We start from the raw sequence: 55,001 nt of genomic DNA, 5'->3' as shown, positions 1-55,001 counted from the left end.
CAGCACGTAGTCCACGTGGGGCAGGAACGCGCGGGCCATCGCCAGCAGGTCGGGCAGCTCCGACAGCAGGTCCATCGTGACGATCGTGCCGGCCGCGCGCACCTCGTCGAGCAGGGCGAAGAAGGCGGGGTCGCCCAGGCCGAAGGTGACGTCCATGCCGCCCAGGTGGATCGCCCGGGCGCGGCGCAGCACGTCGGGGTCCAGGTCGGCGAGGGTGACGCCGAGGTTGGCGCCGGGCACGTGGAAGCTGGGCCGGCCGCCGTCGGGGCGGATGGGCAGGATCGAGGCGGCGGTCTGCTCGCCGGCCCTGCGGACCAGGCGGGAGGCGTCCACGCCGCGCTTGGCGAGGACGGCCACCAGGAAGTCGCCGAGCTCGTCGTCCCCGATCGCGCCCATGGTGATCACGTCGTTGCCGAGTTTGACCAGGTCCACGGCCGTTCCGGCGGCGGCGCCGGCGGCGGTGAGGCGGATCTGCTCGACGAGTACGGTGTCCTGGCCCTCGGGGATGTGCTCGACGGGCCTGGCGAGGATGTCGACGATGTGCACGCCGACAGTGGCGACGGTCATGGTCTAAATAGACAGACGTCCGAATAAAAAGTCAATATGGTGGGAGTCGCCGCGAGAAGAGGGGGATCCCGATGCCGAAGATCGTCGATCATGATGAGCGCAGGGCCGAGGTCCTGTCGGCGGCCCGCAGGGTGATCGTCAGGGACGGCATCGACGCCGCCACCACCAGGGCCATCGCCAAGGAGGCCGGCTACTCCAACGGCGTGCTCGCGCACTACTTCGCCGACAAGGACGAGATCCTGCTGTCGGCGCTGAGCCAGTCGCACCAGCGCATCAGGGAGCGGCTGACGCGCAAGGTCGAGGGCGTCACGGGCCTGGCCGCCCTGCGCGAGCTGCTGCTGGACAACCTGCCGCTGGACGCCGAGCGCACCCAGGAGAGCCGGCTGGAGGTCAGCTTCTGGAGCCGCAGCCTGGCCTCGGACCGGCTGGCGGAGGTCCAGCGCGCCGAGGCCGACGAGTTGCGCGCCGCCGTACGGGAGCTGCTCGGCCAGGCCCGCGCGGCCGGCGAGGTGCGCGCGGACGGCAGCCTCGACGACCTCGCCGAACACCTGCTCGCCCTGGTCGACGGCCTCAGCCTGCACCTGCTCCTCTACCCGGGCCGGCTCACCCGCGTCGACCTCGAACGGCTCATGCTCCAGGCACTCGACCGCCTGTGACAATGGGAAGCGCTGGAAGTATTTCGGACGACCGACTACTGTGCCGACCCATGAGCCTCCGCGAGCAGTTGTGCGAGTACGGCAGGCGCGCCGCCGAGCTGGGCCTGGTCATCGGCACCTCGGGAAACCTGAGCGTGCGCCGGGGCGACCAGGTGGCGGTCACCCCGTCCGGCGTGGCGCTCGACCGGCTGACCCCGGAGGCGTGCCCGATCGTGGACCTGGAGGGTCACCTGGTCGAGGGCGAGCTGCAGCCGTCGTCGGAGACCCCCATGCACCTGGCCGTCTACCAGGCGACGGGCACTCAGGCGATCGTGCACACGCACTCGGTGTTCGGGACGGTCGTGGCCACGACGATGACCGAGCTGCCGCCGGTCCACTACAACGCGCTGCTGCTGGGCGGCGTGGTCAAGGTGGCCGAGTACGCCACCTACGGCACGCCGGAGCTGGCCGCCAACGTGCGGGCGGCGCTCGCGGGCAAGCAGGCCGCCCTGATGGCCAACCACGGCGGGGTGACCATCGGGGCGACGCTGGAGCAGGCGTTCGAGGCCACCCGCCTGCTGGAGTGGCTGTGCGAGGTCTACGTGCGCGGGCTGGCCGTGGGCAGGCCGACGGTCCTGACCGACGAGCAGCTCGCCGCCGTCGTGGACCGCGCGGCCAACCCTCCGGCGTTCCCGCGCCGGCCGGGCTGACCCGGGGAGCGCGATCGGGCCGGTCAGGCCAGCGCGGCCTGTTCGGCCAGGCCCAGCGGCAGGCCGCCGGAGCCGGCGATCCGGTCGTGGAACTCACGCAGCGACCCGGTGAACGACTCCCGGATGCGGTCGATCTCGATGGCCCCCGTCAGGTACGACGGCGCCTGCGTGGGCCAGGCGCAGTAGCGGTTCACCTCGCCCCGGGCGGTGCCCGGCGACAGCGACGCCTTGGTGGCCATGAACGTCTCGGCCTCCTCGATCGACATGTCCTCGCAGTGCAGCGCGGTGTCCACGATGATCCGGGCGGCGCGGAAGAGGCGGAAGTCCAGGTGGGCCAGCTCGGTGGCGGGGGTGTCGAAGTAGCCCTGCTCGTGCAGCACCTTCTCGACGTACAGGGCCCAGCCCTCGGTGAAGTACGGCGTCCTGAAGACCTTGCGCACGGTACGCGGGTTGTCCGCCATGTACGACAAGTGCCAGTGATGCCCGGGATATGCCTCGTGCACGGCGATCGAGGGCATCTGGGCGCGCGCGTTGGTCCGCAGGCGCTGGCGTACCTGCTCCTCGGTGAAGTCGTCCGGGGTGTAGGGGACGAAGAAGATGCCCGTGCGCGAGCTGCTGAGCGGCGGCGGCGCCAGGTAGTGGGCGACGTACAGCACCGGACGGGCGTACTCGGCCGACGGCAGGACCTCGCACTCCTCACCCTCGGGGAAGGTGACCAGCCCGCGCTCGCGGACGAACTCGCGGGCCCGCCGGGTCTCGGCCTCGTACTCGGCTCGCATGTCCGCCAGGGTCGGCGGGTGGTCGTCCATGAGGGACTCCATCGCGGCCCGCCAGTCCTCGGTGCCGTTCATGCCGAGGGCGACCCGGCGCATCCGGGCGTCCAGGTCGGCCCAGGCGGCCCGGCCCTTCTGGTGCAGCTCGGCGGCGCCGTACGTGAGCATCTCGCGCTCGCGCAGCAGGGTGGAGTAGAGCTTCTCCCCCATCCGCCAGGTGCCGCCGCACTGGAAGCCTTCGAGGAAGGACACCAGCGCGTCGAACGCGTCGGCGGCGGGTTCGGCGGCCCCGGCCAGCCTGGCGCGCAGCGCCTCGTCGCCGACCATCGCGGGGAGCGTGCGGGTGAGGAAGTTGCGGCCCGTACGGGCCTGGTTGAGCCCGCGCGTGACCAGCAGCGGCGCGGCGAGGTCGGGGTCCAGGTTGGCCTGGCAGGCGGCCAGTACGCCGGGCACCTCGGCCAGGCGGGAGACGGCGGCGGCGACCAGTTCGGCCTCCGGCTTGAGCCGCTGCTGGAAGGCGTTGAACAGCGACCCGAAGACGGCCGAGAGGTAGAGGCCGGGGTTGCGCCGCCACTCGGGCCAGGATTCGAGCGCGACCGAGCCCCTCAGCTGGGACAGGACCAGGTCTCTGTCGATGGCGTCGTCGAGGGAGTCGGCCGGGGTGTCGGAGAGGCGTTCGATCCAGCGGACCTCTTCCCGGGCTCTGTTCTCCCAGGCGGAGGCGGTGAAATCGCCGAGGGTGTGGTCGTAGCCGTCGGCTCCCAATTGGCTGGCGACGACTGGACGGTCGGAAAAGTACCAGTTGAGAAACTCGTCCACCTACGCACCATATCCTGACGTTCATGCCCCTGCAGATCACTGGCGCGCTAGGCGACCCCGACCTCATCCGGCTCCCCTGGGACGTCCCGCTGGCCGACTGGCCCAAGCATCATCTGGTCGATCTGCCGCGCGGCATCTCCCGCCACGTGGTGCGGTTCGCCCGGCTGTCCGGCAAGGTCTACGCGATCAAGGAGATCAGCGAGCGGTACGCCAGGCGCGAGTACCAGCTCCTGTGGGACCTGGCCAGACTCGACGCCCCGGCCGTCGAGCCCGTCGCGTACGTGACCGGCCGCGACGAGGGCCTGGACGCCGCGCTGATCACCCGGCACCTGCAGTTCTCGCTCCCCTACCGCGCCGTGATGTCCGGCACCCTGCGCCCCGACACGCTCACCCGCCTGCTCGACGCGCTCGCCGTGCTGCTGGTGCGCCTGCACCTGAACGGCTTCTACTGGGGCGACTGCTCGTTGTCCAACACGCTCTTCCGCCGGGACGCCGGCGCCTTCGCGGCCTACCTGGTGGACGCCGAGACCGGCGAGATGCACCCGATGATCAGCGAGGGCCAGCGGCTGACCGACATCGACGTCGCCCACACCAACATCTTCGGCGAGATGCTCGACCTGGAGGCCGGCGGGCTGCTGCACCCGTCGATCGACCCCATGGAGACCGCCGAGGACATCGTCACCCGCTACCACCGCCTGTGGGCCGAGATCACCGACAGCGAGATCATCGACGAGGTCGACTGGCACCGCGTGGAGCAGCGCATCCGCCGCCTGAACCTGCTCGGCTTCGACGTCGCCGAGATGATGGTGCGGCGCAAGGTCGGCACCGGCCGCCTGATCGTCCGGCCGAAGGTGGTGGACGCCGGCCACCACCAGCGCCGGCTGATCAGGCTGACCGGGCTCGACGTGGAGGAGAACCAGGCGCGGCGGCTGCTCAACGACCTGGACGGCTACCGGGTCGCCAAGGGCCTGCGGCACGAGGACGAGGCCATCGTGGCCCACCGCTGGCTCGCCGAGGTGTTCCACCCGACGGTCGACGACATCCCCGCGGAGCTGCGCGGCAAGCTGGAGCCCGCGCAGCTCTTCCACGAGCTGCTCGACCACCGCTGGTACCTGTCGGAGGCCGCGGGCGGCGACGTCGGGCTGGCCACGGCGGTGAAGTCGTACGTGGACAACGTGCTGGTGCACAAGCCCGACGAGAAGGCGCTGCTGCCCAACGACCCGGACGAGGACGGTCAGTAGGCGACCGTGATGCGGGTGCGCGGGTGGGCGTGCTCCTCCAGCTCGTCGGCGATCGCCACCGCGTAGTCCTCGGCGGTGATGAAGCTGCGGCCGTCGGCGTCGCTGAGCAGGTCGTCGCGGCCGATCCGGTAGACGCCGGTGCGCTCGCCGGGCGCGATCTCGGCGGCCGGTGAGACGTAGGTCCAGTCCAGGTCGGTCACCTCCCGGTAGAGGCCGAGCGCGGCCCGCGCGGCCTTGGCCTCCTTCTTGTAGATCTCCGGGAAGCCGGGCGTGTCGACCAGGTCGACGTCCGGGCCGGCCTTGAGGCTGCCCGCGCCGCCCACGACCAGCACCCGGCTCACCCCGGCGGTACGCAGGCCGTCGATGAGAGCGCGGTTGGCGGCCAGGAACGGCGGCTCGGGCTCGGTGCCGTCACGCGGCGGGGCGATGGCGCAGACGACGGCGTCGTAGCCCTCGGCGAGCGTGGCGGCGTCGTGGACGTCGCCCTTGACGGGACCGCGGCGGCTGACACCGGTGACGTCGTGGCCGCGGCCGGTGAGTTCGGTGACGATGCGCTGACCGATCATTCCGGTCGCGCCGAACACGAGGATCTTCATGAGAAGCACAGTATCCAATGGATACTGGTTACTTCATCGTGCTATAAGTACCTTATGGATACCGGCGATGCCTTCGACCCGAACTGTCCGACCAGGCTGGTTCTCGACCGGATCGGCGACAAGTGGTCGGTGCTGGTGCTGCTCAGCCTCAGCGACGGGCCGATGCGCTTCACCGTGCTCCGGGGGCGGATCGGCGGGGTGACGCCGAAGGTGCTCACGCAGACGCTGCGGGCCATGGAGCTGGACGGGCTGATCACCCGCGAGGTCTTCGCCGAGGTGCCGCCACGGGTGGAGTACGCGCTGACCGACCTCGGCCGCTCGCTGCACGCGCCGATCTCGGTGGTCGCGCGGTGGGCCGAGGACAACGTGCACGAAATCCTTCGCCATCGTGAAAAAACCTCGTGAATTGATCATATTTCCGCACGAGTGATGCTTTTCTTCGTCCTGGCCGTATAAAAACGTATCCCTCGGTAAATCGCCTCTCTTCTGATCTCTTGTGGCCCCCTACGCTTTCCCCGTCCCACGACGGAGGGAGGCTCGCGGTGCTGGGAGTGGACACCTGCCTGGCGGAGGTCATGTCGATACCGGGCGCGCTCGACGCCATGCTGGTCGACGGCACGAGCGGCATGGCGGTCGCCTTCAGCAGCGCGTCCGGCGTGGACGCCGACAGATCCGCCGCGGCGCTGACCGAGGCGTTGCGCGCCACCACCGACGGGCTGACCCGGACGTGTCCCGGCGAGATCGTGCGCATCGACGACATGCTCGTCACCACCGACCGGGGGCACCACCTGCTCCGGCTGCTGGAGACGGTCTTCGAGGGGCCGCTGGTCATCTACGTCCGTCTCGACCCGGAACGGTCGAACCTGGCCCTGGCCCGTTACCGCCTGCGGGCCATCTCCGACCTGCTGACCACCTGAGCCATGGCCGCGCTCGACTCACTCCTCGCCGGACTCGCCCGCGAACGCGCGACGGGGGCGCTCCGCCTGGGCAGGAACGGCACGATCTACCTGTCCGAAGGGCGCGTGACGTACATGGAGTGCGCCCAGACGCCGGGCGTCGAGCGGCTGTTCGCGGCCAGGGGGCGGGTGCCCGAGTCGGCCCTGCGCGCACTCCAGGCCGACGGCGGCCGCGCCCGGCTGCTCCAGGAGGGCCCGGTCACCCTGGCCGAGCTCCAGTACGCCGTGCTCGGCGTGGTCCAGGACGCCGCCTTCTTCCTGCTGCCGGTGACCGGCGTGCGGCCGAAGTTCCGGCCCGGGGAGGAGCACTGGCTGGGCGGGCAGTGGTTCTTCGACGTCCAGGAGCTGGTGCGCGAGTGCGCCCGCCGCCGGGAGCAGCTGGCCGGCATCTGGCCCTCCTCCGACGTGGACACCCAGCCCGTGCGGCCGGTCCCGCGCCTTCCCGGCCACGGGGTGGCGCTCAGCCAGGTGCAGTGGGAGGTCGTCGTACGGGCCGACCACAAGGCGACCCCGCTGGAGCTGGCCCGGCACCTGGGCCGGTCGGGCTACGCGGTGCTGCTGGCCGTCAGGAGGCTGGCCGCCGCCGGTCTCCTGGTCCCGCCGGACCCGGTACGGCCCGCGCAACGCCGTCCTGACGACGGGGAGGCGCTGCCCAGGCGGGTGCCGGGTCCGGTCGCCGTCCCCGCCGGCAACGGGCGGGCGGGGACGGCCGCCGGGCCGGTGCCGACGGGCGACCCGACCGATCTGACGCTGTTGCTGCGGCTGAAGAAGGCCCTGGAGGAGATGCCGTGAGGTTCCCCTCACGACGCAGGAGGAGGCCACCCGTGGAGCTACGGCAAGAGGTCCTGGCCGAGATGGAGCTCCTGCGCGGCCGCACGCCGGACGTCACCGGCAGCGTCGCCTGCACCGTCGACGGCCTGCGCATCGCCTGCGACCTGCAAGGAGACACCGGCGAGCAGGTGGCGGCACTGTCGGCGGCGCTGCTCGCGATGAGCGGCCGGATGCTGACCATGGCGGGCCGCGGGACGTTCGAGGAGACCCTCGTGTCCGGCACCGCCGGGTTCGTGGCCTTCTACGCCGCGGGCCCCACGATCGTCCTCACGGTCCTGGCGGGACCCGGCGCCAACGTCGGGCTCCTCCGGCTGGAGGGCAGGAAGACGGCGGCCTCCGTGGCCGCCGTGGCACGCAAACACTGACCATCCCCACCGAAGCGGAGGAAAGCATGGCAGGCATGGACGTCTCCCTCAAGGAGATGATGAGCATCGACGGCACGATCGGAGCGGCGATCGTCGACCACGGCAGCGGCATGGCGCTCGGCACGCTCGGCGGCTCGAAGGAGCTGGACCTGCAGGTCGCGGCGGCGGGCAACACCGAGGTCATCAAGGCCAAGCTGCGCACGATGGACTCGCTGGGCCTCAAGGACGGCATCGAGGACATCCTGATCACGCTGACCGCCCAGTACCACATCATCCGCCCGCTGACCGGCCGCAGCGGCAAGGGCCTGTTCCTCTACCTCGCCCTCGACCGCAACCGGGCCAACCTGGCCCTGGCCCGGCACATGCTCAAGGTCATCGAGGAGAAGCTGGAGCTCTGACCGGCCACGGCTCCGCGGCCCCGTGGGCTCCGTGGGCGGCTACGCGGCCGGCCCCGGCCGGGCGGGCGCCGCGGAGCCGGTGTGGGCGGCGATCTCGGCGATGATCGCGGGCCAGAGGGGGCGGGGCAGGTCGTGGCCCATGCCGGGGTAGGTGACCAGGCGGGCGTCCGGGATGGCGGCGGCCGTGGCCCGTCCGCCGGCGATCGGCACGAGCTGGTCGTCCTCGCCGTGGATGACCAGCGCGGGCACCTTCAGCCCGCCCAGCGCGGACGTGCGGTCGCCGGAGGCCATGATGGCGGCGAGCTGGCGGGCCGTGCCGGCCGGGTCGTGGCAGCGGTCGAAGGCGAGCCCGGCCAGCCTGGTGACGCGTTCGCGGTCCAGCTCCCAGCCGGGGGACCCGAGCACGGCCCAGGTCGTCAGCGCGCCGGCGACGACCGTCTCGCGGTCGGTCGCGGGCTTGGCGAGGAGCACCGCGGCGGCCGCCTCGGTCGGCGGGGCCGCCTGCGGGCTGGGCGTGGACATGATCGAGGTCAGGCTCAGCACGCGGGCGGGGTGCCGGATGGCCAGCGCCTGGGCGATCATCCCGCCCATCGAGGCGCCGACGACGTGCGCGGCGGGCAGGCCCAGGACGTCCATGAGCCCGGCGCTGTCGTCGGCCAGATCGTCCAGCACATACGGCGAGGGCGCACCCCAGGCGGGCACGCCCTCGTCGTGGAGATGGGTGGACAGGCCCGCGTCGCGGTTGTCGAACCTGACGACGTGGTGGCCCTGCTCGGCCAGGAGTTCACAGAACTCGTCGTCCCAGTGGATGAGCTGGGCGCCGAGTCCCATGATGAGCAGCAGGGGCCGGCCCGCGGGTGAGCCGAAGCTCTCGTAGGCGATCTCGATGCCGTTGGCGGCTGCGCGCTGGATCACAGCGACCAGAATGTCATTCTAGTCGCGAGGCGTAAAGAGCGGTTTGTCTGGAGATCAGTCGTTGAGCAGCTTGCGCAGACGCTCGCCGCCGAGCACCACGCCGCCGCCGGCCAGCACCAGCGCGCCGGCCATGACGGTGCCGCCCATCGCGACGGTCTTGCCGACCTCGCCCTGGCCGCCGGCGGAACCGGCCGCGTCGTCGGCCGGCTTTTCGGCCAGCACCTTGGGGGGCTCGGCCGGGTTGGCGTCGAACCTGCCCCACGCGCCGCTGGAGAAGGCCACGGGGTAGTTCTTCTTGCCCTTGCCCTCGCCCCACTTGGTGATGACGTAGTCGATCTTGATGTGGCCGCGGCCGCCGTTGCCGTCCACGCCGAGGGTGTCGGGGTTGAAGGTGCCGCCGGTCAGCTCGGCGAAGGTCTTGGCGTCGAGGTCGAGCATGACGCCACGGCTGGAGGGCTCGCCGGGGCCGCGGTCGCCCACGAAGAACGGCATCTTCTTGCCGTTGAAGGTCACGTACCCCTCGGTCATGAGGGGCCAGCTCGGGCTGGCGGCCAGGCCCTTCTGCATGGGCTTGCCGCTGGCGGGGAGACCGGTGTCGCCGGCGCGGCCGGAGGAGTCGTCCCAGAAGTAGGAGGCCTTGGTGGAACCCTTGAGCAGGATCTTCTGGTCGTCGCCGGTGTCGGCGTGGGCGCCGGTGGCGGAGATCGTCAGCGCGCCCAGGGCGGACACGGACAGCAGAGCGAGAGAGCGCAGGCCAAATCGAGACATGAAGTAGTGAAGTCCTTCGCGAGGGGACAGGGGGAACGCGCGTGACTACGGTGCGTAACCGGGCAGAACGCCGAAAAGGTGGTTACGCGGCGCGTGGGGGAAGTCGGGGAAGAGACCGCTCAGCAGGCGGTCGTCACTACACTGTCCGGGGGTACGACGAGGTGGTACATACGGTGAAGTCCTCTCCATCTCGCCTACCGGGTTAGCTGACGGGTTCGGGCGTGGAGATGCCCTACCGGCACGTGGCCGGATTCACCCCAATGAGATGGGTCCCCGGTTCCCGACACGTCGGGATTCGGCGCCAGCTGTCGTCCCTCTCCTGGTAGGGACTACGCCACCAGCTGGTAATTGGTTAAGACGGTACCCAGAGATTCGGACAAATACAAACGAATCGTCATGAACCGGGTAAAGATCTACCTGTCGAGGTAAAGAGAAAGGGGGCACGGCATGCCGTACCCCCTGCGAAATCGGGCCTTTCAGCCGCCGCTCTTGCGCCTGAAGGATCTTTTACTCGCTGCCGGACCGTGCGCCCCGTGGATCTTCGACGGGTCCACGCCCCTGCCACCCGCGGCCGAGTCGGCCTGCTGCCCGCGCTTGCGTTCCAACGCCTCGCGGAACTTGCGCTTCATCTCGTCCTCGGGAGTCTCGCTGACTTCCGGCTCCGGTGTTTCCGCCATGAGGACCTCCTGGTTCTGGGGACATCCACAGCTTCGCACGACGTCGCTCACGACGCGAAACCGGCCTCCACTCTGCTTTCCGCGGCGGGCGTCTCCTCCAGCCGCCTGCCGGGCATCATCACCAGCGCGACCAGGGCGATCACCGCGCCCGCCACGCCCAGCGACGGGATGACCACGGCCGCCGCCGAGGCGTGCGCGGCCGCGAGCCCGTGCACGGGCGCGTCCGTGGTGATGACCGACGTGTACGCGGTGCCGGCCAGCGCCAGTGCCACCGAGCCGCCGATCTGCCGGAAGAAGGTGAGGTTGGCCGAGGCCGTGCCGATGTACCGCGGCGCGACGGCCTGCTGCACGGCCACGGTCAGCCCCGACAACATCGGCCCCATGCCGAGCCCGAGCAGCGCCATCCACCCGGCCAGCAGCAGGCCGTCGGTGCGCACGGTGAGGTTCAGGCAGAGCAGGCTGCCGGCCACCAGCAGGAACGGCGCCCCGACCAGCCACGGCTTGTACGTGCGCGTCCTGGACATCAGCGTGCCCATGAGCGCGCTGCCCGCCACCATGGCCAGCGTCATCGGGTAGATCCGCAGCCCGGACTCGGTGGCGCTGACGCCCAGCGCCTGCTGGAAGTAGCGCGGCAGGAACACCACGCCGGCGTACATGCAGAAGGCGGTGAAGAAGGAGGTCGCGTTGACCAGCGTGTACGTACGGTCCCGGAACAGGTGCATCGGCATGACCGGGTTCGCCGCCCGCAGCTCGACCAGCACGAACACGGCCAGCAGGAGCAGCGCCAGCAGGATCGGCCCGGCCACCGGCGGAGACGTCCAGGAGTTGCCGTCCAGGCCCTTCTCGGTCAGGCCGAGCAGCAGGGCGCTGATGGCCACGCTGAACACCGCGATGCCCGCGTAGTCCGGCCGGCCCCCGCCGCCGGTGCCCGGACGGAACGGCAGCCGCAGCACCACGATCGCGATCAGCACGATCCCGAGCGGCACGTTCACATAGAAGGCCCACCGCCAGCTCGCGTGGTCGGTGAACAACCCGCCCAGGAAGGGCCCGGCCAGGTACGTCAACGCCATCACGCCGCCGAGTGCGCCCTGCACGCGGGCGCCGTTGCGTCCGGGCGGGAACATCTCCATCACCAGGGCCAGCGACAGCGGCAACAACGCGCCCGCGCCCAGCCCCTGCACGGCGCGGAAGGCGATGAGCTGGGTCATGTCCTGGGCGAGCCCGCACAATGCCGATCCGACCACGAACACCGACATCCCGACGAGCAGCAGCGGCTTCCTGCCGTGCTGGTCGGAGAGCCGGCCGTACAGCGGGACGGTCACGGTGGAGGTGAGCAGGTAGGCCGTGACCACCCAGGTGTAGAGCCGGGTGCCGCCCAGCTCGCCGGTGATGCGCGGCAACGCGGTGCCGACGATCGTCTGGTCGAGCATCGCCAGGAACATCCCGCCGAGCACCGCCAGCAACACCAGCCCGTTGCCCCTGGCCTTCATGTCATTAGTCACAGGTGAAGATTGATATGTAAGAGCTGACATGTCAAGTCTTCGCTATGCTGGCGGACATGTCCCTGCGGATCGCGCTCCTCGGCCTGCTCGCCACCAAAGGCCCGGCCAGCGGCTACGACCTGGCCAAGAAGTTCGAGCACTCGCTCAACCACGTCTGGCAGGCGGGGCACACGCAGATCTATCCGGAGCTGGTCAAGATGGCCGCCGACGGCCTGGTGACGGTCGAGCACGAGGGCGCCCGAGGCCGCAAGATCTACGCCATCACCGCCGAGGGCCGCGCGCTGGTCACCGAGTGGCTGGTCGGCCACGACCCGTCGGCGACCGTGCGCAGCGAGACCGCTCTCCAGGCGTTCCTGCTGGCCCTGCTCGACACCGAGCAGGCCGTCGCCGTGGTCGAGCGCATCAAGGCGCACTTCCAGGCCCGTCTCGCGGTGCTCGACTGCCGGCCCGGGGGCCTGTTCGGCCAGTACGCGCTGTCCCTCGGCCTGCACCAGGCGCGCTCCGGCATCGAGTGGGCCGACGAGACCCTGGCCGCCCTGAGGCGCGAAGGGTAAAACCGAACTCTTCGGTTCCTGGTGTTGCGTTGGAGAAGCGCCGGATATACACCCAGGCATGATGCTCAACCTCCCCGTACGGCGATGAGCCTCCTGGGTCGTGACCTGGCGATCGACCTCGGCGCGGCCGGCACGAGGATCTACGCCAAGGGCAGGGGCATCGTGCTGGACGAGCCGTCGGCCGTCCTGCGCGACAGGGAGACGGGCAAGGTCCTCGGCTACGGCACCGAGGCCGTGAACGGCGCGGACGGCGCGGACGGCGAGACGTACTGGCCGATCAGCGACGGCCTGCCCCAGGACGGCGAGCTCGCCCGGCGCATGATCAGGCACTTCCTGCGCAAGGTCCACCGGCACCCCTTCCCCCGGCCGCGCCTGGTGATGGCCGTGCCCGACGAGTTCACGCCGATCGAGCGGGTGGCGCTGCGCGACGCCGGCTTCGAGGCGGAGGCCCGCGGGATCCTGCTGGTCAAACACGCCATCGCCGCCGCGCTCGGCGCGGGCCTGCCGGTCCGCGACGGCGCCGGGCACATGGTCGTCGACATCGGCAGGGACGCCGCCAGGGTCGCCGTGCTCTCCTGCGGGGCCGTGGTCGCCGCCGCAACCGTGCGCGGCGGCGGGAACGCCGTGACCCGCGCCGTCGCCCGCCTGGTCGAGGACGAGCACGGCCTGCTGGCCGACGAGCGGGAGGCCGAGTCGGCCAAGCTGCGCGCGACGCGGGAGCCGACCGGGAACGTGCTGATCCGCGGCAGGGACGCCGGCACCGGCGAGCGGCGCGCGGCGGCGCTGCCCGCGGCGCGCGTCCGCGAGGCGGCCGTCCAGCCGGTCGAGCACATCGTGCGGGCGGCCGAACACACCATGGAACGCTGCCCTCCCGAGCTGACCGCCGACCTGGGCGAGCGGGGAATGGTGCTGGTCGGCGGCGGCGCGCTGCTGCCCGGTCTGCGCCGGCGGCTGCAGGAGGGGCTGTCCATGCCGGTGCGGCGCGCGGAGCGGCCCAGCGACTCGGTGGCCCTGGGTCTCGGACGCTGCGTGGAGGACCTCGGGCTGATCGCCAAGCTGAGGCGCCGGTGAGCGACCTGTTCGACCTGGGGGTCTCGGTCGCCGACAAGACCGTCAGGACGATCGCCGTCTACGTGACGATCGCCGTGCTGCTCCGCATCGCCGGCAAACGCGGCATCGCGCAGCTCAACAACTTCGACTTCGTGGTCATGCTGCTGATGAGCAACGTCGTGCAGAACGCGATCATCGGCCCGGACAACTCGCTGGTCGGCGGCCTGGTGGGCGTGGTGATCCTGGTGGCGGTCAACTCGGTCGTGGTGCGGCTGGCGGCGACCGTGCCCTCGGTCGGCAGGGCGTTCGAGGGCACGCCGGTCGTCCTGGCCCGCGACGGGCACTTCATCCCCTCCGCGCTGCGCCGGATGGGCGTACGGCAGGCCGACCTCAACGTGATGCTCCAGCTCCGGGGGGCCGAGAGCGTCACCGACACCGACCTGGTACGCCTGGAGCCCGGCGGCTCGCTCCTGGTCCACCTGCGCCCCGAGGAGGAGGAAGCCGAACGCGGCGACCTGGAGGACCTGTGCCGGCGCCTCGACCGCATCGAACGCAAGCTGGACGAGCTGAAAACCGGCCCCTCCTGAGAATGCGCGGCGGACGGCCTTTTGATATCGGCCATTAATCTTGCGTTAATCCCCCTGCGCCCGGAATTGATCTCCGATATCGTCCCAACGTGCGCCTGGCTGGTCGCTCGGTCGTGATGTCCGCGGTGCTTGTATGCGTCGCGGTCGCGGCAGCCTGTACCTCCGGCCGCCAGTCCTCCTTCGAGGAGGCGGCCAGGCAGCTCACCGCCGACACCGACACCCTGCTCACCAGCGCCGCGCTGCGCGTGTCGCCGGCCGACCGCTCCGACGAGACCGAAGACCGCTCGTGCGTGCCCGGCCAGGTGCGCCGGCTCGTCCGGGCCGAGGGCGAGGCGGCCGACGCCCCCGACGGCCTGCTGCACACCCTCCAGGACATGGGCTACGACCAGATCGTGGAGGACCTCGACCTGCGTGACGAGACCCCTGTCGTCTCCGTCGTGCGCAACCCCCGGACGAACCTGACGTTCGAGCTCACCGTGCTCGACGGCCCGAACGTCAGGATCGTCGGCAGGACGACCTGCTACTCCCCCGCCCCCGAGGCCACCCTGCCCTGACTCGGGACGCCCGGTCCCGCCTCAGAGCGCCTGCCTCAGAGCACTTGTCTCAGAGCACTTGTCTCAGGGCGCCTGTCTCAGGGCGCCTGTCTCAGGGCGCCGACAGTGCCTCCGTCGGCGACAGGCGCGAGGCGCGCACGGCCGGGTAGAGCCCCGCCACCGCGCCGATGAGCAGCGTGGCCGCCAGGCCCCCGACGGTCGCCCACGCGGGCACGACGGCCGGCCACCCGCGGGAGAAGGCGTAGGCGACGGTGACGCCGGTCCCCAGCAGGATCCCGCCCGCGCCGCCCAGCGCGGACAGCAGCAGCGACTCGGCGAGGAACTGGGTGCGGATCTGGCCGCGCGTCGCGCCGAGCGAACGGCGCAGGCCGATCTCCGCGCGGCGTTCCAGCACCGAGATGACCATCGTGTTGGCCACGCCGACGCCGCCCACGAGCAGCGCCACCGCCCCGACGCCGAGCAGCAGCCCGGCGAAGGCCTGGCTGGTCGCCTGCTTGGCGGCCAGCGCGTCGGACGGGCGGGAGACGTCCACCTCGTTGGGCGCCTCGGGGTTGGCCGTGCCGGCCAGGACCGACCGTACGTCCTCCAGCCTCGTCTCCTGCGAGCGGGTGTAGAGCGTGGTCGGATGCCCGTCGAAGTCCAGCCTGGACTCCGCGACCGGCCAGCCGACCAGGGCCGCGGCGTTCAGCTCCTCGGCCAGGGGCACCGGGTCGAGCAGCCCGACCACCGTGAACCGGACGCCGCCGATCACCACCTGCGTGTCGGGGGTGACCGTGCCGATGCCGAGCCGCTGGGCGGCGGCCGAGCCGAGCACGACGGCCGGGTAGCGTTCGGTGGCCGCGTTGAGCCAGGTGCCGCGGCGGACCGTCGCGCCCACGGTCGGCAGCAGGTCGAGGCGGGCGGCGATCGTGATCAGGCCGTTGGTCTGGGGCGTCGGGATCTCCTCGCTCCGGTAGACCTTGGCCTCGGGCACCTTGCCCGTGGACGAGACCGACTCCACCGGGCCGATGCGCTCGATCATCGCCTCGGCGTCCGTCGGCATCTGGGCCGCCTCGCCCAGGAGCGTGGTGCCGGAGGAGACGGTGAGCAGGTTCGTGCCCAGGGCGGACAGCGTACGGTCCAGCTCGGCGCTGGAGGAGGAAGAGATGCCGACCACGCCGATCATCGCGGCGATGCCGATCGCGATGCCGAGCGCCGACAGGAACGCCCGCAGCGGGCGCGTACGCAGGCCGACCGCGCCCACGCGCATCACGTCGCGCGGGCGCATCCTGGCCGGGGAGAGCCTGGGTCGCTCCAGGGTCGCCATCACGCCACCTCGGATTCGACGGGCTCGCGCACGCACCGGCCACCGCGCTCTTCGCCGCTCCCGAGCCGCTCCGCATCGCGTCCGGAGCTCTGGCCGGAATCGGCTCCGAGCCCGGAACCGGAACCGGAGCCCGAGCCCGCGTCCGAGCCCGAGCCCGCGTTCGAGTCGGAGACGATCCGGCCGTCTCGCATGCTCACCTGGCGGGGGAGGCCGGCGGCGATCTCCCGGTCGTGGGTGATGATCACGATGGTGGTGCCGCTCCCGTTCAGCTCGTGCAGCAGGTCCATCACGCCGGCGCCCGAGACCGAGTCCAGCGCGCCGGTGGGCTCGTCGGCCAGCAGCAGCGCCGGGTCGCCGGCCACCGCCCTGGCGATGGCCACGCGCTGCCGCTCGCCGCCGGACAACTCGTGCGGCTCGTGGTGGACGCGGTGCCCGAGGCCGACGCGGCGCAGCGCCGTCCCGGCCCTGCGGCGGCGTTCGGCCTGCGGCAGGCCGGTGTAGATCAGGCCGTCGGCCACGTTGTCCAGGGCGGTGACCTTGGCGGCCAGGTGGAAATGCTGGAAGACGAAGCCGATCGTGGTCGCGCGCAGGGCCGAGAGCTGGTTGTCCGACAGCTTGGAGACGTCGTAGCCGTCGATCTCGACCCGGCCCGCCGACGGGCGGTCGAGGGTGCCGACGATGTTGAGCATCGTGGACTTGCCCGAGCCCGACGGGCCGACGATGGCGACCAGCTCGCCGTGCCGGACCTCCAGCGACACCGAGTCCAGCGCGGCCACCCCGCCGGGATAGGTCCTGGACACGTCGGTGAGCAGAATCATGGCCCGCCCTACGCCCGGATCCGCACACCGGCCCGTAGCGGGGGTCGGCCCAGGGGTGAGGGGTTCGGAGGGTTTTGGGGTGGGGGTCATTTCGGGATTCCCACCGTCATGCCGTCGGTGAGCCCGTCGCCGGAGATCTCGACGCGGCCACCGGCGAACAACCCGGTCTTCACGCCGACATATCGCGACCTGCCGCCTTCCACCACCTCCACACCGAACCCGCCCTCCCGCAACGCGACCAGCGCCGACACCGGCACGGTCAGCACGCCCTTCCGCCGGTCGGCGGTGAACGTCACCTCCACCGCCGCCCGGTCCAGCCCCTTGGCGGCCTTGGCGTTCCCCAGCGAGACCTGCACCTCCAGGCGGGTCTCCGGGTCGGCGTTCTGCCCGTCCCCGGGCTCGATGATCGTGGCCACCTCGGTGATCCGGCCGGTCACGTCCTTGCCGTCCGGCATCGTGACCGAGACCTTGGTGCCCTTCCTGGCCATCCGCTGGTCCTCGGCGGCCAGTTCCGCGGTGACGACCTTCTTCGTGCCCGTGTAGGTGAGGATCTTCTGGCCAGGGCCGGTGGGCTGGCCCTGCTCGGCCTCCAGGCTCTCCACCCGGACCTTGCCGGGGGCGAAGACGACCCGTCCCAGCTCCACCACGCCGGTCTCGTCGAGTCCGCGGTCCTCCTGCCACTCCCGCACCGCCTGGGCGGTGCCGTAGGTGTACTCGTCGTCCACGGTGAAGCCGTCGTAGCCGAGCTTGCGCAGGTTGCGCTCCAGGTTCTCGACGTCCTTGCCCTCGCTGCCGATCCGCAGGTCGCGGTAGGCGGGGGTGGTGCCGTACAGGAGCATGACCGGCTTGTTGTCCAGGCGGTACAGGGACCGGCCACGGGTGATCTGGTCGCCGCTGTCCGGGAGCCAGGTGATGGTGCCGGACTTCCTGGCCATGGCCGTGGTGACCGGGCCGTAGCCGAGCTCGCCGTCGGCGTCCCTGGTGTCGTTCAGCGTCTGGCGGACGACCGGGGTGGTGGCCGGGGGCAGTGCGCCGGCCGACGCGGAGGGGGCGGCGCCGCCGTCCAGCACCCCGCCGGGATTGACCGCCAGGACCGCCGCCCCCGCGACGGCGGCCACCCCGATGAGGACGAGGGCCGTCCGCCCGCCGCCGCGGCGGCGGGCGCGAGGGGAAGAGGCGTCCGGCTCGGCCTTTCCGTCGATGGTGGCCGTGCCCATCAAGAGCCCCCCTGTCCCCCGCCGATGTTCATCCGGCACTTCTCCTGCGCGGCCTTGAAGTCGGGGTCGTCGCCGACCTCGGGCGTGATGCGGACCATGCCGCCCTCGGGGTCGGGGAACGCCTCCACGCCGTTGTCCCGCATGCACTGCGCCTGCTTGCGCATGTCCTCGGCCTGCTTGGGGTCGCCGCCCTTGCCCAGGTTCATGCCCGCGGGCTGGAGCGCCTTGCAGGCGTCCATGGCCTTCTGGACCTTCTCCGGGCCGCCGGAGCTCTTGTCGAACTTCATCTGGATCCGGCCGTCCGGGCCGGGGTCGGCGATGTCCAGGCCCTGTTCGCGCAGGCAGGTGGTGTACTTCACGGCCTGCGCGTTGCGGTCGGCGGTGGCCGAGGCGCCGGCCGTCGGCTTGGCGCCGGTGCCGGACACCGACGCCACGTCCGATCCGCCTTCCTGGGCGCCGCACGCCGTCAGGAACAGCGCGGCCGCGGCCAGCGCCATGAGGGATCGTCCTCGCATGAATGTTCTCCTCCATCGAAAGCCGGTGGCCTTACGAGGGGAGATGCAATACGCGGACGTGTTTCTCCAGCGTTTCCATCACCGGCTTATCCGGATCAAATACCACCCGCGCAAGAATCGAGCCGGAGGTACGGAATGCGGGTGCTGGTGGTGGAGGACGAGCGCATGCTCGCCGGCGCGATCGCCGAATGGCTGCGCGACGAGACCCATGCGGTCGACCTCGCGCACGACGGTGCGGCGGCGCTGGAGCGCATCGCGGTCAACGACTACGACGTGGTCGTCCTGGACCGCGACCTGCCGCGCGTGCACGGCGACGACGTGTGCAGGGAACTGGTCGCCTCCGAGTCCGACGCGCGGGTGCTGATGCTCACGGCCGCCGCCCAGCTCGACGACCGGGTGAGCGGGCTGTCCATCGGCGCCGACGACTACCTGTCCAAGCCGTTCGCCTTCCCCGAGCTGGCCGCGCGCGTCCTGGCCCTGGGACGGCGCTCGCGGCCGGCCACTCCCCCGGTGCTGCGCCGGGCCGGGATCACGCTGGACCCGGCGCGCAGGGAGGTGTTCAGGAACGGGCGGTTCGTGCCGCTGTCGAAGAAGGAGTTCGCCGTCCTGGCCGAGCTGATGCGGGCGCAGGGCACGGTCGTCTCGGCCGAGCACCTGCTGGAGAAGGCGTGGGACGAGCACGCCGACCCGTTCACCGGCGTGGTGCGGCTGACGATACTCAAGCTGCGCCGCAAGCTGGCCGACCCGCCGGTGGTGGAGACGGTGCCGGGAGTGGGGTACCGCATCCCATGAGACTGCCGCACCCCACCCTCAGGCTGCGGCTCACCCTCGTGTACGGCGCGCTGTTCCTGGTGGCGGGGCTGGCCCTGCTGGGCGTCACGTACCTGCTGTTCAACCAGCAGCTCTCGCAGTCGTTCGAGAACCGGTTCATGACCAATGACGGCACCCGCAAGAACGTGATCTTCCTCAAGCAGGACGGCGTCGAGCTGATCGGCCCCGCCGCCGTCAAGTGGATGCGGCAGCAGGAGGAAGGGGTCCGGGAGGCCGCCGTGACCTCGCTGCTCACCCAGGGCGCGATCGCGCTCGTCGTCGTGTGCGGGACCGCCGTCGGGCTCGGCTGGGTGGTGGCCAGACGCGTGCTGGCCCCGCTGCACCTGGTGACCGAGACCGCGCGCAGGATCGCCGCCGCCCCGATGGCCGAGCGCGGCCTGCACGAGCGCATCGCGCTCGGCGGCCCCCCGGACGAGGTCAAGACGCTGGCTGACACGTTCGACACGATGGTGGAGCGGCTCGACCACTCCTTCGACGGCCAGCGCAGGTTCGTCGCGAACGCCTCCCACGAGCTGCGCACGCCCCTGACGCTCAACCGGGCGCTGGTGGAGCTGGCGATGCACCGGCGTGCCGCCTCCGACGACGTCAGGGAGCTGGGCGAGAGCCTGCTGCAGATCAACGCCCGCCACGAACGGCTCATCTCGGGGCTGCTGCTGCTGGCCCGCTCCGAGCAGGAGATCGCCGACCGTTCGCCGGTGGACCTCGCCGACGTCGTCACCCACGTGGTCGCCCAGACCGCGCGCGACGCGGAGGACGCGAAGGTCGTGGTGGAGGAGGACGCCGGGCCCGCGCCGACCGCGGGCGACGCGCTGCTGCTCGAACGATTGGTGCACAACCTGGTCGAGAACGGCATCCGGCACAACCTCGGCGACGGCACCGGCTGGGTACGGGTGTCGAGCCGGACGGTCCCCGGCGGGCTGGTCGAGGTGGAGGTGGTCAACAGCGGGCCGAACGTGCCCCCGTACGACGTGCCGCTGCTGTTCAAGCCGTTCCACCGGCACGGCGCCGAACGGGTGGTCACGGGGATGAGCGCCGGGCTCGGGCTGTCGATCGTGCGCTCGGTGGCCGTCGCGCACGGAGGCGACGTGACGGCCCGCCCGCGCGAGGGCGGCGGCCTGGTCGTCACCGCCACCCTCCCGGCCGGCTGACCCGGCTACCGGTGGGCGGCCGTGCGCAGTGAGCGGTAGAGCAGGCGGGGGTCGCCCAGGTGGTGGCGGAGCAGCTTCTCCAGGCCGCCGATCGGGACCAGGTTCTGGGGGGCGCGCGGGTCCTTGTAGTCGACGCCGGCCAGCGCCGGCAGGGCCAGCGTGACCGCGTCGGCCAGCTCGACGACCTGCGCGGGGTCGAGCTCGGCGCTGGCCTCGCAGCGGGCGATCCCCGCCCACGGCGCCGTCGACTGGACCGGCAGCCGCAGGTACCAGGCGTGCCGGCGCCAGCTCGTGCCCATGAGGAACACCGGCGTGCGCTGGCCCGGCGTGAGCGCGGCCACCACGGCCGACTGCGGCTGCGGCAGGTACGCCGCGTGGTGCGTCTTGATGTAGCCGACCGTCCGCGGCAGGTGGGTGCGCCCCCGCAGCGGGCCGTCCACCAGCAGCAGGTCGTCGCCCAGCGCCCGGTGGCGGACCGCGAGGTCCACCTCCAGCTGGGTGACCTGGCGTTGCAGGGCGAGCGACAGCTCCTCGAAGCTGGAGTCGGCGGCCTTGTTCGGCAGGTAGGAGGCGTGCGCGGTCTTGACCTCCGGCGCGTACGGCGAGGCCGAGATCAGCGACCTGTTGACCTCGATCGCGGCCAGCTCGGCCCCCTCGCGCCCGCAGCGGACGATCCCGGCGGCGTAGGAGGCGGCGATCCCGGGGACGGGCATCGGCAGGTCGGGATCGTGCACCCACACGCGGGCGTCGATCCGGCGCACCCCGTCGGCGACCAGCAGCGTCTCGGGGACGGCGGCGCCGGGGCCCGGCGTGACGGGCTTCCAGTCGGCGGCCGGCCGCTCGATGTCGAGGACCAGCTCCGCGCTGGTGGCGCCCAGCTCGGACAGGGCCTCGACGGCGATCGCGGCGGCGTAGCCCGGGTCCCAGGGGTCGACGGTGAAACCCGAGGTCCCCGGGTTCACGGCCCCACCTTGCGCACGTGCGAGCCCTTCGCGTCGCGCAGCACCTCGAAGCGCGCGGGCACCCGGTCGGCCAGCGCCGGGACGTGGGTGACGACGCCGATCATGCGTTCCTGACCGGCGGCCAGGCGTTCGAGGGTGGTGGCGACGGTGTCGAGGGTGGCCGGGTCGAGGGTGCCGAAGCCCTCGTCGAGGAAGATCGAGTCGAGCCCTCTGGCGACCGCCCCCGACAGCGCCAGGGCCAGGGACAGCGCGGCCTGGAAGGTCTCGCCGCCGGACAGCGTGCGGGCGCTGCGCCGCAGGCCCGCCTCCCCGTGGTCGATGACCTCGATGTCGCCGGTGCGTTCGCCCAGCGCCAGCTCGTACTGGCCGTCGGACAGCTCCATCAGCGTCTCGGACGCCGCGGCGACCAGCACGGCCAGGGCCTCGGCGCACAACCACCGCTCGAAGGCGTTGGCCCGCAGGCGCAGCGCCAGCTCGTGGGCGACCTTGGCCTCGTGATCCTTCTCCGCGACGGCGGTCTCCAGCTCGGCGGCGCGCCTGCGTTCCTCGCGGACCCGTTCGAGGGCGCCGTCGGCCCGCGCGACCGCTCCGGCGACGGCCGCGCCGAGCTGGTCGGGGGTGGCGTTGCGCGGGACGGTGACGCCGTGCTCGGCCAGGCGTTCGGTCAGCCGGTGGCGTTCGGCGGCGAGCCGGGCGGTGGCCTGGGCGAGCTCCTGCTCGCGCTCGGTCAGGGCGGCGCGGGCGGCCTCGGCGGCCCGGTCGCGCCAGCCGAGCAGCTCGGTCCAGGCGCGGTGGAGGTCGTCGCGGGTGAGCGGCGGCGGCGCGTCGCCGGAGGGTGCGAGCACGAGCAGCCGGTCGCGGGTGGCCGCGAGGGTCTGCCAGGCGCTCTCGGCCTGCCGTTCGACCTGTTCGGCGGCGGTACGGGCGCGTTCGAGCTTCTTGCGCGCGTTGCGCACGGCCGTACGGGCCTCGGTGGCCAGGGCCTCGGCCTTGGCGATGGCGGCCAGGCGGCCTTCGATCTCGTTGCGGTCGCCGGGGGCGGGCAGCCCGGCCAGCTCGGCGTCGAGCCTGCTCGCCTGCGTGGCCAGCATCGACGCCGACGTCTCGGCCTTGGCCAGGGCCGCCCGGCCACGGGCCGCGTGGTCGCGGGCGGCGGCCAGGGCGCGGTCGGCGGCGCCGAGATCGGCGGGCGTCTCGTGATGGGGCAGCTCGGTGAGCGGGCGCAGGCAGAGCGGGCACGGCTCGCCCACGGCCAGCCGGTGGCTCAGGCCGGCCGCGGTGTGGGCGTCGCGCAGCCGTTCGCGCTCGTGCTCGGCGTCGGTCAGCGCGCGTTCGGCGTCGGCGACCGCGGGGGTGAGGCGGTCCAGCGCCGTGGCGGCCTCGGCCGCCGCCTTCCGGGCGTCGGCGGCCTGGGCGGTGAGGCGCTCGCGGGCGTCGAGCGCGGCCAGCGCGGCCACCGGCTCGGCGCGGTCGCCGAGCGCGGCCAGCGCCTCGAACGCCTCGTGCTCGTCGGCCTCCGCGGACGCCGCCTCGGCCTCCAGCGCGGCGACCGCGTCGGCGGCCTCGCGGCGGGCCGAGGCCAGTGTCGGCACCGCGGGCGGCATGCGCAGCGCGGCCAGCGCCGACTGCCGCTCGGCCACGGACGCGCGTTCCTGCTCGGCCCGCCCGATGTCGGCCTCGCGGGAGCGCAGCAGGTCGAGGTCGGTGTCGATGGTGGCGGCCAGCCGCCGCAGCGCGGCCAGCCGGTCGGCCAGCTCCCGTTCGGCCTCGTCGGACGCGCCGGCCAGCTTGGCGAGCTGGTCGCGGGCGAAGGCAGCGGCGTTGCGCGCGGCCTCCTCGTCGCGGGCGGCCCGCTGCCTGATCAGCTCGTAGACGTCGGCGTCGAGGAGCTGCACCAGCAGGTCCTGGCGCTCGCGCGGCGCGGCGTGCAGGAACTCGGCGAACCGCCCCTGCGGCAGCACCACGCACTGCGTGAAGAACCGGTACTCCAGGCCGGTCACCCGCTGCACCTCGGGGGTGACGTTCTCGCCCTCGGCGAGCGGCTTCAGCACCATCTCGTACGCCTCGTCGAGCGGCGCCGCCGGGTCGAGCTCGTCGATCCTGGCCTCTTTGGTACGGACGGTGCCCTTGGCGTCGCGGACCAGCGAGCGCACCACGCCGTAGCGCCGCCGGTCGCTCTCGAACACCAGCGCCACCTTGCCCGAGCTCGCCGACGGCGCCAGGGCGTGGGCGATGACGTTCTCCTTGCCCCAGCGCGGGACGGTGCCGTACAGGGCGAAGCAGACGGCGTCGATGATCGTGCTCTTGCCGGCGCCGGTCGGGCCGACCAGGGCGAAGTACTCGGTGTCGGAGAAGTCGACGGTGGCCGGCTCGCGGAAACTGCCGAAGTGGTCGAGGTGCAGCAGCAGGGGACGCATCAGCCGGTCACCTCGTCGTAGAGCCGGTCGAACAGGGCGGCGACCTGGTCGTCGTGGCGGCCGGTCGCGGTCAGGTACTCGCGGAACAGCTCGCGCGGGCTGCGCGCGGCCGACCCCGCCCGGCGCACCGCGGGCACGGGGCGGAACCGCTCGTCGAGGACGACGTCGACCGAGCCGGGCAGCAGGTCGCGCACCTGGTCGGACAGGCCGACGCGGGGCTTCTCCTCCACGATCACCTTGAGCCAGTCGTCGCCCGCCTCCAGGCCCTCCAGCTGCTCCAGCGTGCCGCGCACCGTGCGCAGCCGGCGCGCCGAGGCGAACGTCAGCTCCCGCACCACCGCGGGCCGCCCCGGCGTGACCTCCACCAGCAGCGCGCCCGGCGTGTTGCCCTCCTCGCCGAAGTCGACGGCCAGCGGCGAGCCGCTGTACCAGATCGGGCACGGGCCGGGGATCTGCTGCCTGCGGTGCAGGTGGCCGAGCGCGGCGTACTGGGTGGAGACCGGGAAGGCGTTGGCCTCGAAGTAGTAGGAGAAGATCGACTGGGCCTCGCGCTCGCCGCCGCCGAACGCGCCGCCCGGCAGGGTGCCGTGCGTGGTGATCAGGTTGACGGTGTCGCTCTGGAAGCCCGCGGTCAGCGCGCCGACCAGCTCGGAGATGCGGGTGGCGTAGTCGCGGTTGTGGTCGGCGGTGGTGCCGGTGAGCACCTCCGCGGCGCGTACGACGTAGCGATGGGACAGGAACGGCAGCACGCCCAGCCGCACCGGCTCCCCCGAGCGCGCGGTGAAGGCCAGCGTGCCGCCCGCGTCGGGACGGCGGAAGACGCCCACCACGTGCATGCCGAGCTTGCCCAGCACCGGCCGGTAGACCTCGAAGAGCTGCGGATTGTCGTGGTTGCCGGCCAGCACCACCACGTCACGGCCGTCGCCGCGCAGCGCCATGAGCGCGTTGAGCACCAGCGACTGCGCCTCGGGCGTCGGCGCGGAGGTGTCGAACAGGTCGCCGGCCACCACGACCGCGTCGACGTCGTGGGCGCGGGCCGCCACGACCAGCTCGCGCAGCACGGCCCGGTGCTCGTCCATGCGGGAGCGGCCCTTGAGCACCTTGCCCACGTGCCAGTCCGCGGTGTGCAGGAATTTCACCGAGCTCCCTTCAGAACGGCGGAATGTCGTCTTCGACGCCCGGCAAGCCCTGGAACGGGTCGGCCGACGGGCTGACCCGCGAGGCCGCCTCGGACGGCCGGGTCGCCCAGGCGGGGAACGGGAAGGCGACGGCCAGCGGCACCGGGATCTCCGGCTGGGCGACGAACATGGTGCCCGGTTTGGCGATCGTGGCGCGTTCCCTGACGGCCGGGGGCAGCCAGCCGTACTCGGAGCGGGCGGCCTCGGCCGGGTCGAGGCGGCCGGCGACGCGTACGGCGCTGTTGGAGACGATGCGGCGCTCGACCTCGGAGGCGGTCTGCTGGGCGCCGATGAGGATCACGCCGAGCGACCGGCCGCGCTCGGCCACGTCGAGCAGGATCTCCTTGATCGGCGAGTCGCCCTCGCGCGGCGCGTACTTGTTGAGCTCGTCGAGCACCACGAACAGCAGCGGCTTGGCCATGCCCGAGGTCTCCTTGCGGTGGAACTCGCCGCGCAGCACGACGCCCACCACGAACCGCTGGGCGCGTTCGGGCAGGTTGTGCAGGTCGACGATGGTGACCTGGGCGTCGGACGTACGCACCGAGTGGGCCCGGAAGAACGGCAGGTCGCCGCGGACGATCGGGGACAGCGGCTTGACCGCGCTGCGCAGCCTGCGCAGGAAGGCGTTGACCGTGCCGAGCGGGGTCTGGGCGCCGGTCCACTCGATGCGGGTGGCCTCGTCCTGCAACTGGTCGGACAGCAGCTCGACCAGGTCGCCGAAGGTGCGGCAGGCGGTGCCCCTGATCATGACCGCGCCGCCGTCGCCGACCGGCTCGGCCCACGACTTCAGCCGGGCCGCCACCTGGCCCACCAGCAGGGAGTAGCCGGCGCGCTCGTCGTCGGCGTCGGCGAAGACGAACCGCAGCAGCTCCTCCTCGCACAGCTCGACCAGCGTCCAGTAGAACGAGCTGACGCCCTGGGTGCGCGCGGACACGTGCGGCACGCCGTTGGGGTCACCGGGCCGGGGCGGCGCGAACACGTGCACGCTGCCGAACGGCTGGGCGGGCAGCCCGAGCCGGGCGTAGGCGGCCCGAGCCTGGTCGTCGAGGCGCACGTTGTCGTGGTCGAGGAAGAGCAGGTCCTCGCCCTTGACGGAGAAGATCAGGGCCTTGGTGTTGGCCGACTCGGCGTCGAGCACGCCCGAGTTGAAGATCGAGTAGAGCAGGAACGTGGCGAAGGACGTCTTGGTGGCCACGCCGGAGACGCCGGAGATCGACACGTGCGCGCCGCGGGTGCCGTCGAGGAAGTCGAAGTTGACGTAGAGCGGCAGGCCGTCGCGGCCCATGCCCATGGGCACCCGGCGGTCCATCACGTCGAAGTACAGCGCCTGGTCGCGGTCACCGGCCCCGGCCAGGAAGACCCTGGCGCCCGGCAGCGGCGGCACGAACACCTCGGGCTCGACCCTGGTCACCCGCACCTCGGCCACCTCGACCACGGCGGCGGGCAGCGCGCCCTCGGCGATGAGGAACACGTCGGAGTCGTAGGCGGCGCCCTCGTGCCTGGCCTCGACCGTGGTCACCACGCCGGCGACCAGCACCGGGCCGTGGCCGGGCACGTCGCGCCTGGTCACCACGACGTCGTCGAGCTGGAGCACCTTGCCGGGCTCCAGGCCCACCCAGAACGACAGCGGCGAGGCGGCCTGGGTGCCCAGGACCCGGCCGACCGCCTCACCGGTCGCCATCGCCGCAGGAGACGCCTCGCGGCTCGCAGCCCCGTTGACCGTCACGAATCCCTCCACCACCAGACATGCCCTTCCAAAGGAGAGTAGTCGGGGGCCGGGGATGCGTCCGGCTCATTGCCGCCTTCGCCGCGCCGCGTCAGAGCGCGAAGGCCGCCTTGGTCCAGGCGAACTGGGCGTCGAGAACCTCGCCCAGCAGGCCGGCCAGCGCGGTGTCGGGCCGCTCCGCCGACTGCCTCGGCCCGATGCGGCCGCCCTCGGCGCTCCGCCCGGCCACCAGCAGCACCCGCGCGCCCTCCCGGTCGACCGCCAGGGCGGCGGCCGGCTCCCACGCGCCGTCCCGGTGCGCCGTGCTGAGCCTGCGCGGCCCCTCCCGGTGCGCCGGAGGTCTCCACGCGACCTGACCCTCCGTGGGCGCGAGGGCAGGCGCGGGGGCGACGACCACCATCGCGTCGACCCGCATCGCCGTCGCCACCCGCCGCCGGGACTCGTCGAAGGCCGTCTTGGGCGGCACGGGCTGGGCCCGCATCGAGTCGGCCATCGTGCGCAGCAACGCGGGCAGATCCAGCTCGCCCGCCGGCACGGCCAGCTCGTACTGCAGGTAGCCGACCAGCGGGAACGGCGGATCGGGGAGGGTGTTGTAGCCGAGGAACAGCCTCGGCCACCCGGCCGACTCCGAGGGGCCGGTCAGCGCGCCGTGGGCCACCCGCCCCAGCTCGCCGCACCCGTGGTGGGGCAGGCCATTGACTGACCGCAACATCGCCATGCACGAATTGTTGCAGACCGATTACCTTCAGTTGCGCGTTCTCCACGAGAGCCCGGGGCCTCCGCCGTCCAGCGTGATCATCTTGATGGGAGCCATGGATACCACCCGGGTCCGACAGAACCGGCTCCGCACAGCACGCGTTGTCCGGATGTGGACGGTCCGGTCAACCTGTCGCTTACGTCCGCCGTCCCTTCTGTGTCACATCCGTCACAGAGGGAAATCGTCGTGCGCCTGCCACTGATCCTGCCCTTGGCCGTCCTGCTGTTCGCCACGCCCGCGCCCGAGAGCGGCACGGTGGCGGCGTACACGTGCAAGACCACCGGTACGAACGAGACGCAGATCGTCAAGATGGACATCACGCTCACCGTGCCCGCCACCGCCTCCGTGGACCGGCAGATGACCATCGGCTGGCGCGGCTCGTACGTCGAGGGCGCCGAGCTCCGCGCCCCCGCCACCGGCCTGGACGGCGAGGTGAACCTCTACGCCTACGCCGCCGTCAGCGGGATCGACCGGCTGACCTCGGCGACGGGCGTCGGCAGCCCCGGCCTGATCGTCCCGGGGGCGGTCATCCCGCTCCCCCGGGACACGGTCGAGCTGCGGACCACGCCCCGGCATCCGGGAACGGGCACGGTCCGGCCCGCGTCGGTGAACTTCGGGCCGACCCCCCAGCAGCGCCTGATCGAGTGCGAGCTCCAGGACAAGGACGCACCGGCGTCGTACCCCCTCACCGTCACCGCCGCCGGCACCACCCCGAGCACTCCTGACACCTCGGACACCTCGGACACCTCGGACGCGGAAGCCACGCCCCCGGCCGAGACCTCCGAGGACACGCCCACCGCCACGCCGACGGGCGGCGCGAACACGGGGGGCGGGGGCGAGGCGGGCCCCGACGGGCGGGCGCTGGTGCTGGCCGGCTCGCTGGTCCTCGCCGCCGCCCTCACCGGCTTACGCCTGCGCCGCTCGTCCCGCCCGTAGAGGCCGTACGGGCCGGGCCACGTGTCATGCGTGGAGGTACGTGCTCCTATGATCCGATGCGTGGCCAAGTACTTCGACCTGCATCCGGATAATCCCCAGCCTCGCCTGATCGGCCAGGTGGTCGAGTCTCTGCATGCCGACGGGCTGATCGCGTACCCGACGGACTCGTGCTACGCGCTGGGGTGCCGCCTGGGCAACAAGGACGGCCTCGACCGGATCAGAGAGATCCGACACCTCGGCAGCGATCACCACTTCACCCTGGTCTGCAAGGACTTCGCGCAGTTCGGTCAGTTCGTTCATGTGAGCAACGCGGTGTTCCGGCTGGTCAAGGCGGCGACTCCGGGCGGATACACGTTCATCCTGCCCGCGACCAAGGAGGTGCCGCGGCGGTTGCTGCATCCCCGGAAGAAGACCGTCGGCGTCCGGATCCCCGATCATGTCGTCACCCAGGCGCTGCTCGCCGAGCTCGGCGAACCGCTGGTGTCGAGCACCCTGATCCTGCCCGGCGAGACCGAGCCCTCGACGCAGGGCTGGGAGATCAAGGAGAGCCTCGACCACATGGTGGACGCCGTCATCGATTCGGGGGAATGCGGCGCCACACCGACGACCGTCGTGGACCTCTCGCAGGATGAGCCCGAGATCCTCCGTCGCGGCACCGGAGACCCGTCCCTCTTCGAATAGACGGGCCACCCGGCCGGCCATCCCTTCGGGAGGCCGGCCGGGCCCACTCTCACCCTGGATGGCCGGGAGCGGTGACCAGGCTGCTCTGTCCCGGTGCGACCCGCGTGACCACGGCGGGGGCGTCCGGGAAGCGGGCCTGCCAGCGGTAGGTGGTGTCGCTGGAGGTGTTGGTGAGCGTGGTGGCGGTCCTGCCGTCGTGCCGGACGGTGATCGTGCCGTCGCCCAGGGGGATGCCCGAGACCTCGGCCCAGGCGATGTCGTCGGGCAGGTGGGACAGCGTGGTCACGGCGTTCACGTCGGGTGTGACGCCGAGCAGGCCCTCGACGACCTGGCTGACGAGAGTGAAGGACACCTCCGGATAGTCGCCGTTGAGGCCGCCCGCGACGTGCGGTTCCGCACGCCGGTCGAAGACGTGCCGCATCCACCGCCAGGCGGCCGCGTTCCTGTCGTGGCGGAAGAAGGTGTCGGGCAGGTACGTGTAGGCCTCGATGTTGCGGGGGCGCTCGGGGCCGGCGGCTTGGCCGTCGATGAAGTCGAGGTAGGCGTCGTTGCGCGGACCTGGCTCGATGAGGTCCTTGAGCGGCATGAACCAGCTGTTCTCACAGCCCCATCCGGTGACGGGGGCGCCGTCCACGGTGTAGCCGCGCACCAGGTCCGCGGGGTTCTCGCCGACGCTCCAGACCTCGTTGAAGTGTCGCCTCAGCTCAGCGGCCCGGCAGGCGAAGTCCTCGCCGTCCAGGCCGCGGGCCCGGCTCAGGGCGCTCATCGCCAGGTATGCCTGGTACCGGGAGCCGACGGAGTCCCCCGCCTCCGCCAGGTGCTCGCCGCCCAGCTCGTTGTAGCTGGCCACGCCCTGGAAGATGCCCCTTCCGGTGGCACGCGGCACGATCTCCGTCACCGCGTTGCGGTAGTAGGACCACAGCACGGGATCCTCGACGTAGGCACGGTCCCAGGTCCATCGGTAGGCGGTCCCGGCCTTCTCCACCAGCTCGTACACCGCGGGCAGCTCGCGGACGAAGGAGTCGGGGCCGCGGTAGTCGATGGACAGGTAGGAGCCGTCGAAGTTGAACGCCCACACCGGGTGGAAGCCGTGCTCGGGGGTGGCCGAGGCGGCGAAGCAGCGCAGCATGGTGAGGTTGGCCTCGGCCATGCCGAGCAGGTGGGCGCCGACGATCTGGTGGGCGAAGTCGCGGACGTAGAAGCCGCTGCGGTGTGCATAACCCGCCCAGTAGGAGGGCAGGTAGCGGCTCTGTCCCGTCCCCGCGGGCCGGTGTTCGTCGACGTCGACGGGGCCCCACGAGCCGCCCTCGTGCTGCAGGCGCAGCGCCCTCTCCCGGGCCCACTCGAACATCGCGACCAGCTCGGAGCAGGCGGAGCCGATGCGCATCATGGGCCGATGCTGGGACGGATCACCAGCTCCCCGGGCAGCAGCAGCCCCGCCTGAGGGATCGTGCCGTCCTCCACCGTCTGGATCAGACGGCCGATCAGCGCCCGCGCGATGCGCTGGAGCGGCAGCCGTACCGTGGTCAGGGCGGGATGGAGGAACGCGGTGAGGGGAAGGTCGTCGAAGGCGGCCAGAGCGAGATCGGCACCGATCTCGATGCCCTCTTCCCTGGCCGCGGCGTAGACGCCGAGCGCGAGCCAGTCACCGGTGGCCACGATGGCCGTCGGGCGGTTGCGGCCGCGCAGCAGCTCACGGGTGACCGTGACGAGCTCCGCGGGGCCGTCGCCCGGCGCGGAGAACTCCTGCCCCACCAGGCCATGCCTGCGGACGCCGGCGCGGAAGCCGTCTCTGCGGTCCTCCATCCACGGTTGCGCGCCGACGGAGGCCAGGAAGGCCACGCGCCGATGCCCCCTGGCGGCCAGCAGCCCGACCAGATCGATGACCGCCTGAACGCTGTCGACGTCCACCCACGACTGCGGCTGGTCCGGCATCGTCCTGCCGAACGCGGCGAACGGGAACCCCGCCGCGGTCAGGTGCGCGACTCTGGGGTCGTCACGCATCACGTCCGACAGCAGGAAGGCGTCCACGGTGCGTGCGGCGATCACCTCGTCCAGTGCCTGCTCCTGACTCTGGCCCGGGGACGGCCGCAGCAGCAGGATCCGGTAGCCGACCTCACCGGCCGAGGCCACCATGGCCTCCAGGAACCCGCCCATCAGCGGGTTGGGGTTGGCGGGGTCGTCCACCGGCGTCGGGTAGGCGATGATGCGCCTGGTGCCCGACTTGAGGCTGCGCGCCGACTGGTCGGGCCGGTAGCCGAGCTCCTCGATCAGCCGGGTCACCCGTTCCAGCGTCTCCGGCTTGAGCCGCTGCGGGGCATTGAGCGCGTTGGAGATCGTCTGGCGGGACACGCCTGCCGCCCGGGCGACGTCCTCGATGGTGATCCCACGGCGTGCCGCCACTCAGTCTCTCCTCACCGTCAGCAGGCCCCCCACGGGTACCTCGACCACGCTCGCGCCGGAGGTGAAGCGCAGCTCGCTCTCGCTCACGAGCCGCCCGCCGCAGTCGCGGACCTCGGCCGTCGCGACACCCCGCCCGTACAGGACGACGCGGGTGTCCGGGGCGGCGTTGGCCACGAGCAGCTCTGCGATCTCCGGCACGTCCACAGGCAGGGCAGCGTACCGGGCCACGACCTCGCTCTCTTCACTGTAGGCCCGCACCAGCGGGTATCCGTGCTCAACCCCCTGCGGTTCCAGCACGCCGAGCTGCAGCGTGGCGAGGTGGCGCCGGAAGACGCCCAGCCAGAACCGGACGGCGGCGAGCTGGTCGGGCCGCTGGGCCGCCAGGTCCACGGAGATCTGCGGCACCGAGAAGAGCACGTTGATCAGGTGTACCGCGACCTGCTCGGCGGACTCGTCCGGATGCCAGAGGATCATGTCCGAGTGCACGGCCTGAGGTCCGGCGGTCAGCCGCAGGTCGATCGTCCGCTGCCGGTTCTCCTGCGAGCTGAGCGGGCAGTCCACCGCCCTGACCATGTTCGCGTACGGCCACAGGCCCGGGCTCGTGTACGGCTGGCGGTGCTCGATCAGCACGTCCGGCTTCGCCGCCCGGAGCCTGACGTCGAGCTCGTGCAGCAGCTCCGCCACCCCTTCGTCGGTACCGAAACGGTCGACAAAGTCGATCTTCAGGCCGTCCGCGCCCCACTCCTCCACCGCTCGCGCGAGCTTGTCGACGAGGAACGCGCGCACCTCGGGGTGACGCGGGTCGAGGACGGCCGCGTCCATGTGGTCGAGGTAGCGCAGGAACTTCCCCTCGAAACGCTCGAACGCGGCGTTGTGCTTGCCCACGAACGGCAGCGCGTACCACAGCAGGTAGGCCATGCCGTCGCTCTGGACCCGCTGGATGTGCTGCCGGATGCCCGAGATGTTGGGCTCCCAGTCGCCGCAGAAGGCATACCCTCGCGACCGGTCGGCCGTCTGCCATCCGTCGTCCACGATCATCGTGGCGCAGCCCAGCTCCTTCGCCAGGCGGGCCTGGAGCTCCACCGACTCCCGCGAGACCTCCTGGTGCATGCTGTACCAGGTCGAGTACACGGGCAGCCTGGCCTGACGCGGCGTGGGCGGCAGGTCGCGGCCCTCCTGCCACCATCCGGCGACCTCGGCCAGCGCCGCGGAGAACTGCCGATCCGACAGGTCCAGGCGTATCCGCAGCCCCTCGCCCTGCACGGTGAGGACGAACTCGCCGGTCTCCTCGATCACGCCGCCGGTGAAGCTGCCGGTCACCGAGGCCAGGGCCACCGTGCACAGGTTGGCACCCGCCGTGCCGACAAGGCTGACGACGGGCGCGCCGGAGGTCAGCCCGGCCGCCGTCGGAGAGCTCCAGATCGGTGGGATCCAGCGGGTGCCCGAGCCCGGTGTCCAGAATGCCGCGGCGTTGACGCAGGGCAGTTTCCACTGCGCCGCGTTCCCTTCAGGGGCGTCGATCAGCCAGACGTCCGGCGCGACCGGGGTGACCGTGATCGCCTCCGTCCCGGCTATCGCCACCTCGACCTCGCCCGCGCGGACGACGGTCGTCTCCCCGAGGGCGTGCGGCTCCCAGATCTGCATGGTCAACCTTTCGTGGCCCCGGCCAGCAGGCCGGAGATGAACTGTTTCTGAAGGACGAGGAAGAGGATCATCATGGGCAGCGCGGAGATCGCGGTGCCCACCATGACCTGGCCGAAGTCGGTCCTGGCCAGTCCCTGGAGGGTGGCCAGCGCCACCGGCAGGGTGAACATCTCGGGCGTGCGCAGCGCGATCAGCGGCCACAGGAAGTCGTTCCACGCGCCGAGGAACAGGAAGACCGCCAACGCCGCGAGCGCGGGCCGCATGACCGGCACCACCACCCGCCACAGCACCCGTAGCTCCCCCGCCCCGTCCACGCGCGCCGCGTCGAGCAACTCGTCGGGTACGGCCTGCAGCGACTGCCGGATGAGGAAGATCCCGAACGGAACGGTCAGGTTCGGCAGGATGAGCGCCGGGAAGGTGTCGATCAGCCCGAGGTCGTTCATCATCTCGAAGATCGGGATGATGGTGACGCCGCCCGGGATCACCAGCGTCGACAGCAGCAGAACGAAGAAGGCGTTCCTGCCACGGAACTCGAACTTGGCGAACGCGTAGCCCGCCAGTAACGCCACGACCAGCGCGATCGACGTCTGGACGACCGCCACGAGCAGCGTGTTCCCCAGCACGTGGAGCAGGCCGATGGACTCCTCCAGCTTCGCGGTGTTCGCTCCGAGCTGGTCGCCCGGCGAGAACGTGGGCGTGGCGCCGAAGATGTCGGCGTTGGCGTGCGTGGCCGCCATGGTCAGCCAGTAGAACGGGCCGACGCACAGGGCGAAGCACGCGGCGAGCGCGAAGGTCAGCAGCCAGCCCTTCATTTCCTGCCTCCGGTGAGCTTGAGCTGCACCAGCCCGAAGCCGGCCACGATCAGCGTGAGCGCGTAGGCGATCGCCGCGGCGTAACCGAAGTCGAAGTAGCGGAAGCCGTTCTGGTACAGATAGAGGGAGATCGTCAGGGTGGAGTTGTCCGGGCCGCCGCCGGTGAGCACGAACGGCTCGTCGAACAGTTGCAGCGTGCCGATCGCCGACAGCACGATCGTCAGCAGCAGGATCGGCCGCAGTTGCGGGACGGTGATCGACCAGAAGCGGCGGACCGCTCCCGCGCCGTCGACCATCGCCGCCTCGTAGAGCTCCTTCGTGATGCTCTGCAGCCCGGCCAGGTAGATCACCGCGTTGTAGCCGCAGTAGTGCCAGGTCAGCGCGATGACGACGGCTATTCGCGCCCAGAAGGGGCTGCCCAGCCAGTCGATCGGGCTGACGCCGAAGAGGCCGAGCAGCCAATTGAGCAGGCCGGAGTCCTTGCTGAGGATCACCGAGAACATCACGCCGTAGGCGACCAGGCCGGTCAGCGAGGGCATGAAGACACCCAACCGCCACAGGGCGCGCAGCCGTACGAGCTTGGAGTTGAGGCCCAGCGCCAGCAGCAGCGCGAGGATCAGCATGATCGGGACCTGGACGACGAGGATCAGCGCGGTGTTCCACAACGACGTCCAGAACAGCGGGTCGTTCACCAGCCTGACGTAGTTGTCCAGTCCGGCGAAGGAGCGCGCCGCGCCGGCGCCGGTCGTCAGGCTGATGTAGGCCGCCGCCAGGATCGGATAGGCCTTGAAGCAGACGAAGCCGAGCAGCGCGGGCAGCACCAGGAAGTACGGAACGTTTCTTCTGGTGAGCAGGCGGGCGGTCATCCCGCGAGGTTCCTGCCGGACTGCTGGGACAACTGCTGGGCCGCCTGGCTCAGCGCGGCGGCCGGGTCGGCGCCCTTCAGCAGGACCTGGGTCTGCGCGTCACTGGCGATCTTCAGGGCGCGGGCGTAGTCGCCGGAGTAGTAGGTGGCGTCCGCGCCCTCGCCCAGCGCGTCCACGAAGGTCTTGAGCGCGGGCTGCCCGCCGTAGTAGTCCGTCCCGGCGGTGAACCGCGGGTCGGCGTAGGCGGCGTTCAGAGCGGGGAAGACCCCGCCGTCCTTGAACATCTTGTTGATGACCTCGGGCCTGGTCAGCGCGTACTCAAGGAACTTGAACGCCTCCGCCTTGTGCGGGCTGGTTCCGGAGACCGACAGGTACGTGGAGTTGACGATCGCGGTGCGCTTGCCGCCCGGCACGACGGCCGGTGGCTGCATGACGCGCCAGAGCCCCTTCTGCTCCGGCCACATCTCGGGGATGTAGCCGACCGCCCAGGCCGCCCACGGCAGCACCGCCACCTTGTCCTGGCTGATCAGCTTCTTCCGCGTCCCCTCGCCGGAGGTGTCGGCGACGATCCCGGCGTCGTTCATCTTCTTGATCAGGGTCATCGCCTGCACGGCGGGCGGGGAGGAGAGCGTGACCCCTCCCTGACGGTCGAAGTAGAAGGCGCCCTGCTGCTGCAGCAGCGACTGGAAGAGGTCCATGTCCACGCTGCCGGCCGCCGGCTTGTTCAGGCCGATCAGATAGGCGCCCGTCTTCTCCTTGAGCTTCTTGCCCGCCTCGATCGCGTCGTCCCAGGTCCTGATCGCCGCGGAGTCGATGCCTGCCTTGTCGAACAGGTCCGAACGGTAGAAGAACCCGACCGGGTTGACCTCCCACGGCATCGCGTACGCCTTGCCGTCCTTGCCGGTGACCGTCGGCCACAGACCCTTGGCGAAGGCGTCCTTGTACTTGTCGGCGCCCAGCTCGCTCAGGTCCGCCAGCCCGCCGGGGAACTTCTCCATGTATCCGGGCAGGTAGTCGATGCCGATGTGCAGGATGTCTCCCAGGCCCTTGCCTCCCGCGGCCATCCCCACCGTGATCTTCTCCCAGATCGCGGGGTTCCCGACCACCTGTACCTCGACCTTGATGCCGGGGTTGGCCTGCTCGAAGTCCTTGGCCACCGAGGCCAGGCCGTCGGAGGCGGGCTTCCAGCTCCAGACCGTGATCTTCACGGGACCGGTGGACTTCTGGTCGCTCCCGCCCCCGCTGCCGCAGGCCGTGACGGCCAGAGCGAGAGTCGCGGAGACGACCATGACGAGAGGTCGGTTCATGACGATTCCTTTCTCGGGGGGTGCAGGGCGGCGGCCAGACGCTGTACGGCCTCGCCCGAGGTGGTGGCGTGTGGCGAGAGACGGATCCACTCGCCCCGCAGAGTCGTGGTGAGCCCGGCGGCGGCGAGCGCGGCATGGACGGCCGCCGGATCCCGGCCGGGCATCGTGAAGGACCCGATGCCGCTCCACTCCGCGGCGCCACGGCCGGCGCCGGGTGGCACTGGTCCGCCGGCGCCGGCGGGCGCGTCCAGCAGCACCCGTGCCCCGGCGGCGCGGGCCGTGTCGAGCAGCTCACCCAGCCGATCGGCCGTCCTGCGGCCGATCTCCGCGACGCCGGCCTCAAGGACCAGCTCGATCGCGACGCCCAGGGCGGCGACGCCGGGATAGTCGGGATTGGTCATCGTGTGCGCGGCCGCTCCCGCGAGCGGCGGCCGGGGCGCGGGCCCCGCCAGCGGGCCCTCGACCCCCGACCATCCGCCGAGCCCTGGCGCCATCAGCCCCGCGACGCGGTCGCGGGCCAGGAAGAGAGCCGCCCCCCATCCAGCGCGCAGCCACTTCTGCCCGCCGCACACCAGCACGTCGGCGGCCTCCACCTCCAGCGGCACGACGCCCAGCCCCTGGATCGCGTCCACGACCAGCACGCGTCCCGGCCCGAGCACCTCCTTCAGCGCGCCCAGCGGCGCCGGGTAGCCGGTGAGCGCGTCGACCGCGCTGACCGCGAGTGCCCGCACCGACCCGTCCAGGTGCTCGGCCAGCACCTGCGGAGTGAGACGCACTTCGTCGATCCACCGCACCCGGAGCCCGCCGCGCCCCTCGAACCGCAGCCAGGGGTAGACGTTCGCGGGGAACTCACCCCGGGGCAGCAGCACCACGCCCTCTCCCGGCAGCGCGGCGGCGGCGGCGAACAGCCCGTGGCTGGTGGAGGAGACGAACGCCACTTCGTGCTCGGCCGCCCGCAGCAGCCGCGCCGCCGCCGAGCGCGTCCGCGCCGCCTGCTCCTCGAACCAGGCCAGCGGCATGTCGCCGATGCGGCGGCAGGCCGACTCGGCCAGGACCGCCGCGGCCGCGCGGGAGAGCGGCCCCAGCCGGGCGAAGTCGAGATAGCCGGGTGGCTCAGCAAAAATTTGAACGTTCATATCCTCTGGAGGCTCATCTAGACATGAAGCACTGGGGAGTGTGCTGCTGACCGGGGATAACGGGCCACAGCGATATGAACGTTCATATTACGCAGCTTCCTCATGGCCGCAAGCAAAGATTGCATAACGGCCCGGGGAGGCGGGTGACTCACACCTTCGGCCCGTGCCACTGCCGGGTCGCAGGCCGGCGTCCGCGCGACAGCACGTGCGCGCCAGAGCAGTTGGCCCAACCCGGAAGGCCCATCCGCTTCCGGCCTGGCGTTCTGGTGCACGCCTTCAAGGTCCGACTCGGCGAACGGGTGCGAGCCGACCAGAGCCACGTGAAAACGAGAAACCCCAGCTCGACACGCCGAGCTGGGGTTTTCGTGCGGTGCGCCGCCAGGGACTCGAACCCCGGACCCGCTGATTAAGAGTCAGCTGCTCTAACCAACTGAGCTAGCGGCGCTTGCAGAGAGGAATATACCGGTGATCCGCATGTTGGTCGAATCGACCTGGGTCGAGCCCCTACCGCTAGAATAAAGTTCGGCCTGCAGACAGGGAGCATCGATGTTCGACTCGCCCGCCGACGTGACGGCGCGGCTCGCCGCCGTGGACTACCTCTCCGACGACGCCATCTCCACCTCGGTGTTCCTCGCCGCCGCGCTGGGCAAGCCGCTGCTGGTCGAAGGGCCCGCCGGCGTGGGCAAGACGCAGCTCGCCAAGGCCGTGGCCCAGGCGACGGGCTCGGAGCTGGTCCGCCTCCAGTGTTACGAAGGGCTCGACGAGGCCCGCGCGCTGTACGAGTGGAACTACAAGAAGCAGCTGCTCCGCATCCAGGCCACCAGCGCCGACGACGACATCTTCACCGAGGAGTTCCTGCTCGAACGCCCGCTGCTGAAGGCGATCAGGTCGGCCGCCCCCACCGTGCTGCTCATCGACGAGACCGACAAGGCCGACGTCGAGGTCGAGGGGCTGCTGCTGGAGCTGCTGTCGGACTTCCAGGTCACCATCCCCGAGCTGGGCACGATCGCCGCCACCCGCAGGCCGTTCGTCCTGCTGACCTCCAACGCCACCCGCGAGCTGTCCGAGGCGCTCAAGCGGCGCTGCCTCTACCTGCACATCGAGTACCCGACGCCGGAGCGGGAGCGCGACATCGTGCTCGCGCAGGTGCCGACCATCCGCGCCGACCTGGCCGAGCAGCTCGCCAGGACGGTCGCCACCATGCGGGCGCTGGAGCTGAAGAAGGCGCCCTCGGTCGCCGAGACCGTCGACTGGGCCAACACGCTGCTGGCCCTCGGCCGCGAGGAGCTGGACGAGGCGACGGTGGCCGGGACGCTGGGCGTGGTGCTCAAGCACGCCTCCGACCAGACGCGGGCGATCAAGGAGCTGGGGCTGCCGGATGCCTGAGCGCGGATCGCTGGTGGACCGGCATGTCGGTTTCGTGCACGCGCTGCGCGAGGCGGGCCTGCCGGTGTCGCTCGCCGAGGGGCTCGACGCGGCCCGCGCGCTGCGGGTGATCGACCTGAGCGAGCGCGAGTCGCTGCGCGCCGCGTACGCGGCCACGCTGGTCAAGAAGCCGGCCTACCGCCCCGGCTTCGACGTGCTGTTCGACCTGTGGTTCCCGTCGTCCACGACCGGCATGTACGCCCCCCGCCCCGCCGAGGCCCGGCTCGACCCGCGCACGGCCCCGGTGGACGAGCTGCGCGAGCGCCTGGCGGAGCTGCTCACCGGCAGCACGGACGCCGAGCTGCGGGAGTTCGCCCAGGCCATGGTCGAGCGGTTCGGCCGCCAGCAGACCACCGGGCCGGGCCGCCAGAACTGGTTCTCCTACAGCGTCCTGCGCGCCCTGTCCCCCGAGACGCTGATGGCCCGCATCCTGCGGAACGTACTGGCCGGGCAGGAACGTGGCGGGTTGGCCGAGAAGACCGTGCGGCAGCGCGTCAACGACAACGTCCGGCGGTTCGAGGAGGCCGTGGCCACCGACGTGCGCCGGCGCATCGCCGAGGACTCGGGGATCGAGCGCATCGCCCGCTCGGCCGTGCGCCCGCCGCTCGACCAGATCGACTTCCTCCGCGTCACCAGGGCCGACCTGGCCAGGCTGCGCAAGGAGGTCCATCCGCTGGCCAGGCGGCTGGCCGCGCGGCTGACGATCAAGCACAGGAAGGGGCGCAGGGGGCGGCTGGACTTCCGGCGCACCGTACGGGCCTCGCTGCAGAGCGGCGGCGTGCCGCTGACCACGCACTTCAGACCGCCCCGGCCGCACAAGCCCGAGCTGGTCATCCTCTGCGACACCAGCGACTCGGTCTCGTCGTTCGCCCACTTCACGCTGCTGCTGACGTACGCGCTGCGGGAGCAGTTCACGAAGGTGCGGGCGTTCGGGTTCGTGGACAGGGTGGACGAGATCACCCGCTTCTTCGTGCCCGGCGCGGACGTCGTCGAGGCCATGACGCGGCTCGCGGACGAGGCCGACATGTCGCGCTTCGGACGGACGAACTACGGCCACGCCCTGGAGGGCTTCGCCGAGCGCCACTCCGACGCCATCGGCCCCAGGACCTCGCTGCTGATCCTCGGCGACGCCCGCTCCAACTACCAGCCGCCGGCCCTCGACGTGCTCAGGCGCCTGACCTCGGGGGCCCGCCACGCCTACTGGCTCAACCCCGAGCCCAGGCAGCAGTGGGACACCGGCGACTCGGTCGCCGGCGAGTACGGCACCGTGGTCGAGATGCACGAGTGCCGCAACGTCGCCCAGCTCAGCGCGTTCATCGAGACGCTGGCCTGACGGCGGTCAGACCTTCTGCAGCTCCCTGGCCGCGGTGCGGGCCAGCAGCTCGACCTGCTCGTCGGTGAAGACCACGCCGTCGACCGCCTTGATGCGCCTGGCCACCAGGCGCGGCTTGAGCAGCGCGAGCCCCTCGCCGACCACGACGCCGCCGCGCGGCAGCAACCCGCAGTGGACGGCCAGCATGGGCGAGATCGTGACCTCGATCCCGGTCTCGCGGGTCAGCAGCTCGGCGAAGGCCTCGGCGGTGTCCACCAGTGGTTTGGCCCACTTGGTGCCGTACTTCTCGCTGAAGAACAGCCTGCCGTTGTAGCAGCCGATCTCGGTGTCGGGGCTCCAGGACTCGTTGTCGATGACCCAGATGCCGGTCGGGCCGATCACGAGGTGGTCGATGGAGGCCTGGTCGCGGATCGCGCGGCCGTCGAGCACCTGGTAGCCGCGCCTGGCGAGCTGCCTGCGCAGCAGCCGGCCGGTGATCAGCTCACCGCGCCGGGCGCCGCGCCAGACGGCCGTCGCGCGGAAGGAGCGCCAGTCGATGTACCAGTCGACGGCGGCCACGAGACCGGCGGTGACGGCCCCCCAGAACAGCATGAACTCCGAGCCGAACCGCAACGCGAGCAGGATGCCGCCCACCGCGCCCACGCCCGCCTTGACGTACCGGGAGCGGCGGCGGTTGGACGCGTCCTCGCGCCAGAACTTCTCGTACCACCACTGCGGGGATGAGCCTGTGTACTTCTCGTCCTGCTGCACGTAGATAGAGCCACCGGGCACGGCAAACTCCCCGAATGAGTAGAAACCCTCAGGATCTGCCACTCCGAAGATCCCTCGCCGGTCTAAGGCATACCCAAGCACGAACCAAGGTGAGCCTAAGGTGACGCAAATAAAACCTGCAAGACCGTCAACCGACCAGTCGGTATGCTATGGCGGGTGACAAGGGGGACGATGTGAAGGAAGAACCCGTTCGGCAGCGGTTGCTCGCCGAGGCGACCAGGCTGTTCGCGGCCCGTGGATTCGAGGGGACCTCGGTCCAGGAGATCGTCCAGGCGGCCGGCGTCACCAAGGGCGCCATGTACCACTATTTTGACTCAAAAGACGATCTGCTGCACGAGATCTACGCCCGCCTGCTCCGCATGCAGATGGACCGGCTGACGCGCATCGCCGACGGCCCCGGCACGGTCCGCGAGCGGTTGCACCGGGCCGCGGCCGACGTCGTGGAGACGACGACCGCCAACCTCGACGACTCCAAGATCTTCTTCAGGTCGATGCACCTGCTGGCCACCGAGAAGCAGAAGACCGTACGCGCCGAGCGCCGCCGCTACCACGAACGTTTCCGCGACCTGGTGGCCGAGGGGCAGCGCACGGGCGTCCTCAGCGACCGGGTGCCCGCCGAGCTGGTCGTGGACTACTTCTTCGGTTCGGTGCACCACCTGGGCACCTGGTTCCACGCGGACGGGCCGCTGACCGGCGCCCAGGTGGGCAAGCACTTCGCCGACCTACTGCTGAACTCCCTCGGGGCCGGGGACACCGGCGAGTGAGGCCAGCGCCTCCCGATGGTCGCCGGGCGTGCCGAGCGCGATCTCGGTGGCCTTGGCACGCTTGAGATACAGATGCACGGGATGCTCCCAGGTCATCCCGATCCCGCCGTGAAGCTGAACCGCCTCCTCGGCGGCGTGCACCGCCACCCCCGCGTTCCACGACTGCGCCACCGCGACCGGGATGTCCCCGGGATCGGCGGCCGCGCCGCGGGCGGCGGCCCTGGCCCTGACCACGTCCAGCCAGAGGTCGGCCAGCCGGTGCTTGATCGCCTGGAACGAGCCGACCGGCCGGGCGAACTGGTGGCGCTCCTTGACGTAGGCGAGCGTCGTGTCGAGGCACCACTCGGCCACGCCGAACTGCTCGGAGGCCAGCAGCCCGGCCCCGAACCTCAGCACGCCGGCCAGGTCGCACTCCCCCACGTCGCGGGCCTGCGCCCCGGCCAGGGTGACGGTGGCGACCGGCCTGGTCAGGTCGAGCGAGGGCACGACCTGCACGGTGGCGCCCTCGACCTCGTACAGCCTGCCCTCGAAGGGGACGAGGAGCACGTCGGCCACGTCCGCGCCGGCCACCCCGGTGACGGTGCCGGACAGCCGCCCGCCCGCCAGCCGCAGCGACGACCCGCGCCCCGGCCGGTACGGCGAGGCCGCGAACGACACGACCAGCGCCGCCGTCCTGCGTCCCTCGGCCAGCTCGCCGAGCAGGGCGTCACCGGTGGGCAGCAGCGCCTTCGTGGCCAGCACCGCGCTGGTCAGGAACGGCACCGGCGCCACGGCCCGGCCCAGCTCCTCCAGCACGACGGCCACCTCGCTGGCCGACGCGCCCGCGCCGCCCAGCTCCTCGGGCACGAGGAGCCCGGCGACCCCGATCTCGCCCGCCAGGGTCTTCCACAGATCCAGGTCGTAGGGCTGCGACTCGACGCGCCCGAGCACCGCGGCCGGCGGGCAGCGGTCGGCCAGCAGGCCGCGCACGGCCGCCCGCAGCTCCTCCTCGACCTCGGAGTAGAGCAGAGTCATCGCGGCAGGTCCTTCCAGGGCACGTCCTTGTCGACGCGGGGCTCGGAGGGCAGGCCGAGCACCCGTTCGGAGATGATGTTGCGCAGGATCTCGGACGTGCCGCCCTCGATCGAGTTGCCCTTGGCCCGCAGGTAGCGGTAGCCGGGGCCGCGGCCGTAGAAGTCGACGTCCTGCGAGCGGCGGAACGTCCAGTCGTCGTAGCCCAGGTCGCGGCGGAGCTCGACGTCGAAGCCGGACAGCGCCTGGTTGAGCTTGGCGAACGACAACTTCATGCCCGAGCCCTCGGGGCCGGGCTGGCCGGCGGCGAGCTGCTCGCGCAGCCGGGCCCCGGACAGGCGGGTGACCTCGGCCTCCACCCACAGCGCCAGCAGCCGCTGGTGCAGGTCGTGGGTGCGCAGCTCGGGGTGCTCGCGCCAGGCTTCCAGCACCGCGCCGACCATGCCGCCGCCGCGCCGCACGGGCGCGCCGCCGATCGCGACGCGCTCGTTCATCAGCGTGGTCTGCGCGACCCGCCAGCCGTCGCCGACCTCGCCCAGCCGCAGGTCGTCGGAGAGCCGCACGCCGGTCAGGAACACCTCGTTGAACTCGGCCTCGCCGGTGATCTGCCGCAGCGGCCGCACCTCGACGCCGGGGGCGTGCATGTCGCAGATGAAGTACGTCATGCCGCGGTGCTTGGGCACGTCCGGGTCGGTGCGGGTGACCAGGATGGCCCAGCGCGAGTGGTGGGCGCCCGACGTCCAGACCTTCTGGCCGTCGACCACCCACTCGTCGCCGTCCCGGACCGCGCGGGTGGCGAGCGTGGCCAGGTCGGAGCCGGCGCCGGGCTCGCTGAAGAGCTGGCACCAGATCTCCTCGCCGGTCCACAGCGGGCGCAGGAAGCGCCGCTGCTGCTCCGGCGTGCCGAACGCCAGGATCGTCGGCGCGGCCATGCCGAGACCGATGCCCTGGACGCCGCTGTTGATCTGCGGCGTGCCGGCCAGCTCGTGCTCGACCACCTGCTGCAGCTCCCTGGCCGCGCCGAGGCCGCCGAGCCCTTCGGGGAACCAGACCCAGGCCAGCCCGGCGTCGAACCTGGCCCGCAGGAACGCCGGCCGGTCCCCCTCGGGGTCGTGCTCGCCCAGGAACGCGCGCACGCGCTCCTTGATCTGCGCTTCGTTCACATGAACCTCTTCAGCTCGCGATAGGCCAGGGACCGCTTGTGCACCTCGTCGGGGCCGTCGGCCAGGCGCAGGGAGCGGGCGCCCGCCCAGAGCGCGGCCAGCGGGAAGTCCTGGGAGACGCCGCCCGCGCCGTGCACCTGGATGGCCTTGTCCAGGATCCATTCGACGGTGATCGGGGTGGAGATCTTGATGGCCTGGATCTCGGTGTGGGCGCCCTGGTTGCCCACGGTGTCCATGAGCCAGGCGGTCTTGAGCACGAGCAGGCGCAACTGCTCGATCCTGATGCGGGACTCGGCGATCCAGTCCTGGACCACGCCCTGCTGGGCGACCGGCTTGCCGAACGCCGTCCTGGCCAGGGCCCGCTCGCACATCAGCTCGACCGCGCGCTCGGCCATGCCGATCAGGCGCATGCAGTGGTGGATGCGGCCGGGGCCGAGCCTGGCCTGCGCGATGGCGAAGCCGCCGCCCTCCTCCCCGATCAGGTTCTCGGCCGGTACGCGCACGTCCTCGAAGACCACCTCGGCGTGGCCGCCGTGGTCGGCGTCGGTGTAGCCGAAGACGTGCATGCCGCGTTTGACGTGCAGCCCCGGGGTGTCGCGCGGCACCAGGACCATGCTCTGCTGCCGGTGCTTGGGCGCGTCGGGATTCGTCTTGCCCATGACGACGAAGATCTTGCAGTTGGGGTTCATCGCGCCGGAGATGAACCACTTGCGGCCGTTGATGACGTACTCGCCGCCGTCGCGGACGATCGAGGTGGCGATGTTGGTGGCGTCGGAGGAGGCGACGTCGGGCTCGGTCATCGCGAAGGCCGACCGGATCTCGCCGTCGAGCAGCGGGCGCAGCCACTCCTCGCGCTGCCACTGGCTGCCGAACATCGACAACACTTCCATGTTGCCGGTGTCGGGGGCGGCGCAGTTGGTGGCGGTGGGGGCGATGCTGGGGCTGCGGCCCATGATCTCGGCCAGCGGGGCGTACTGGAGGTTCGTCAGCCCGGCGCCGTGCGCGCCGGGCAGGAACAGGTTCCACAGGCCGCGCTTCCTCGCCTCGTCCTTGAGGTCGTCGAGCAGCGGTGGCGGGCTCCAGCCGGCGGCCGCGGCCTGCTCCTCGAAGGCGGGCTCGGCCGGATAGACGCATTCGTCCATGAAGCGGAGCAGGCGCTCGCGCAGGTCCTCGGTGACGGTGTCGAAGGCGAAGTCCATGCCGGTGAGCCTACCGACCGGCCGGTATGGATGTCGACAGGTGGTTCCCCGCAAAAAGGGCCAGGTGGCCGTCAACCTGCGACGGGACCGCCGCCTATCGTGGCGGCATGACCGCCAAGCTGCCCGCGCCCGTGGTGCTGGAGAACGACGTCGTGCGCCTCGAACCGCTCACCCTGGAACACGTCCCGGACCTGTTCGCCGCCGGAGGCGGGGACGACGAGCTCTGGCGCTGGCTGCCGATCGCCACCCCGCGCACCGAGGACGATCTGGCCAGGACGGCCCGCGAGCTCATCGGCGACGACAAGCACGTGCCGTTCACGGTGATCCCCAAGGAGACCGGACGGCCGGGCGGCTGGACGACCTACATCGACGTGCCCGGCTTCGACGACAGCGTCGAGATCGGCTGGACCTGGTACGGCCGCGCCCACTGGCGCACCGCGGTGAACACCAACTGCAAGCTGCTGCTGCTCGACCACGCCTTCGGCCTCGGCCACAACCGGGTCCTGCTCAAGACCGACGTGCTGAACCTGCGCTCCCAGGCCGCCATCCGGCGCATCGGCGGCGTGCACGAGGGAACTCTGCGCCGCCACCGCAGAAGGCCCGACGGCACCTGGCGCGACACGGTCTATTTCGGCATCCTCGAAGAGGAATGGCCGGAGCACCGGGCTCGACTGAACCGCTGAACGGAAGGCGGCATCTAATCCCGCATGACTGATCGGCTGGGAGGCTACTGGCTCGGCGCCCGGCTCGACGGCGGCGGGCGGACCACCGTCCGCGAGGCCTACGACGAGTCGGGCGGTCGCCATGCCCTCCACCTGCCCGGACCGGGCGCGTACGCGACGGTCCCGGAGGTGCGCTCGGTGCACGCGGCACGCCTGGTCGAGGCGTACCCACAGGGCGATCCGCCCTATCTGGTCAGCGAGTACATCGAGGGGCCGACGCTGCGCCAGGTCGTCGAGCGGCACGGCCCCTTCGCCGGTGACGACCTCTACCGCCTGGCCGCCGCCACGGCCACCGCGCTGGCCGCGGTGCACGAGGCGGGGGCGGTGCACGGGTCGCTCACGCCCGACAAGATCATCTTAGGCGTCGACGGGCCGCGCCTGGTGGGGCTGGGGCTGGCCGACGCCGAGGCCGACCCGGCGGGCGACGTCCAGGCGTGGGGGCGCGTCCTGCTGTTCGCCGCGTACGGGCTCACCGAGCGATTAGGCAACGGGGAGCGCCTCGACCGGCTGTTACGCGGCCTGGTCGCCGCCGCGCTCCACGACGACCCCGAGCGGCGCCCCGACGCCCGCCACCTGCTCATGTCCCTGCTCGACGCCCCGCAGTCCCAGCTCGGCCGCCTCCTGCCACCCGAGCCGGTCGACGACCCGCCGCTCGGCGTCCGCGCCGAGGCCCTCTACCTCCAGCTCTGCCGGGCGGACCAGGATCTGGTGCCCGAGGTCTTCCTGCGCCTGGTCGGGCTCGACGAGTCCGGCGGCGACACCGTGGCCCCCGCCCTCCGCGACGACCTGGTCGCCGGACGCGCCCCCGACGAGGTGGCCGCGATCGACCGGGTGCTGGAGGCGTACGGGAAGGCCGGGATCCTGACGATCAGCGACCGGGGATCCCTCACGATCACGTACACGGCGCTGCTGCGGGCCTGGCCGCGCCTGCACGAGTGGCTGGACGGCGAGCGGGAGGGCCTGCCCGTGCACCGGGAGCTGGCCAGGGCGGCACGGGCCTGGGAGGCGGGCGGGCGCCGCGAGTCCGACCTCTACCAGGGCGAACCCCTCGACCGGGCGATGGCGTGGGCGGCCGGCGGCCGGCGGCGGGTCACCCTGAGCCCCGGCGAGCAGACCTTCCTGGACGAGGGCCGCGCGCGGGCCCGCGGCGGCGCGCGCAGGCGCCGGAGGCTCATGGCGGGGCTGCTGTCGGGCCTGTTGTCGGTCGCGCTGCTGGCGGCGCTGCTCGCGGTGTGGCAGCGCGGGGCCGCCGACGGGCGGCTGGAGCAGGCGATGGCCAAGGTCGCCGCGTCGCGGGCCGAGGCGCTGCGGGTGGCCGATCCGGTGACCGCGCGCCGGCTGAGCCTGGCGGCCTGGCGGCTGGCCCAGGTGCCGCAGGCGCGGCGGGCGCTGACGGCGGCGGCCGCCGACCCGGCCGTGGACGTCTTCACCGACCCGCACGCCGGGCCCCGCTCGCTGTACGCGATCAGCGACGACGGCTCCCGGCTGGCAGCGCTGAGCGAGGACACGGTACGCGTCTACGACGTCCCCGGGCACCGGCGGGTCGCCGAGACGGCCGGCCCCGAGCAGAGCGTGCGGGCGATGGCCTGGTCCCCCGACGGGCACACGCTGGCCTTCGTGGGCGTGGACCGGTCGTACCTGTGGGACACCGCGTCGGGGCAGGGCGTGGGGCCGCCGTTCGGGAGGGGGCTGGGGGCGCCGGGCGAGCAGTCGGCGTGGTTCAGCCCGGGGGGCGGGCTGCTGTTCGCGGCGGCCCGGCAGTCGGGCGAGCGGTGGGCCTGGGACCTGCGGGCCCGCCGGGCGGCCTTCGTCGGCGAGTACGCGGTGGCCGGTCCCGGCGACCGGGTGGCGCTGACGTTCGAGGGCCGGCGTTCGACGATCAGGCGCGGCGACCGCGTCACGCCCGCGCCGTGGCTGGACCGGATGCCGTGGGAGTACACGACGTTCGCGCCGGACGGCGAGCGGGTGGCCATCGCCGAGGAGACCGGCATCCAGATCTACGACCTGGACGGCGTGCCCGTGCTCGGCACCCGGCTGCGGCCCTCCCCCGGCCACCTGCGCTTCAGCCCGGACGGGCGGTTGCTGGCCGGGACGGACAACGACCGGGTGCGGGTGTGGCGCGTGCCCGACCGCGTGTTGCTGGCCGAACGCCAGGTGCCGGTGGGCGGCGCGGACCGGCCGGCGCGGGCCGTGCCGGCGGGCGACGGGCGCACGGCCCGCGTGCTGGCCGCCGGCGGGACGGTGCTCACGCTGGATCTGGCCCGGTCGCCGGCGGCCGGTGATCCGGCGTCGGCGGTGTGCGCCCGCTACGGGGGCCTGTCGGCGGCGGACTGGACCCGGCACCTGCCCGAGGTGCCCTACCGAACGACCTGTCCCGGCTGATCCCGGCCGACCCCGCTGATCGCGGCTGATCACGGCCGATCATGGCGTTACGCGAATTGTTCTCGAATTCGTGGCCTGGATCTTGAACCGACCCCCTTGCCGGGCACGTAACCGTAGTCATACGGTCACCGTGAGCTGTTGGTCGAGGAGAAGGAGAGTTCCCCCCGTATGGGCAGGCATGAGGCACCCCCCAAGAACGAGTCGCCGGAGGCCGAGCCCGGCGCGGCCGACGGCCACCGGGAGCCTCGCGGCAAGCACGCGAGGGACGGCGAGGACGCGGGCGGCGAGGAGTAGGCCGCCGAAGGCCACGCATGGCCGACACGGGCGCCGGCGGTCCTATCCGCCGGCGCCCTCGTCACGCAGCATGCCGGTCAGCAGGTCGCGCAGCGCGAGGGTGAGCTCCGCCACGGACGGCACGGAGCCCGCGCCCGCGATCGCGTCGAACATCAGCCCCTCCCCGAAGGCCACGAGCTGGCGGGCATGGCGCACCGGGTCCTTCGACCCCAGGGCGGCCAGCATGGCGGGCGCCGGATCGCGGAAGTGGCGGCCCGCCCGGTTGTAGATCTCGCGCAGCTCGGGACGCCTGGTGGCCTCCAGGGCCAGCTCGTAGCGGGCCAGGGTGCGCCTGCGGTCGTCGAGCTGCACGCGCAGCGCCTCGGCCAGCCGGGCGGGCAGGTCGTCGAGGGTGAGCGGCACCGGCTCGTAGGCGATCGCCATGGCCTTCATCTCCAGCTCGGTGAGCCGGGACAGGGTCAGCTCCAGCAGGGCGGCCCGGGTGCGGGCCAGGTTGGACGTCGACCCGGGCGGCAGCCCGGCCGCCTCGTCCACGGCACGGTGGGTGAGGCCGCGCATGCCGCGCTCGGCCAGCAGGGTGATGGCCGTGTCGGCGACGGCGTCCGCTCGTTTCACGGACCGAATACTACAGGGGTAGTGCGAGCGAACTACAGGCGTAGTACGCTGACACTACAGACGTAATAACCAAGGAGGCGTCATGCCCAAGGCTGTGGTGATCGGTGGCGGCATCGGAGGGCTGGCCTGTGGCGTGGCCCTGCGCCGCAAGGGGTGGGAGGTGAGCGTCCTGGAGCGGGCGGCCGCCGTCGAGCCCGTCGGGTCGGGGCTCGCGGTCGCCGCCAACGCCCTCAAGGCGCTCGACACGCTGGGCCTGGGCGACCGGGTGCGCGAGCTGTCCACGGTGGAGGGGCCGCTCGGCGTGCGGCGGGCGGACGGCCGCTGGCTGACGCGTACCACCACCGACCACGCCGACGCCCGGTACGGGGACTCGGTGGTCGTCATGCTGCGGGCGACCCTCATGGACGTGCTCGCCGACGCCCTGGAACCGGGCGTCCTGCGGCTGGGCAGCACCGTGACGGGCGTGGACGCCGAGCGCGGGATCGTGCGCACGGAGGCGGGCGAGATCGAGGCCGACCTCGTCGTGGGCGCCGACGGCATCCGCTCGGCGACCCGGCGGGCGCTGTTCCCCGGCCATCCGGGGCCGGTGTACTCGGGGGTGACGGCGTGGCGGGCGCTCGTCCCGCGGAACGGGCTGGACATCCCCCGGTCGGAGAGCTGGGGCAGGGGGCTGGTGTTCGGCGTCCACCAGCTCACCGACGACCTGGTCTACCTGTACGCCACCGACCTGTCACCCGCCGGCGCAGCCCACGGGGACGAGCGGGAGGAACTGCTGCGCAGGTTCGGCGGCTGGCACGAGCCGATCCCGGCGCTGCTGCGGGCCGCCGACCCCGCCCGGATCATCCGCAACGACGTCCACTACCTGAAGGCGCCGCTGCCCGCCCTGCACCGGGGCAAGGTGGCGCTGGTGGGCGACGCGGCCCATCCGATGACCCCGAACCTGGGCCAGGGCGCCTGCCAGGCGCTGGAGGACGCCGTGGTGCTCGCGCACGTGGCGGACGGCGACCTGGCCGCCTACACCGCCGCCCGGCTGGCGCGCACGTCGGGCGTCGTGCGGCGGTCGATGACGATCTGCCGGGTCACCAAGCTGCGCAACCCGCTCGCGGTACGGCTGCGCGACCTCGCGGTGACCCTGGCGGGCCGGCTCAGCCCGGAGCTGATGCTGCGTTCGATGGACGACGTGTTGTCCTGGCGTCCGCCGGTGGAGGCGGTCACTGACCGGACGCGGGCCGCTGACCGGTGACCGCACCCTCGGACGCCGTCTCGGCGGCCACCGTCGCGGAAGTGAGCACCGGGGGCACGGGAGCGGGGGCCGGGGCCGGCTTGGAGTGGTCGGGGGTGAGGCGGCCGAGGGTGATCGTGCCGCCGATGGTCAGCGCCCCGGCCAGCAGGGCGGGGATCGCCGTGGACGGGCTGGTGGGCAGCGGTTCGCCGAGCAGGATCGCCCCCGCCAGCACCGAGGTGATCGGGTCGATGACCTGGACGCCGGCGTAGGCGATGCCGAAGTAGCCGACCGCGTACGAGCGCTGGAGCAGCACCACCGCGCAGACCAGCAGCACCGGCACGGCCAGCGTGAACCAGTGGATCAGCCGCCCCCAGTCGCCCTCCAGCCCGCCGCCGACCACCCGGACGAACGTCGAGACGCTCGCCGTCACCACACCGGCGCCCACCGAGAGCAGCAGCGCCCGCGCGGGCCCGTGGAAGCGCCGCGCGAGCACCTGAGAGACCAGCGCGATCGCCGCGATGACGCCCAGGAAGGCGAGCGCGGCGCCGTTGCTCAGCCGGGGCGTGACGTTGTGCTGCGGCACCAGCAGCATGAGCCAGAGCAGGCCCACGGCGACGGCGATCGAGCCGAGGATCTCCGCCCGGTACGGCCTGCGCCCGTACATGAAGGCGGCCAGCGGCACCGCGAACACCAGGGTGGCCACGCTGATCGGCTGCACGGCCACCAGCGGCGCGAAGCTGAGCGCCACGGCGTGCAGGCACGCCCCGGTGAAGCCGATGACGCCGCCGATCCACCAGCGGGGGCGCCGGACCAGCTTGAGCGAGGCGCCCGCGGCCACGGCCTCGTACTGTTGGAGGGCGGCGCCGAGCGCGTATCCCAGCGCTCCGGCCAGCGCGATGAGCAGCCCGATCCAGGTCATCGGCGCCCACGCAGGGGCAGGGGTCCGTGCAGGAGCATTGCTCCAGCTTAAGAGCCAAGCGGAGCACTACCATCATTCTTTAGGCTGATAAATCGCCCAATTGCGGCTGCCACCTGCACGAACTTGTGGCTGATCCTTGAGCCCCCGCGGCGGCGTCGCGGCCCCTACGATTGCTCGGGAACCACGCAGAACAGGTGGCCCTCCGGGTCCTGCAACACGATCCAGCGCGTCCCCTCCTCGGTGACGCCCGGCTGGAACTCCGGCTTGACCGCCCCGAGCGCGGTGTACTCCTCGACCGCCTTGTCCAGGTCGGGCACGCGGAAGTCGAGATGGAACTTCTTGTCCGCGCTGGGCCAGACGCCCGGCTTGTAACCGGGCACGCGGCCGAAGTAGATGCTCGTGGTGCCGTCGCCGATCGCCGCGTACTCCTCCTCCGAATACTGGATCTCGAAGCCGGTCACCTCGTGGTAGAAGGCGGCCAGCTTCCGGGGGTCGTCGCAGTCGATGGTGAAGGCAATGAGCTTGGCTTTCGTCGTCATGCGTCCATGCTGGCAGGCGTACCTGTCATCTTCTGTCAGGTACGCCCGGCGGGTCAGCCGCGACGCGTGGCGGCGGTCACCCGCTTGAGGATCCGGTCCCATTCCGTGCCGAACGGGTTGTCCTGCACCAGGTACGTCCAGGTGGCCGACGGGCGCTTGAGGTCGGGCTCGGGGGCCTCGAACGACTCCAGCGAGCGGCGTTCGACCTCGGCCTGCAACGCCTTGTACTCGGCCACGGCCTCCCGCTGGAACTCGTCGACCGGGCTCATCCGGCCCAGCGCGCGCAGGTGGATGCCCTCGCGCAGGTCGTTGAGGAAGGCCAGGTGCTCGGTCCAGCAGGTGTCGATGGCGTGCAGGACGATCTGGCGGGCCGTCTCGTCCCTGGTGTCCTCGGGCAGCTCGGCCCAGCGCTCGGGGTCGGCCTCGGCCAGCGCCTTGGCGGCGGCGTCGCCGTGGAGGACCTTGTCGCGCCATTCGAGGATCAGCTCACGCTGGTGTTCGAGCAGGCGGGTGTAGCGCCAGGTGTTGCGGTGGATCTCCAGGTTGACGCCCTCGGCCACCCGCTGGGCGTGGCCCACGATGTACGCGCCGCGCCGGTGGCGCACCAGGCCGTCGGGGTCGGCGGCGGGCGGCCGCTCGTCGGGGACGAACTGGGTGATCAGGTCGTCGGTCATGCTGACGAAGAAGACCGAGCCGCCCGGGTCGCCCTGGCGGCCGGCCCGGCCGCGGAGCTGGTCGTCGAGGCGGCTGCTGGCGTGGCGGCCGGAGCCGATCACGTAGAGGCCGCCGAGCTCGGACACGCCCTCGCCGAGCCGGATGTCGGTGCCGCGACCGGCCATCTGGGTGGAGACGGTGATCGCGCCGCGCTCGCCCGCCCTGGCGATGATCGTGGCCTCTTCCGCGTCGTTCTTGGCGTTGAGGACGACCGGCTCCATGCCGCGGCGCTGCAGGAGCTTGGCGAGGTTCTCCGACTCGGCCACGTCGAGGGTGCCGATGAGGATCGGCCGGCCCGTCTCGTGCACCTCCTGGATCTCCTCGACCAGCGCGGCGTCCTTGTCGGGCACGGTCGGGTAGATGCGGTCGGGCTCGTCCTGCCGCACGCACGGCCGGTTGGACGGGATGACCGCGACCTTGAGGCCGTAGAACTCGCCGAGCTGCTCGTTGACCGCGACGGCGGTGCCGGTCATGCCGCAGATCTGCGGGTAGCGGCGGATCAGCCCCTGGACGGTGATCGAGTCGAGGATCTCGCCCTTCTCGCTCGGCGGCAGCGCCTCCTTGGCCTCCACGGCCGCCTGGAGCCCGTCGGGCCAGCGCTGCAGCAGCGCCACCCGGCCCCGGGAGGGGTTGATCAGCTGCACCCTGCCGTCGCGCACGATGTAGTCGACGTCGCGGGCGAGCAGCGCGTGGGCGTGCAGGGCGAGGTTGAGCTCGATGAGGGTGCCGGGCTCGTGCTCGTCGTAGAGCTCGACGCCGAGGATGTTCTCGATGCTGTCGGCGCCCTTGGGGGTGAGGTAGACGTTGCGTGCCTGCTCGTCGATCTCGTAGTGGTAGCCGCGGACGAGCGTGCGCACCAGCGCCGCCATCTCCGGCACCGCGCTGCCGGGGTCGGCCGCGCCGGCCATCACCAGCGGCACCCTGGCCTCGTCGACCAGCACGGAGTCGGCCTCGTCGATCAGCGCCACCTCGGGCGCGGGCACGATGATCTCGGCCGGGTCGGTGCGCAGCCGGTCGCGCAGCACGTCGAACCCGATCTCGCTGACCGGCCCGTACGTGACGTCCTTGGCGTAGGCGGCGCGGCGCTCCTCCGGGGTGGAGTTCTGGTCGATCCAGCCCACGCTGACGCCGAGCGCCTCGTAGAGCGGGCCCATCCACTCGGCGTCGCGCCTGGCCAGGTAGTCGTTGACGGACATCACGTGGACGCGCTTGCCCTGCAACGCGTAGCCGGCGGCGGCCATGGCGCCCGACAGGGTCTTGCCCTCGCCGGTCGCCATCTCGGCCACCTTGCCGTCGAGCAGGGCCAGCGTGCCCAGCAACTGCACGTCGTACGGCCGGAGCCCGAGGGTGCGGTCGGCGGCCTCCCGCACGACGGCGCAGAACTCGGCCAGATCGTCCATGCCAGGCGTCGGCAGCTCCTCGAGCTTCCCGACACGGCCGGCGCGCTCGTCGGCCGCCTTGACGATCTTCAGATAGGGGCTCAGGTTCACGCCGCCTGGACGATCCAGGAGGTTTCTGAATATTCCCTTTATCGAGGCCACAGTTCCTCCAACGCACGTTTCGCCGGCGCCGTTCCGTTATGCCGAGATGAGAGAACGGAGCGACGATACGGCAAGCGTCGCCGTACCGGACCTTAACTCATCACGGGCCCTGGACCTCACATCTCCGTTTCCGCTTTCAGCGCGAGAACGGCGACCGCGGCGAGCAGGAGCGCGCACCCGCACCAGGCGAGCGGGGTCAGCCGCTCGCCGAACAGCAGGACGCCGATCAGCGCCGCCCCGGCCGCCTCGCCCAGCGAGATGATCGAGACCGTGGTGGCCGGCAACGCGGTGAGCGCGCGGAAGAACAGGCCGTAGGCCAGGGCGGTGGGCACCGCCCCCAGGTAGACCAGCAGCGCCACCGACGACACGCTCAGCTCGGGCAGCACGCCCGCCGGCAGGGCGAAGGGCGCCAGGCAGGCCGCCCCGACCGCGAACCCGCCGACCGCGGTGCCCTGCGGGTCGGCTTCCCGGTGGTACCGGGAGAAGAGCGTCACGCCGGCGTACCCGGCGGCCGAGAGCAGGGCGTACCCGATGCCTGCCCAGGTGCCGGCCCCGGTGCCGGCCCCGGTGCCGGACGGAGAGTCGGCCCGGACGACGGACTCCCAGGTGAGCAGGACGAGCCCGACCGGCGCGGCGGCCAGCGCGACCCGGGCGACCGGGCCGAGCGGCTCGCGCAGCAGCAGGCGCCCGCCGAGGGCGGTGATGATCGGCGTGGCGCCCATGGTCACGACCGTCGCGACGGCGACGCCGGACCCGGCGATGGCCGCGAAGTACGCGGTCTGGTAGACGGCCATGCCGGCCCCGATCGGCAACACGTGCCAGGTGAGCCGGCGCGGACGCGCCGCGCGGCGGGTGAGCGCGAGCAGGAAGGCGGCGCCGAGCAGGTAGCGCCAGAGCGAGACGCCGACGGGGCCGAGATGGCCCGACTCGAACAGCAGCGCGCCGGCGGCGCCGCCGGTGCCCCAGGCCGTGGCGGCCACGGAGACGTAGACGGCGCCACGGCGGGCGGAGACAGGGGTCATGACAGGAGTTCTCCGGATGGAGTGGTCGGAATGGGCCCGTATGCGGGCAGCAACCACCCCCGGATCAGTCAGACCCGGAGAATCCTGGAACGCCGCCGCCCGCTAGAGGCAATGCCGGTTAGTTAGGGTGCTTGGGCGGTTGTCGATTCGGGGTCGGTAAGGACATCGATGGCGATGGCCGCTCGGTGGTTGGTCCGGTCGACC

General features: G+C 71.8%; 55 protein-coding genes, 1 tRNA gene and 1 riboswitch (1 of these 57 running past the window's edge). Of the genes, 23 read left to right on the top strand and 33 right to left on the bottom strand.

Annotation, left to right across the window (positions count from 1 at the left end; all coding sequences use genetic code 11):
* Positions 1–567, bottom strand: the 5' portion of a protein-coding gene (locus ABZ444_RS19940) for a carbohydrate kinase family protein (protein ID WP_357998702.1). 354 nt of this gene lie to the left of the window's left edge; the window shows 567 of its 921 coding nt (coding positions 1–567); the start codon lies at positions 565–567; its stop codon lies off the left edge, out of view.
* 71 nt (positions 568–638) lie between these two features.
* Here ABZ444_RS19940 and ABZ444_RS19935 point away from each other — a divergent pair, with 71 nt between their 5' ends.
* On the top strand, positions 639–1,223 hold the full coding sequence (locus ABZ444_RS19935) for a TetR/AcrR family transcriptional regulator (RefSeq protein ID WP_357998699.1): 585 nt from the start codon (positions 639–641) through the stop codon (positions 1,221–1,223).
* A gap of 50 nt (positions 1,224–1,273) precedes the next feature.
* A complete protein-coding gene (locus tag ABZ444_RS19930; RefSeq protein WP_357998696.1) occupies positions 1,274–1,912 on the top strand; it encodes a class II aldolase/adducin family protein in 639 nt (212 codons plus the stop codon).
* 23 nt (positions 1,913–1,935) lie between these two features.
* On the opposite strand, the gene ABZ444_RS19925 is transcribed toward ABZ444_RS19930, so the two are convergent.
* Positions 1,936–3,504: a DUF885 domain-containing protein gene (locus ABZ444_RS19925; protein WP_357998693.1), complete on the bottom strand. Its 1,569-nt coding sequence runs from the start codon at positions 3,502–3,504 to the stop codon at positions 1,936–1,938.
* Between the two features lie 23 nt (positions 3,505–3,527).
* Here ABZ444_RS19925 and ABZ444_RS19920 point away from each other — a divergent pair, with 23 nt between their 5' ends.
* On the top strand, positions 3,528–4,745 hold the full coding sequence (locus ABZ444_RS19920; RefSeq protein ID WP_357998690.1) for a DUF4032 domain-containing protein: 1,218 nt from the start codon (positions 3,528–3,530) through the stop codon (positions 4,743–4,745).
* On the opposite strand, the gene ABZ444_RS19915 is transcribed toward ABZ444_RS19920, so the two are convergent.
* Complete coding sequence (locus ABZ444_RS19915) at positions 4,739–5,341, bottom strand: NAD(P)H-binding protein (RefSeq protein ID WP_357998687.1); 603 nt, start codon at positions 5,339–5,341, stop codon at positions 4,739–4,741. The genes ABZ444_RS19920 and ABZ444_RS19915 overlap by 7 nt on opposite strands.
* A gap of 54 nt (positions 5,342–5,395) precedes the next feature.
* On the opposite strand from ABZ444_RS19915, the gene ABZ444_RS19910 reads away from it, so the two are divergent.
* From ABZ444_RS19910 to ABZ444_RS19890, 5 genes are all read left to right on the top strand, one after another.
* A complete protein-coding gene (locus ABZ444_RS19910) occupies positions 5,396–5,746 on the top strand; it encodes a helix-turn-helix domain-containing protein (protein ID WP_357998684.1) in 351 nt (116 codons plus the stop codon).
* Positions 5,747–5,883: 137 nt separating this feature from the next.
* Entirely contained in the window at positions 5,884–6,258 is a 375-nt protein-coding gene (locus tag ABZ444_RS19905; RefSeq protein ID WP_352352017.1) for a roadblock/LC7 domain-containing protein, read from the top strand.
* Between the two features lie 3 nt (positions 6,259–6,261).
* Positions 6,262–7,089: a DUF4388 domain-containing protein gene (locus tag ABZ444_RS19900; protein WP_357998681.1), complete on the top strand. Its 828-nt coding sequence runs from the start codon at positions 6,262–6,264 to the stop codon at positions 7,087–7,089.
* Positions 7,090–7,121: 32 nt separating this feature from the next.
* On the top strand, positions 7,122–7,493 hold the full coding sequence (locus tag ABZ444_RS19895) for a roadblock/LC7 domain-containing protein (protein ID WP_352323334.1): 372 nt from the start codon (positions 7,122–7,124) through the stop codon (positions 7,491–7,493).
* Positions 7,494–7,519: 26 nt separating this feature from the next.
* On the top strand, positions 7,520–7,891 hold the full coding sequence (locus tag ABZ444_RS19890; RefSeq protein WP_352352019.1) for a hypothetical protein: 372 nt from the start codon (positions 7,520–7,522) through the stop codon (positions 7,889–7,891).
* 39 nt (positions 7,892–7,930) lie between these two features.
* Here the strand turns inward: ABZ444_RS19890 and ABZ444_RS19885 are convergent, their stop codons facing one another.
* From ABZ444_RS19885 to ABZ444_RS19870, 4 genes are all read right to left on the bottom strand, one after another.
* The gene (locus tag ABZ444_RS19885) at positions 7,931–8,806 is read right to left on the bottom strand and encodes an alpha/beta hydrolase (protein ID WP_357998678.1); all 876 of its coding nucleotides are present in this window, start codon (positions 8,804–8,806) and stop codon (positions 7,931–7,933) included.
* A 54-nt stretch (positions 8,807–8,860) separates the two neighbouring features.
* The gene (locus ABZ444_RS19880; RefSeq protein ID WP_357998675.1) at positions 8,861–9,574 is read right to left on the bottom strand and encodes a hypothetical protein; all 714 of its coding nucleotides are present in this window, start codon (positions 9,572–9,574) and stop codon (positions 8,861–8,863) included.
* 176 nt (positions 9,575–9,750) lie between these two features.
* Positions 9,751–9,885, bottom strand: a riboswitch (cyclic di-AMP (ydaO/yuaA leader).
* 165 nt (positions 9,886–10,050) lie between these two features.
* Positions 10,051–10,251, bottom strand: a complete 201-nt coding sequence (locus ABZ444_RS19875; protein WP_352323331.1) for a DUF5302 domain-containing protein — start codon at positions 10,249–10,251, stop codon at positions 10,051–10,053.
* A 47-nt stretch (positions 10,252–10,298) separates the two neighbouring features.
* Positions 10,299–11,753: an MDR family MFS transporter gene (locus ABZ444_RS19870; RefSeq protein WP_357998672.1), complete on the bottom strand. Its 1,455-nt coding sequence runs from the start codon at positions 11,751–11,753 to the stop codon at positions 10,299–10,301.
* A gap of 56 nt (positions 11,754–11,809) precedes the next feature.
* Here ABZ444_RS19870 and ABZ444_RS19865 point away from each other — a divergent pair, with 56 nt between their 5' ends.
* The 4 genes from ABZ444_RS19865 to ABZ444_RS19850 all read left to right on the top strand — a co-directional run bounded on the left by ABZ444_RS19865 (position 11,810) and on the right by ABZ444_RS19850 (position 14,498).
* Entirely contained in the window at positions 11,810–12,307 is a 498-nt protein-coding gene (locus ABZ444_RS19865) for a PadR family transcriptional regulator (RefSeq protein ID WP_357998670.1), read from the top strand.
* Positions 12,308–12,391: 84 nt separating this feature from the next.
* Complete coding sequence (locus ABZ444_RS19860; protein WP_357998667.1) at positions 12,392–13,378, top strand: rod shape-determining protein; 987 nt, start codon at positions 12,392–12,394, stop codon at positions 13,376–13,378.
* Positions 13,375–13,944 (top strand): YetF domain-containing protein, encoded by a 570-nt coding sequence (locus ABZ444_RS19855; RefSeq protein WP_357998664.1) that lies wholly within the window; start codon positions 13,375–13,377, stop codon positions 13,942–13,944. The genes ABZ444_RS19860 and ABZ444_RS19855 overlap by 4 nt, the downstream gene beginning before the upstream one ends.
* 89 nt (positions 13,945–14,033) lie before the next feature.
* Positions 14,034–14,498, top strand: coding sequence for a hypothetical protein (locus ABZ444_RS19850; RefSeq protein WP_357998661.1), 465 nt, complete (start codon positions 14,034–14,036; stop codon positions 14,496–14,498).
* 91 nt (positions 14,499–14,589) lie between these two features.
* Here the strand turns inward: ABZ444_RS19850 and ABZ444_RS19845 are convergent, their stop codons facing one another.
* From ABZ444_RS19845 to ABZ444_RS19830, 4 genes are all read right to left on the bottom strand, one after another.
* Complete coding sequence (locus ABZ444_RS19845; protein WP_357998658.1) at positions 14,590–15,804, bottom strand: ABC transporter permease; 1,215 nt, start codon at positions 15,802–15,804, stop codon at positions 14,590–14,592.
* On the bottom strand, positions 15,804–16,622 hold the full coding sequence (locus ABZ444_RS19840; RefSeq protein WP_357998655.1) for an ABC transporter ATP-binding protein: 819 nt from the start codon (positions 16,620–16,622) through the stop codon (positions 15,804–15,806). Before ABZ444_RS19840 ends, ABZ444_RS19845 begins: the two co-directional genes overlap by 1 nt.
* 86 nt (positions 16,623–16,708) lie before the next feature.
* The gene (locus ABZ444_RS19835) at positions 16,709–17,839 is read right to left on the bottom strand and encodes an efflux RND transporter periplasmic adaptor subunit (protein ID WP_357998652.1); all 1,131 of its coding nucleotides are present in this window, start codon (positions 17,837–17,839) and stop codon (positions 16,709–16,711) included.
* Entirely contained in the window at positions 17,839–18,354 is a 516-nt protein-coding gene (locus ABZ444_RS19830; protein WP_357998649.1) for a hypothetical protein, read from the bottom strand. Before ABZ444_RS19830 ends, ABZ444_RS19835 begins: the two co-directional genes overlap by 1 nt.
* Positions 18,355–18,489: 135 nt before the next feature.
* On the opposite strand from ABZ444_RS19830, the gene ABZ444_RS19825 reads away from it, so the two are divergent.
* Together ABZ444_RS19825 and ABZ444_RS19820 are read left to right on the top strand one after the other, a co-directional pair.
* Positions 18,490–19,146 carry a response regulator transcription factor gene (locus ABZ444_RS19825; protein WP_357998647.1) on the top strand — a complete coding sequence of 219 codons (657 nt, stop codon included), beginning with the start codon at positions 18,490–18,492 and terminating at the stop codon, positions 19,144–19,146.
* Entirely contained in the window at positions 19,143–20,333 is a 1,191-nt protein-coding gene (locus ABZ444_RS19820; protein ID WP_357998644.1) for a HAMP domain-containing sensor histidine kinase, read from the top strand. The genes ABZ444_RS19825 and ABZ444_RS19820 overlap by 4 nt, the downstream gene beginning before the upstream one ends.
* Positions 20,334–20,338: 5 nt before the next feature.
* Here the strand turns inward: ABZ444_RS19820 and ABZ444_RS19815 are convergent, their stop codons facing one another.
* From ABZ444_RS19815 to ABZ444_RS19795, 5 genes are all read right to left on the bottom strand, one after another.
* Positions 20,339–21,295: a hypothetical protein gene (locus tag ABZ444_RS19815; RefSeq protein ID WP_357998641.1), complete on the bottom strand. Its 957-nt coding sequence runs from the start codon at positions 21,293–21,295 to the stop codon at positions 20,339–20,341.
* Positions 21,292–23,712, bottom strand: a complete 2,421-nt coding sequence (locus ABZ444_RS19810) for an SMC family ATPase (RefSeq protein WP_357998638.1) — start codon at positions 23,710–23,712, stop codon at positions 21,292–21,294. Before ABZ444_RS19810 ends, ABZ444_RS19815 begins: the two co-directional genes overlap by 4 nt.
* A complete protein-coding gene (locus ABZ444_RS19805; protein WP_357998635.1) occupies positions 23,712–24,851 on the bottom strand; it encodes an exonuclease SbcCD subunit D in 1,140 nt (379 codons plus the stop codon). Before ABZ444_RS19805 ends, ABZ444_RS19810 begins: the two co-directional genes overlap by 1 nt.
* Before the next feature lie 10 nt (positions 24,852–24,861).
* Entirely contained in the window at positions 24,862–26,571 is a 1,710-nt protein-coding gene (locus ABZ444_RS19800; RefSeq protein ID WP_357998632.1) for an ATP-binding protein, read from the bottom strand.
* Between the two features lie 136 nt (positions 26,572–26,707).
* The gene (locus tag ABZ444_RS19795; protein WP_357998629.1) at positions 26,708–27,334 is read right to left on the bottom strand and encodes a hypothetical protein; all 627 of its coding nucleotides are present in this window, start codon (positions 27,332–27,334) and stop codon (positions 26,708–26,710) included.
* Between the two features lie 225 nt (positions 27,335–27,559).
* Between ABZ444_RS19795 and ABZ444_RS19790 the strand changes: the two genes are divergently transcribed.
* Together ABZ444_RS19790 and ABZ444_RS19785 are read left to right on the top strand one after the other, a co-directional pair.
* Complete coding sequence (locus ABZ444_RS19790) at positions 27,560–28,309, top strand: hypothetical protein (protein ID WP_357998626.1); 750 nt, start codon at positions 27,560–27,562, stop codon at positions 28,307–28,309.
* A gap of 60 nt (positions 28,310–28,369) precedes the next feature.
* Positions 28,370–28,990, top strand: coding sequence for an L-threonylcarbamoyladenylate synthase (locus ABZ444_RS19785; protein WP_357998623.1), 621 nt, complete (start codon positions 28,370–28,372; stop codon positions 28,988–28,990).
* A gap of 49 nt (positions 28,991–29,039) precedes the next feature.
* Here ABZ444_RS19785 and ABZ444_RS19780 read toward each other — a convergent pair whose 3' ends face one another.
* From ABZ444_RS19780 to ABZ444_RS19745, 8 genes are all read right to left on the bottom strand, one after another.
* Complete coding sequence (locus ABZ444_RS19780) at positions 29,040–30,380, bottom strand: hypothetical protein (protein WP_357998620.1); 1,341 nt, start codon at positions 30,378–30,380, stop codon at positions 29,040–29,042.
* Positions 30,377–31,393: a LacI family DNA-binding transcriptional regulator gene (locus ABZ444_RS19775; RefSeq protein ID WP_357998617.1), complete on the bottom strand. Its 1,017-nt coding sequence runs from the start codon at positions 31,391–31,393 to the stop codon at positions 30,377–30,379. Before ABZ444_RS19775 ends, ABZ444_RS19780 begins: the two co-directional genes overlap by 4 nt.
* On the bottom strand, positions 31,394–33,037 hold the full coding sequence (locus ABZ444_RS19770) for a glycoside hydrolase family 36 protein (protein WP_357998614.1): 1,644 nt from the start codon (positions 33,035–33,037) through the stop codon (positions 31,394–31,396).
* A 2-nt stretch (positions 33,038–33,039) separates the two neighbouring features.
* A complete protein-coding gene (locus ABZ444_RS19765) occupies positions 33,040–33,849 on the bottom strand; it encodes a carbohydrate ABC transporter permease (protein ID WP_357978611.1) in 810 nt (269 codons plus the stop codon).
* A complete protein-coding gene (locus ABZ444_RS19760) occupies positions 33,846–34,715 on the bottom strand; it encodes a sugar ABC transporter permease (protein ID WP_357998611.1) in 870 nt (289 codons plus the stop codon). Before ABZ444_RS19760 ends, ABZ444_RS19765 begins: the two co-directional genes overlap by 4 nt.
* Complete coding sequence (locus ABZ444_RS19755; protein WP_357998608.1) at positions 34,712–36,022, bottom strand: sugar ABC transporter substrate-binding protein; 1,311 nt, start codon at positions 36,020–36,022, stop codon at positions 34,712–34,714. Before ABZ444_RS19755 ends, ABZ444_RS19760 begins: the two co-directional genes overlap by 4 nt.
* Positions 36,019–37,158, bottom strand: a complete 1,140-nt coding sequence (locus ABZ444_RS19750; RefSeq protein WP_357998605.1) for an aminotransferase class V-fold PLP-dependent enzyme — start codon at positions 37,156–37,158, stop codon at positions 36,019–36,021. The genes ABZ444_RS19755 and ABZ444_RS19750 overlap by 4 nt, the downstream gene beginning before the upstream one ends.
* Positions 37,159–37,529: 371 nt before the next feature.
* Positions 37,530–37,603, bottom strand: a tRNA-Lys gene (locus ABZ444_RS19745).
* A gap of 101 nt (positions 37,604–37,704) precedes the next feature.
* On the opposite strand from ABZ444_RS19745, the gene ABZ444_RS19740 reads away from it, so the two are divergent.
* Together ABZ444_RS19740 and ABZ444_RS19735 are read left to right on the top strand one after the other, a co-directional pair.
* The gene (locus tag ABZ444_RS19740) at positions 37,705–38,544 is read left to right on the top strand and encodes a MoxR family ATPase (RefSeq protein ID WP_357978620.1); all 840 of its coding nucleotides are present in this window, start codon (positions 37,705–37,707) and stop codon (positions 38,542–38,544) included.
* The gene (locus ABZ444_RS19735) at positions 38,537–39,916 is read left to right on the top strand and encodes a VWA domain-containing protein (protein ID WP_357998602.1); all 1,380 of its coding nucleotides are present in this window, start codon (positions 38,537–38,539) and stop codon (positions 39,914–39,916) included. The genes ABZ444_RS19740 and ABZ444_RS19735 overlap by 8 nt, the downstream gene beginning before the upstream one ends.
* A 6-nt stretch (positions 39,917–39,922) precedes the next feature.
* On the opposite strand, the gene ABZ444_RS19730 is transcribed toward ABZ444_RS19735, so the two are convergent.
* Positions 39,923–40,687, bottom strand: coding sequence for a nuclease-related domain-containing protein (locus ABZ444_RS19730; RefSeq protein ID WP_357998599.1), 765 nt, complete (start codon positions 40,685–40,687; stop codon positions 39,923–39,925).
* A 173-nt stretch (positions 40,688–40,860) separates the two neighbouring features.
* On the opposite strand from ABZ444_RS19730, the gene ABZ444_RS19725 reads away from it, so the two are divergent.
* Positions 40,861–41,451 (top strand): TetR/AcrR family transcriptional regulator, encoded by a 591-nt coding sequence (locus tag ABZ444_RS19725; RefSeq protein ID WP_357978629.1) that lies wholly within the window; start codon positions 40,861–40,863, stop codon positions 41,449–41,451.
* Here the strand turns inward: ABZ444_RS19725 and ABZ444_RS19720 are convergent.
* The 3 genes from ABZ444_RS19720 to ABZ444_RS19710 are packed head-to-tail and all read right to left on the bottom strand — an operon-like array spanning position 41,410 to position 44,824.
* Positions 41,410–42,465: an acyl-CoA dehydrogenase family protein gene (locus tag ABZ444_RS19720; RefSeq protein WP_357998596.1), complete on the bottom strand. Its 1,056-nt coding sequence runs from the start codon at positions 42,463–42,465 to the stop codon at positions 41,410–41,412. The two genes, ABZ444_RS19725 and ABZ444_RS19720, sit on opposite strands and share 42 nt — an antisense overlap.
* Positions 42,462–43,625: an acyl-CoA dehydrogenase family protein gene (locus tag ABZ444_RS19715; protein WP_357998593.1), complete on the bottom strand. Its 1,164-nt coding sequence runs from the start codon at positions 43,623–43,625 to the stop codon at positions 42,462–42,464. The genes ABZ444_RS19720 and ABZ444_RS19715 overlap by 4 nt, the downstream gene beginning before the upstream one ends.
* On the bottom strand, positions 43,622–44,824 hold the full coding sequence (locus ABZ444_RS19710; RefSeq protein WP_357998590.1) for an acyl-CoA dehydrogenase family protein: 1,203 nt from the start codon (positions 44,822–44,824) through the stop codon (positions 43,622–43,624). Before ABZ444_RS19710 ends, ABZ444_RS19715 begins: the two co-directional genes overlap by 4 nt.
* 107 nt (positions 44,825–44,931) lie before the next feature.
* Here ABZ444_RS19710 and ABZ444_RS19705 point away from each other — a divergent pair, with 107 nt between their 5' ends.
* The 3 genes from ABZ444_RS19705 (at position 44,932) to ABZ444_RS19695 (ending at position 48,222) form a co-directional block, all read left to right on the top strand.
* Positions 44,932–45,507, top strand: coding sequence for a GNAT family protein (locus tag ABZ444_RS19705; RefSeq protein WP_357998587.1), 576 nt, complete (start codon positions 44,932–44,934; stop codon positions 45,505–45,507).
* A gap of 24 nt (positions 45,508–45,531) precedes the next feature.
* On the top strand, positions 45,532–47,928 hold the full coding sequence (locus ABZ444_RS19700) for a hypothetical protein (RefSeq protein WP_357998584.1): 2,397 nt from the start codon (positions 45,532–45,534) through the stop codon (positions 47,926–47,928).
* Between the two features lie 168 nt (positions 47,929–48,096).
* Complete coding sequence (locus tag ABZ444_RS19695; protein ID WP_357998581.1) at positions 48,097–48,222, top strand: hypothetical protein; 126 nt, start codon at positions 48,097–48,099, stop codon at positions 48,220–48,222.
* 42 nt (positions 48,223–48,264) lie between these two features.
* Here the strand turns inward: ABZ444_RS19695 and ABZ444_RS19690 are convergent, their stop codons facing one another.
* Entirely contained in the window at positions 48,265–48,837 is a 573-nt protein-coding gene (locus ABZ444_RS19690; protein ID WP_357998578.1) for a TetR/AcrR family transcriptional regulator, read from the bottom strand.
* A gap of 82 nt (positions 48,838–48,919) precedes the next feature.
* Here ABZ444_RS19690 and ABZ444_RS19685 point away from each other — a divergent pair, with 82 nt between their 5' ends.
* Complete coding sequence (locus ABZ444_RS19685) at positions 48,920–50,080, top strand: FAD-dependent monooxygenase (RefSeq protein ID WP_357998575.1); 1,161 nt, start codon at positions 48,920–48,922, stop codon at positions 50,078–50,080.
* Here the strand turns inward: ABZ444_RS19685 and ABZ444_RS19680 are convergent.
* The 4 genes from ABZ444_RS19680 to ABZ444_RS19665 form a co-directional block, all read right to left on the bottom strand.
* Positions 50,049–50,981, bottom strand: coding sequence for a DMT family transporter (locus ABZ444_RS19680; RefSeq protein WP_357998573.1), 933 nt, complete (start codon positions 50,979–50,981; stop codon positions 50,049–50,051). The two genes, ABZ444_RS19685 and ABZ444_RS19680, sit on opposite strands and share 32 nt — an antisense overlap.
* 164 nt (positions 50,982–51,145) lie before the next feature.
* Entirely contained in the window at positions 51,146–51,520 is a 375-nt protein-coding gene (locus ABZ444_RS19675) for a VOC family protein (RefSeq protein WP_357998570.1), read from the bottom strand.
* A gap of 53 nt (positions 51,521–51,573) precedes the next feature.
* Complete coding sequence (secA2, locus tag ABZ444_RS19670; protein WP_357998567.1) at positions 51,574–53,724, bottom strand: accessory Sec system translocase SecA2; 2,151 nt, start codon at positions 53,722–53,724, stop codon at positions 51,574–51,576.
* A 167-nt stretch (positions 53,725–53,891) separates the two neighbouring features.
* The gene (locus ABZ444_RS19665) at positions 53,892–54,797 is read right to left on the bottom strand and encodes an EamA family transporter (RefSeq protein ID WP_357998564.1); all 906 of its coding nucleotides are present in this window, start codon (positions 54,795–54,797) and stop codon (positions 53,892–53,894) included.
* Positions 54,798–55,001: the final 204 nt, after the last annotated feature.

This window comes from Nonomuraea sp. NPDC005730, assembly GCF_040630865.1.
Lineage (GTDB): Bacteria > Actinomycetota > Actinomycetes > Streptosporangiales > Streptosporangiaceae > Nonomuraea.
Note: the sequence above shows the minus strand (reverse complement) of the source record. Positions and strands in the feature narration are given on the sequence as shown.

Coding starts and splice junctions, on each gene's coding strand:
- ABZ444_RS19930 (WP_357998696.1), top strand. CDS start 1,274: ATGAGCCTCCGCGAGCAGTTGTGCGAGTACGGCAGGCGCGCCGCCGAG.
- ABZ444_RS19800 (WP_357998632.1), bottom strand. CDS start 26,571: ATGGCGACCGGTGAGGCGGTCGGCCGGGTCCTGGGCACCCAGGCCGCC.
- ABZ444_RS19890 (WP_352352019.1), top strand. CDS start 7,520: ATGGCAGGCATGGACGTCTCCCTCAAGGAGATGATGAGCATCGACGGC.
- ABZ444_RS19760 (WP_357998611.1), bottom strand. CDS start 34,715: ATGACCGCCCGCCTGCTCACCAGAAGAAACGTTCCGTACTTCCTGGTG.
- ABZ444_RS19835 (WP_357998652.1), bottom strand. CDS start 17,839: ATGGGCACGGCCACCATCGACGGAAAGGCCGAGCCGGACGCCTCTTCC.
- ABZ444_RS19935 (WP_357998699.1), top strand. CDS start 639: ATGCCGAAGATCGTCGATCATGATGAGCGCAGGGCCGAGGTCCTGTCG.
- ABZ444_RS19710 (WP_357998590.1), bottom strand. CDS start 44,824: ATGGACTTCGCCTTCGACACCGTCACCGAGGACCTGCGCGAGCGCCTG.
- ABZ444_RS19765 (WP_357978611.1), bottom strand. CDS start 33,849: ATGAAGGGCTGGCTGCTGACCTTCGCGCTCGCCGCGTGCTTCGCCCTG.
- ABZ444_RS19860 (WP_357998667.1), top strand. CDS start 12,392: ATGAGCCTCCTGGGTCGTGACCTGGCGATCGACCTCGGCGCGGCCGGC.
- ABZ444_RS19735 (WP_357998602.1), top strand. CDS start 38,537: ATGCCTGAGCGCGGATCGCTGGTGGACCGGCATGTCGGTTTCGTGCAC.
- ABZ444_RS19865 (WP_357998670.1), top strand. CDS start 11,810: ATGTCCCTGCGGATCGCGCTCCTCGGCCTGCTCGCCACCAAAGGCCCG.
- ABZ444_RS19675 (WP_357998570.1), bottom strand. CDS start 51,520: ATGACGACGAAAGCCAAGCTCATTGCCTTCACCATCGACTGCGACGAC.
- ABZ444_RS19795 (WP_357998629.1), bottom strand. CDS start 27,334: ATGGCGATGTTGCGGTCAGTCAATGGCCTGCCCCACCACGGGTGCGGC.
- ABZ444_RS19845 (WP_357998658.1), bottom strand. CDS start 15,804: ATGGCGACCCTGGAGCGACCCAGGCTCTCCCCGGCCAGGATGCGCCCG.
- ABZ444_RS19770 (WP_357998614.1), bottom strand. CDS start 33,037: ATGCAGATCTGGGAGCCGCACGCCCTCGGGGAGACGACCGTCGTCCGC.
- ABZ444_RS19740 (WP_357978620.1), top strand. CDS start 37,705: ATGTTCGACTCGCCCGCCGACGTGACGGCGCGGCTCGCCGCCGTGGAC.
- ABZ444_RS19875 (WP_352323331.1), bottom strand. CDS start 10,251: ATGGCGGAAACACCGGAGCCGGAAGTCAGCGAGACTCCCGAGGACGAG.
- ABZ444_RS19820 (WP_357998644.1), top strand. CDS start 19,143: ATGAGACTGCCGCACCCCACCCTCAGGCTGCGGCTCACCCTCGTGTAC.
- ABZ444_RS19810 (WP_357998638.1), bottom strand. CDS start 23,712: ATGCGTCCCCTGCTGCTGCACCTCGACCACTTCGGCAGTTTCCGCGAG.
- ABZ444_RS19665 (WP_357998564.1), bottom strand. CDS start 54,797: ATGACCCCTGTCTCCGCCCGCCGTGGCGCCGTCTACGTCTCCGTGGCC.
- ABZ444_RS19695 (WP_357998581.1), top strand. CDS start 48,097: ATGGGCAGGCATGAGGCACCCCCCAAGAACGAGTCGCCGGAGGCCGAG.
- ABZ444_RS19705 (WP_357998587.1), top strand. CDS start 44,932: ATGACCGCCAAGCTGCCCGCGCCCGTGGTGCTGGAGAACGACGTCGTG.
- ABZ444_RS19825 (WP_357998647.1), top strand. CDS start 18,490: ATGCGGGTGCTGGTGGTGGAGGACGAGCGCATGCTCGCCGGCGCGATC.
- ABZ444_RS19840 (WP_357998655.1), bottom strand. CDS start 16,622: ATGATTCTGCTCACCGACGTGTCCAGGACCTATCCCGGCGGGGTGGCC.
- ABZ444_RS19830 (WP_357998649.1), bottom strand. CDS start 18,354: ATGCGAGGACGATCCCTCATGGCGCTGGCCGCGGCCGCGCTGTTCCTG.
- ABZ444_RS19700 (WP_357998584.1), top strand. CDS start 45,532: ATGACTGATCGGCTGGGAGGCTACTGGCTCGGCGCCCGGCTCGACGGC.
- ABZ444_RS19920 (WP_357998690.1), top strand. CDS start 3,528: ATGCCCCTGCAGATCACTGGCGCGCTAGGCGACCCCGACCTCATCCGG.
- ABZ444_RS19880 (WP_357998675.1), bottom strand. CDS start 9,574: ATGTCTCGATTTGGCCTGCGCTCTCTCGCTCTGCTGTCCGTGTCCGCC.
- ABZ444_RS19720 (WP_357998596.1), bottom strand. CDS start 42,465: ATGACTCTGCTCTACTCCGAGGTCGAGGAGGAGCTGCGGGCGGCCGTG.
- ABZ444_RS19685 (WP_357998575.1), top strand. CDS start 48,920: ATGCCCAAGGCTGTGGTGATCGGTGGCGGCATCGGAGGGCTGGCCTGT.
- ABZ444_RS19915 (WP_357998687.1), bottom strand. CDS start 5,341: ATGAAGATCCTCGTGTTCGGCGCGACCGGAATGATCGGTCAGCGCATC.
- ABZ444_RS19680 (WP_357998573.1), bottom strand. CDS start 50,981: ATGACCTGGATCGGGCTGCTCATCGCGCTGGCCGGAGCGCTGGGATAC.
- ABZ444_RS19755 (WP_357998608.1), bottom strand. CDS start 36,022: ATGAACCGACCTCTCGTCATGGTCGTCTCCGCGACTCTCGCTCTGGCC.
- ABZ444_RS19750 (WP_357998605.1), bottom strand. CDS start 37,158: ATGAACGTTCAAATTTTTGCTGAGCCACCCGGCTATCTCGACTTCGCC.
- ABZ444_RS19780 (WP_357998620.1), bottom strand. CDS start 30,380: ATGATGCGCATCGGCTCCGCCTGCTCCGAGCTGGTCGCGATGTTCGAG.
- ABZ444_RS19910 (WP_357998684.1), top strand. CDS start 5,396: ATGGATACCGGCGATGCCTTCGACCCGAACTGTCCGACCAGGCTGGTT.
- ABZ444_RS19900 (WP_357998681.1), top strand. CDS start 6,262: ATGGCCGCGCTCGACTCACTCCTCGCCGGACTCGCCCGCGAACGCGCG.